Origin of the sequence: Jiella sp. M17.18 (assembly GCF_041027365.1) — a bacterium.
GTDB lineage: Bacteria > Pseudomonadota > Alphaproteobacteria > Rhizobiales > Rhizobiaceae > VKMB-3413.
In genome coordinates, this window is the sequence record NZ_JBFTEH010000004.1 from 1 (window position 1) to 56,307 (window position 56,307).

General features: G+C 68.0%; 51 protein-coding genes and 1 pseudogene (1 of these 52 only partly in view). 29 read left to right on the top strand and 23 right to left on the bottom strand.

The window, feature by feature from the left end:
- Positions 1-194, top strand: a 194-nt coding sequence (locus tag AB5S17_RS08880) for an ArsB/NhaD family transporter (RefSeq protein ID WP_369238365.1), incomplete at its 5' end; no start/stop codon positions are given.
- 445 nt (positions 195-639) lie between these two features.
- Here AB5S17_RS08880 and AB5S17_RS08885 read toward each other — a convergent pair.
- Positions 640-1,701: an MBL fold metallo-hydrolase gene (locus AB5S17_RS08885; protein WP_369238367.1), complete on the bottom strand. Its 1,062-nt coding sequence runs from the start codon at positions 1,699-1,701 to the stop codon at positions 640-642.
- A 304-nt stretch (positions 1,702-2,005) separates the two neighbouring features.
- On the opposite strand from AB5S17_RS08885, the gene AB5S17_RS08890 reads away from it, so the two are divergent.
- The 8 genes from AB5S17_RS08890 (at position 2,006) to gltX (ending at position 13,172) form a co-directional block, all read left to right on the top strand.
- Complete coding sequence (locus AB5S17_RS08890) at positions 2,006-3,826, top strand: SIR2 family protein (RefSeq protein WP_369238369.1); 1,821 nt, start codon at positions 2,006-2,008, stop codon at positions 3,824-3,826.
- Complete coding sequence (locus AB5S17_RS08895; RefSeq protein WP_369238371.1) at positions 3,826-5,274, top strand: nuclease PIN; 1,449 nt, start codon at positions 3,826-3,828, stop codon at positions 5,272-5,274. Before AB5S17_RS08890 ends, AB5S17_RS08895 begins: the two co-directional genes overlap by 1 nt.
- A 398-nt stretch (positions 5,275-5,672) precedes the next feature.
- On the top strand, positions 5,673-7,241 hold the full coding sequence (ffh, locus tag AB5S17_RS08900) for a signal recognition particle protein (RefSeq protein WP_369238373.1): 1,569 nt from the start codon (positions 5,673-5,675) through the stop codon (positions 7,239-7,241).
- 96 nt (positions 7,242-7,337) lie between these two features.
- Positions 7,338-7,742, top strand: coding sequence for a 30S ribosomal protein S16 (gene rpsP, locus AB5S17_RS08905; RefSeq protein ID WP_369238375.1), 405 nt, complete (start codon positions 7,338-7,340; stop codon positions 7,740-7,742).
- Positions 7,743-7,934: 192 nt separating this feature from the next.
- Positions 7,935-9,242, top strand: a complete 1,308-nt coding sequence (locus AB5S17_RS08910) for an esterase-like activity of phytase family protein (RefSeq protein ID WP_369238377.1) — start codon at positions 7,935-7,937, stop codon at positions 9,240-9,242.
- A gap of 233 nt (positions 9,243-9,475) precedes the next feature.
- Complete coding sequence (locus AB5S17_RS08915) at positions 9,476-10,993, top strand: diguanylate cyclase (protein ID WP_369238379.1); 1,518 nt, start codon at positions 9,476-9,478, stop codon at positions 10,991-10,993.
- Between the two features lie 135 nt (positions 10,994-11,128).
- A complete protein-coding gene (rimM, locus tag AB5S17_RS08920; protein ID WP_369238381.1) occupies positions 11,129-11,713 on the top strand; it encodes a ribosome maturation factor RimM in 585 nt (194 codons plus the stop codon).
- An 82-nt stretch (positions 11,714-11,795) separates the two neighbouring features.
- Positions 11,796-13,172, top strand: a complete 1,377-nt coding sequence (gene gltX / locus AB5S17_RS08925; RefSeq protein WP_369239072.1) for a glutamate--tRNA ligase — start codon at positions 11,796-11,798, stop codon at positions 13,170-13,172.
- Between the two features lie 82 nt (positions 13,173-13,254).
- Here gltX and AB5S17_RS08930 read toward each other — a convergent pair whose 3' ends face one another.
- Positions 13,255-13,707: a MarR family winged helix-turn-helix transcriptional regulator gene (locus AB5S17_RS08930; protein WP_369238383.1), complete on the bottom strand. Its 453-nt coding sequence runs from the start codon at positions 13,705-13,707 to the stop codon at positions 13,255-13,257.
- Between the two features lie 217 nt (positions 13,708-13,924).
- Here AB5S17_RS08930 and AB5S17_RS08935 point away from each other — a divergent pair, with 217 nt between their 5' ends.
- The gene (locus AB5S17_RS08935) at positions 13,925-15,889 is read left to right on the top strand and encodes an FAD-binding monooxygenase (RefSeq protein WP_369238385.1); all 1,965 of its coding nucleotides are present in this window, start codon (positions 13,925-13,927) and stop codon (positions 15,887-15,889) included.
- Between the two features lie 30 nt (positions 15,890-15,919).
- On the opposite strand, the gene AB5S17_RS08940 is transcribed toward AB5S17_RS08935, so the two are convergent.
- Positions 15,920-17,248: an APC family permease gene (locus AB5S17_RS08940; RefSeq protein WP_369238387.1), complete on the bottom strand. Its 1,329-nt coding sequence runs from the start codon at positions 17,246-17,248 to the stop codon at positions 15,920-15,922.
- Positions 17,249-17,317: 69 nt separating this feature from the next.
- Positions 17,318-19,624 carry an NADP-dependent malic enzyme gene (locus AB5S17_RS08945; protein WP_369238389.1) on the bottom strand — a complete coding sequence of 769 codons (2,307 nt, stop codon included), beginning with the start codon at positions 19,622-19,624 and terminating at the stop codon, positions 17,318-17,320.
- Positions 19,625-19,824: 200 nt separating this feature from the next.
- Between AB5S17_RS08945 and AB5S17_RS08950 the strand changes: the two genes are divergently transcribed.
- Both AB5S17_RS08950 and AB5S17_RS08955 read left to right on the top strand, forming a co-directional pair.
- Positions 19,825-20,652 (top strand): UDP-2,3-diacylglucosamine diphosphatase, encoded by an 828-nt coding sequence (locus AB5S17_RS08950; protein WP_369238391.1) that lies wholly within the window; start codon positions 19,825-19,827, stop codon positions 20,650-20,652.
- The gene (locus tag AB5S17_RS08955; RefSeq protein ID WP_369238393.1) at positions 20,652-21,692 is read left to right on the top strand and encodes a glycosyltransferase family 4 protein; all 1,041 of its coding nucleotides are present in this window, start codon (positions 20,652-20,654) and stop codon (positions 21,690-21,692) included. Before AB5S17_RS08950 ends, AB5S17_RS08955 begins: the two co-directional genes overlap by 1 nt.
- 37 nt (positions 21,693-21,729) lie before the next feature.
- Here the strand turns inward: AB5S17_RS08955 and AB5S17_RS08960 are convergent, their stop codons facing one another.
- The 7 genes from AB5S17_RS08960 to AB5S17_RS08990 all read right to left on the bottom strand — a co-directional run bounded on the left by AB5S17_RS08960 (position 21,730) and on the right by AB5S17_RS08990 (position 28,565).
- Positions 21,730-22,026, bottom strand: coding sequence for an HlyU family transcriptional regulator (locus AB5S17_RS08960; RefSeq protein ID WP_369238395.1), 297 nt, complete (start codon positions 22,024-22,026; stop codon positions 21,730-21,732).
- A gap of 44 nt (positions 22,027-22,070) precedes the next feature.
- Positions 22,071-22,607, bottom strand: coding sequence for a Uma2 family endonuclease (locus tag AB5S17_RS08965; protein WP_369238397.1), 537 nt, complete (start codon positions 22,605-22,607; stop codon positions 22,071-22,073).
- Positions 22,608-22,754: 147 nt separating this feature from the next.
- On the bottom strand, positions 22,755-23,306 hold the full coding sequence (locus AB5S17_RS08970) for a DUF4160 domain-containing protein (RefSeq protein ID WP_369238399.1): 552 nt from the start codon (positions 23,304-23,306) through the stop codon (positions 22,755-22,757).
- A gap of 14 nt (positions 23,307-23,320) precedes the next feature.
- Complete coding sequence (gene rpoD / locus AB5S17_RS08975; RefSeq protein ID WP_369238401.1) at positions 23,321-25,339, bottom strand: RNA polymerase sigma factor RpoD; 2,019 nt, start codon at positions 25,337-25,339, stop codon at positions 23,321-23,323.
- A gap of 333 nt (positions 25,340-25,672) precedes the next feature.
- Positions 25,673-27,607 (bottom strand): DNA primase, encoded by a 1,935-nt coding sequence (dnaG, locus tag AB5S17_RS08980; protein WP_369238403.1) that lies wholly within the window; start codon positions 27,605-27,607, stop codon positions 25,673-25,675.
- 135 nt (positions 27,608-27,742) lie between these two features.
- Entirely contained in the window at positions 27,743-28,159 is a 417-nt protein-coding gene (locus AB5S17_RS08985) for a type II toxin-antitoxin system VapC family toxin (RefSeq protein WP_369238405.1), read from the bottom strand.
- Positions 28,152-28,565: a hypothetical protein gene (locus AB5S17_RS08990; protein ID WP_369238407.1), complete on the bottom strand. Its 414-nt coding sequence runs from the start codon at positions 28,563-28,565 to the stop codon at positions 28,152-28,154. The genes AB5S17_RS08985 and AB5S17_RS08990 overlap by 8 nt, the downstream gene beginning before the upstream one ends.
- Positions 28,566-28,748: 183 nt before the next feature.
- Between AB5S17_RS08990 and AB5S17_RS08995 the strand changes: the two genes are divergently transcribed.
- The 4 genes from AB5S17_RS08995 (at position 28,749) to AB5S17_RS09010 (ending at position 33,354) form a co-directional block, all read left to right on the top strand.
- A complete protein-coding gene (locus AB5S17_RS08995) occupies positions 28,749-29,126 on the top strand; it encodes a CidA/LrgA family protein (RefSeq protein ID WP_369238409.1) in 378 nt (125 codons plus the stop codon).
- Positions 29,123-29,845 (top strand): LrgB family protein, encoded by a 723-nt coding sequence (locus AB5S17_RS09000; protein ID WP_369238411.1) that lies wholly within the window; start codon positions 29,123-29,125, stop codon positions 29,843-29,845. The genes AB5S17_RS08995 and AB5S17_RS09000 overlap by 4 nt, the downstream gene beginning before the upstream one ends.
- 238 nt (positions 29,846-30,083) lie before the next feature.
- Positions 30,084-32,090 carry a 3-hydroxyacyl-CoA dehydrogenase NAD-binding domain-containing protein gene (locus AB5S17_RS09005; protein ID WP_369238413.1) on the top strand — a complete coding sequence of 669 codons (2,007 nt, stop codon included), beginning with the start codon at positions 30,084-30,086 and terminating at the stop codon, positions 32,088-32,090.
- 109 nt (positions 32,091-32,199) lie between these two features.
- The gene (locus AB5S17_RS09010) at positions 32,200-33,354 is read left to right on the top strand and encodes a winged helix-turn-helix domain-containing protein (RefSeq protein WP_369238415.1); all 1,155 of its coding nucleotides are present in this window, start codon (positions 32,200-32,202) and stop codon (positions 33,352-33,354) included.
- 66 nt (positions 33,355-33,420) lie between these two features.
- Here AB5S17_RS09010 and AB5S17_RS09015 read toward each other — a convergent pair whose 3' ends face one another.
- Entirely contained in the window at positions 33,421-33,864 is a 444-nt protein-coding gene (locus AB5S17_RS09015) for a YqaA family protein (RefSeq protein ID WP_369238417.1), read from the bottom strand.
- A 159-nt stretch (positions 33,865-34,023) separates the two neighbouring features.
- Entirely contained in the window at positions 34,024-34,425 is a 402-nt protein-coding gene (locus AB5S17_RS09020) for a response regulator (protein ID WP_369238419.1), read from the bottom strand.
- 406 nt (positions 34,426-34,831) lie between these two features.
- Here AB5S17_RS09020 and AB5S17_RS09025 point away from each other — a divergent pair, with 406 nt between their 5' ends.
- Entirely contained in the window at positions 34,832-35,695 is an 864-nt protein-coding gene (locus AB5S17_RS09025) for a GGDEF domain-containing protein (RefSeq protein ID WP_369239074.1), read from the top strand.
- 28 nt (positions 35,696-35,723) lie between these two features.
- Here the strand turns inward: AB5S17_RS09025 and yidD are convergent.
- A pseudogene (yidD, locus tag AB5S17_RS09030) lies at positions 35,724-35,975 on the bottom strand (membrane protein insertion efficiency factor YidD); the annotation flags it as partial.
- Between the two features lie 201 nt (positions 35,976-36,176).
- Between yidD and AB5S17_RS09035 the strand changes: the two are divergent.
- Positions 36,177-37,079 carry an MBL fold metallo-hydrolase gene (locus AB5S17_RS09035; protein WP_369238421.1) on the top strand — a complete coding sequence of 301 codons (903 nt, stop codon included), beginning with the start codon at positions 36,177-36,179 and terminating at the stop codon, positions 37,077-37,079.
- Positions 37,080-37,140: 61 nt separating this feature from the next.
- Here AB5S17_RS09035 and AB5S17_RS09040 read toward each other — a convergent pair whose 3' ends face one another.
- Complete coding sequence (locus AB5S17_RS09040; protein WP_369238423.1) at positions 37,141-38,052, bottom strand: DUF1499 domain-containing protein; 912 nt, start codon at positions 38,050-38,052, stop codon at positions 37,141-37,143.
- Between the two features lie 76 nt (positions 38,053-38,128).
- Complete coding sequence (locus AB5S17_RS09045; protein WP_369238425.1) at positions 38,129-39,772, bottom strand: long-chain-fatty-acid--CoA ligase; 1,644 nt, start codon at positions 39,770-39,772, stop codon at positions 38,129-38,131.
- 174 nt (positions 39,773-39,946) lie between these two features.
- On the opposite strand from AB5S17_RS09045, the gene AB5S17_RS09050 reads away from it, so the two are divergent.
- The 7 genes from AB5S17_RS09050 to AB5S17_RS09080 all read left to right on the top strand — a co-directional run bounded on the left by AB5S17_RS09050 (position 39,947) and on the right by AB5S17_RS09080 (position 47,258).
- Positions 39,947-40,354, top strand: coding sequence for a hypothetical protein (locus AB5S17_RS09050; RefSeq protein ID WP_369238427.1), 408 nt, complete (start codon positions 39,947-39,949; stop codon positions 40,352-40,354).
- Positions 40,355-40,553: 199 nt separating this feature from the next.
- A complete protein-coding gene (locus tag AB5S17_RS09055; protein ID WP_369238429.1) occupies positions 40,554-41,843 on the top strand; it encodes an Hsp70 family protein in 1,290 nt (429 codons plus the stop codon).
- Between the two features lie 112 nt (positions 41,844-41,955).
- Positions 41,956-42,156, top strand: coding sequence for a hypothetical protein (locus AB5S17_RS09060; protein ID WP_369238431.1), 201 nt, complete (start codon positions 41,956-41,958; stop codon positions 42,154-42,156).
- A 92-nt stretch (positions 42,157-42,248) separates the two neighbouring features.
- Complete coding sequence (gene pncB, locus AB5S17_RS09065) at positions 42,249-43,553, top strand: nicotinate phosphoribosyltransferase (RefSeq protein WP_369239076.1); 1,305 nt, start codon at positions 42,249-42,251, stop codon at positions 43,551-43,553.
- A gap of 320 nt (positions 43,554-43,873) precedes the next feature.
- Complete coding sequence (locus AB5S17_RS09070) at positions 43,874-44,386, top strand: MarR family winged helix-turn-helix transcriptional regulator (protein ID WP_369238433.1); 513 nt, start codon at positions 43,874-43,876, stop codon at positions 44,384-44,386.
- Entirely contained in the window at positions 44,383-45,711 is a 1,329-nt protein-coding gene (locus tag AB5S17_RS09075; RefSeq protein ID WP_369238435.1) for an HlyD family secretion protein, read from the top strand. Before AB5S17_RS09070 ends, AB5S17_RS09075 begins: the two co-directional genes overlap by 4 nt.
- Entirely contained in the window at positions 45,708-47,258 is a 1,551-nt protein-coding gene (locus tag AB5S17_RS09080) for a DHA2 family efflux MFS transporter permease subunit (protein ID WP_369238437.1), read from the top strand. Before AB5S17_RS09075 ends, AB5S17_RS09080 begins: the two co-directional genes overlap by 4 nt.
- Before the next feature lie 85 nt (positions 47,259-47,343).
- Here the strand turns inward: AB5S17_RS09080 and AB5S17_RS09085 are convergent, their stop codons facing one another.
- The 5 genes from AB5S17_RS09085 to AB5S17_RS09105 form a co-directional block, all read right to left on the bottom strand.
- Positions 47,344-47,991: a cation transporter gene (locus tag AB5S17_RS09085; protein ID WP_369238439.1), complete on the bottom strand. Its 648-nt coding sequence runs from the start codon at positions 47,989-47,991 to the stop codon at positions 47,344-47,346.
- A gap of 36 nt (positions 47,992-48,027) precedes the next feature.
- Positions 48,028-48,321 (bottom strand): type II toxin-antitoxin system RelE/ParE family toxin, encoded by a 294-nt coding sequence (locus AB5S17_RS09090; protein ID WP_369238441.1) that lies wholly within the window; start codon positions 48,319-48,321, stop codon positions 48,028-48,030.
- On the bottom strand, positions 48,311-48,544 hold the full coding sequence (locus AB5S17_RS09095) for a hypothetical protein (protein ID WP_369238443.1): 234 nt from the start codon (positions 48,542-48,544) through the stop codon (positions 48,311-48,313). Before AB5S17_RS09095 ends, AB5S17_RS09090 begins: the two co-directional genes overlap by 11 nt.
- Before the next feature lie 82 nt (positions 48,545-48,626).
- The gene (ggt, locus tag AB5S17_RS09100; RefSeq protein ID WP_369238445.1) at positions 48,627-50,393 is read right to left on the bottom strand and encodes a gamma-glutamyltransferase; all 1,767 of its coding nucleotides are present in this window, start codon (positions 50,391-50,393) and stop codon (positions 48,627-48,629) included.
- 167 nt (positions 50,394-50,560) lie between these two features.
- Positions 50,561-50,773, bottom strand: coding sequence for a hypothetical protein (locus tag AB5S17_RS09105; RefSeq protein WP_369238447.1), 213 nt, complete (start codon positions 50,771-50,773; stop codon positions 50,561-50,563).
- 156 nt (positions 50,774-50,929) lie between these two features.
- On the opposite strand from AB5S17_RS09105, the gene msrB reads away from it, so the two are divergent.
- Both msrB and AB5S17_RS09115 read left to right on the top strand, forming a co-directional pair.
- Positions 50,930-51,337, top strand: a complete 408-nt coding sequence (gene msrB, locus AB5S17_RS09110) for a peptide-methionine (R)-S-oxide reductase MsrB (protein ID WP_369238449.1) — start codon at positions 50,930-50,932, stop codon at positions 51,335-51,337.
- Between the two features lie 306 nt (positions 51,338-51,643).
- Positions 51,644-52,888, top strand: coding sequence for a YeeE/YedE family protein (locus AB5S17_RS09115; protein ID WP_369238451.1), 1,245 nt, complete (start codon positions 51,644-51,646; stop codon positions 52,886-52,888).
- Positions 52,889-52,904: 16 nt separating this feature from the next.
- Here AB5S17_RS09115 and AB5S17_RS09120 read toward each other — a convergent pair whose 3' ends face one another.
- Positions 52,905-53,951, bottom strand: coding sequence for a histone deacetylase family protein (locus AB5S17_RS09120; protein ID WP_369238453.1), 1,047 nt, complete (start codon positions 53,949-53,951; stop codon positions 52,905-52,907).
- A 287-nt stretch (positions 53,952-54,238) separates the two neighbouring features.
- On the opposite strand from AB5S17_RS09120, the gene AB5S17_RS09125 reads away from it, so the two are divergent.
- Positions 54,239-54,709 (top strand): DUF3828 domain-containing protein, encoded by a 471-nt coding sequence (locus AB5S17_RS09125; RefSeq protein ID WP_369238455.1) that lies wholly within the window; start codon positions 54,239-54,241, stop codon positions 54,707-54,709.
- Between the two features lie 69 nt (positions 54,710-54,778).
- Here the strand turns inward: AB5S17_RS09125 and AB5S17_RS09130 are convergent, their stop codons facing one another.
- Positions 54,779-54,970, bottom strand: coding sequence for a DUF2735 domain-containing protein (locus AB5S17_RS09130; RefSeq protein ID WP_369238457.1), 192 nt, complete (start codon positions 54,968-54,970; stop codon positions 54,779-54,781).
- Positions 54,971-55,360: 390 nt separating this feature from the next.
- Here AB5S17_RS09130 and AB5S17_RS09135 point away from each other — a divergent pair, with 390 nt between their 5' ends.
- Positions 55,361-56,307, top strand: the 5' portion of a protein-coding gene (locus AB5S17_RS09135; protein ID WP_369238459.1) for a glutamine synthetase beta-grasp domain-containing protein. It continues 94 nt past the right edge of the window; 947 of the gene's 1,041 nt are visible here — the first part of the coding sequence; it begins with the start codon at positions 55,361-55,363; its stop codon lies off the right edge, out of view.

Consider the following 56,307-nt stretch of genomic DNA (forward strand, 5'->3'; position numbering starts at 1 on the left):
TCGACGCGGTGCTGGTCGCGATCGACCTCGGGCCCAACCTCTCCGTCACCGGCTCGCTCGCGACCATCCTCTGGCTGACCGCGCTGCGGCGGGAGGGAATCCAGTTCGGCGCGCTGCGCTTCCTGAAGCTCGGCGTTGTCGTCGCGGTGCCGGCGGTCGCGCTGACGCTGGCGGTCGTGATGCTGCAGAGATGAGGCGAACATCTTCCGCTTCAACCTGATTTGCGGATGGGCTGGCGCTTTCCCGCCGAAAGGTGCGTTCGTCGAAGCATTCTCCGCCATCGGGAGAATCAGAGGAAGAAGGCGAGAGTTCGGCTTTGCTCCTTCTCTCCGGCCCGCGAACCGCCGCGAGAATGGCCGCGAACCTCTCCACGTCGTCGGTCTCGGGCCCCGTCCCGAGAGGCCGGGGCCACGATCGCGGCGCTGGTGGCGGCGACTTTCTGTGGTGGAAGCGGAGAGTGCCCGACGATCCCTGGATGCTCGGGACGGGGCCCGAGAGTGACGAAGCGGAGGTGGCAAGCGCGCGTGATGGCAAGGCCGCTGCAGGCGTCGATGGCCCCTGTCGGAAGCCGAAAGCCGAAAGCCGAAAGCCGAAGGCCGAAAGCTGTAAGCCGCAGCCGGCCAGCATGACGGCTCTGCGTCACCCCGCCGCCTGTGCGTCCTCCCGCACCAGCCGCACCGTCGCCGCCGCATCGATCGCCGCCGGCAGTTCCACCACCATGCCCGGCCGCGCCGCCACGAACCGCTCCGGCGGATGCGACCAGCGCGACAGCGCCGCCTCCAGCCGCCGCAGCGGATCGTCGATCGCCTCGTCGGTCAGCTGCCAGTAGCCCCAGTGGACGCCGACGGCGAGCGCCGCCTCCAGGAGCCGCGCTGCGCGCACCGCCTCGTCCGGCTCCTGGTGCTGCGGCTTCATGATCGCGCGCGGCTCGTAGGCGCCGATCGGCAGGACGGCGAGCGCCGCCGGGCCAAACGCCTCGCGCGCCGCCGCAAAGTCCCGGCCGGCGTTGAAGCCGGTGTCGCCGGCATGGAAGACGAAGCCGGCCGGCGTCTGAAGCGCAAAGGACGCCCAGAGCGTCTTGCGCCGATCGAACACGCCGCGCGCGCTCCAGTGATGCGCCGGCCAGAGCGTCACCGACAGCTTCTCGCCGAGCTCTGCCCGCTCGTGCCAGTCATAGGCCTCGATGCGGGCCTTGCGCCGCCAGCCCCGCACGATCCGGTCGACGCCCAGCGGCACGACGAAGCGCGGCCGGTGGTCGTCGTGGAGCCGCGTCAGCGTCGCCCGGTCCATGTGGTCGTAATGCGAATGGCTGACGAGCACGACGTCGATCGGCGGCAGCGCCGCGAAGGCGATCCCGGGCTCGGCATGCCGCATCGGCCCGAACCGCTGCGACGGGCTGCAGCGCGCGGAGAAGTGCGGGTCGACGAGGACGTTCACCCCCGCCGTCTGCAGGAGATTGCCGGAATGCCCGATATGGCTGAGCCGCAACCGCTCGCCCGTCACGCGCTCCGGCGGCGCGTCCGGCGGGAAGGGGCTCTCGAACCGCTCCGGCCAGGCCGCGGGATCGGCACTCCGCCGCCAGTCCCAGATCGCCTTGAGGCCGGCGGGCGGCAGGCCGGCCGGGTTGAAGAAGCGCCGGCCGTCGCAGTGGTCGGAGACGGGGTGGCGGGAGGAGGTGAGGTTGGGGAGGGGCAAGGGCAAGGGGGCTAATGGGAAAGTATGCGGGTGAGCGGAAGCTAGGGGGGATTGGAGATAATTGCAGTTAGTGCACGGGGTCTACCCGCTCGGCGGCAGTCTGCTTCCGCTCGGTTGCGGATCGTTCGCGAACGGGCTTAGGTCATCGTTAGTCGCTCAACATCGCGGCCTGAGCGCGACGGCGGCTGCCAAACTGCAATCTGATGGAGTATCCATAGTTCGAATACCATCCAGGGAGTGGCAAATCAGTTCGGTCCCAACCTTGTCCGCAGCTCAATTTGCGACGGCCTTTGCCCTACGACCAAATCTGGTGGCATGGTTTCTCGGCGCCGGCGCGTCGGCGGCATCCGGCATTCCGACCGGTTATGCGATGATCCGCGATTTCAAGGCCCAAATCTTTTGCCGCGAGACAAATCTTTCTAAGCGGGAAATCGATACCGCTGATTCGATCTGGGTCGAGCGGATCGATGATTTCTTTCGTCGAACATCGCTGCTGCCACCGGATGGAGATCCCACGGAATATGCAGCCGCCTTCGAAGCAGTCTATCCTCAACCTCGCCACCGTCGACAATATATTGCGGATGCGATCGCCAAGGGTACGCCATGCTTCGGGCATAAGGTGCTCGCCAGCCTGATGGCAGCGGGCAAGGTCGACTGCATCTTCACGACCAATTTCGACCCGCTTGCGGAAGATGCGGCAATTACCGCGAACGCAATCCTGCCGACCGCCGACCAGAGACGGCCCACCGTGGCGGCGATCGACTCCGCCGACCGCGCCATGCGTTGCCTCGATGAATCCGACTGGCCCCTAATTGCGAAACTCCATGGAGATTATCAGTCGATCGCAATCAAGAATACCGGATCGGAGTTGGAGCAGCAGGACGCCCGCATGCGGCACGTGCTGGTCGAGGCCGGCAAGAGATTTGGCATGCTGTTCGTCGGCTACAGCGGACGCGATACTTCGATTTTGGAAGCCTTGAACGACGTCCTGGCTTCACCCTCCCCGTTCCCCAACGGGCTCTATTGGGTCGCCTCATCAGCGGGCCGTCTGCTCCCAGCGGTCACAGAATTCCTGGATCGCGCGCAGGCGGCCGGGGTCGACGTTTCGGTTGTCGAATGCACGACGTTCGACGAGCTGGTCGCCGAAATCATCAAGACAACCGATCTGCCGCAGGCGCTCTACGATCGCGTGATGGAAGGGCGACCTACGCCGCGCCTCGTACCTGTTCAAATTCCAAATGCCAAAGCCCGCGCATTCCCGGTGCTGCGCTATTCGGCAATTCTGCTTCAATCGATGCCGACCGCGACCAGGCGCATCAGGCTGAGCCAATCGACGACGTCGGCAGAGGTGCGCGAGATCTTCAAGGCGAAGGGATGTCGAGCGACAGCGGCCGCGTTGGGGCGGGAGCTGGCGGTGTTCGGGCGGGACCAGGAGATCCTGGACGCCTTGGCTCCGCTCGGCCCATCGCTCGCTGGAACGATCGACCTAGATCCGGTCGCCGATAGCTGGGCCATGGGCTTGCTCTACGACACGCTCGTGCGATCTCTCGCCCGACAGCGCCCGCTCATCCCGCGCTACAGGCGTTCGGGCCATTCGCTCGTCGTCGCCACACCGCGTGACGGCGATGATCCTGAGCGAACGCGGCGCCAGCAACAAACCCTATCCCGGCTGCGCGACGCGTACGGCACTAGTCTCTTTGGCGCAGTGCCCAGGCTTGGCTTCCCGTTTCAGGAGGGTGTCCACCTCAAGCTGGAACAGGTCGATGGCAAGTGGTGGTGCGGCTTCGAGCCCTACACGTTCGTCCAGCTGCCCCGACAAGACACTCGCCAAAGGGAGGGTGCGGAGGATCTGGTCGCCGAAGAAGCTCCGGCTGAAATGGGTATGCAAGCCGAGCGCCGAGGTGATCCCGCCGCTGACTGGCGCCGCGAACGCTGGGCTCGCCGCTATAATAGGAATTGGGCCAGCATTATTGGCGCGTGGGCCCAGCTTCTGACCGAAACGGGAGGCACGACTCGAAACGCCTTCGGGCTCGAAGAGGGCACTGGCATCGATGCCGTGTTCAAGGTGTCACCTGTCACAGGGTATTCCCGCCCGTCGCATCACCATGCCTACTTCGACAGGAGCAAATGATGGCGAACCCAGCCCTCACCGAGCTGCCGCCATTCACGCTCTTGGATGAGCCGGACCTGTCGTTTTCGCCATCCGACGCCAACCAGGTTGATGTCCATCCACTGCGCGGCCTCCTGAATTTCGGGCCGTATTCGAGGGGATCGTTTAGCGGATACACTTCCCGCGTGCGCATCGCCACGGTTGGCCCGGAGAGCGCTTTCCATCGTCGCGGCGACCTGATGAAGCTGTTGCGGAGCGTGCATCGGCCTTCCGACCGATCAGAATATGTGCCGGAATATCCCGGTTTCGAACGCCTGTTCCGCGTGCCGCTCGAGGCCGCGCCTGCGAGCGCGCACATCAAGTGGCCTGAACACCTCGACCAGCTGCCGGGAGATGGCAACGCGCAGCATCGCCTCTACCTTGCCATGGATGCAGCGCTCCGCCGACTTGACGCCGTTCGCAACGAATTCGACGTTGTGCTGGTCCACTTTCCCGACAACTGGGACACGGCGACACGCGGCAAATTCTTTGACGCACACGACGTGCTTAAGGCTCTAGGTGCCACGTATAATATTCCGACCCAAGTCCTGAACGATCGCGTCTTCACTTTCAGCTACAAGGCCTCGCTCGCGTGGCGTCTTTCGACCGCACTGTATGTGAAGGCTGCGGGCACGCCGTGGAAGCTCGCGCCGCTGAAGGGCGTGCCGGCGGATACCGCCTACATCGGGCTGGCTTATGCCCTGCGCGGTGACCAGCAAGACGCGCATTATGTGACGTGCTGCTCGCAGGTCTTCGACATGGACGGCGGCGGCATGCAGTTCGTTGCGTTCGAGGCACGAGACCCGGTGGCCGACGTGGCCGAAGCCCGCAGGAACCCCTTTCTCAGCCGCGACGACATGCGCGCGGTCCTCGCCCGTAGCCTGGAACTCTATCAGGGGCGCAATGGCGGCAACCTACCAAAGCGCATGGTCATTCACAAAACGACCGCCTTCAAGGAGGCTGAAATCGAGGGCGCGTTCGACGCGCTTGCCGGCGTAGCGGAAATAGAGTGCGTGGAGGTGAGTTCGGCTTCGTGCTGGCGCGGCGTCTGGCTCATCAAGTCGGGAGTAGAGAAGCCGCCGTCAAAGCCGTCGGGGTTTCCCGTGCCCCGCGGCACGATGGTGGTCCGCACGGGCAGTTCCGCCTTGGTATGGGTGGCGGGCAATGCTCCCGAGGTCTCGACCAAGGGCGATTACTATCAGGGCAAGAAGAGCATCCCCCGGCCGCTCCAACTGATCCGTCATGCTGGCAGCGGGCCGCTTGAACTCACAGCCCACGAGGCGTTGGCACTCACGAAAATGGATTGGAACAACGACGCGCTCTACGACCCTGTGCCGGTCAGCATTTGCTATTCGCAAAAACTGGCCCGCACGATAGCGAACGTCCCAGAGTTGCCGCGAAACGTCTATCCTTATCGCCTGTTCATGTGATCCCGTCGCGTCCCGCGCTTCTCCCAATGACCGGGATCGATAACCGTCGAGCCCCTAGCTAGACATCCAATCCACTTTCCCGCGCTGGGCCTTGACATCCGCCCCCCATCCTGTTTCAACCCACCGCAAATCCGCGACATGTCGTCCGCGAGCCGCCGACCTGGCCCCTTGACCGTCTTCTGACGGGAGCCGCCCGGAGGTCCACATCCCCCAGCGAGTGTTCGCCCGGGGATGCGATGATGCTTTGTGCCGTTGGTTTGACGCGCATCGGGGTTTGCGGGACGGGCGTGTTCGCCCCACCTTGCGGGTGACGCCGGGAGGGCGGCTGTTTCTCCGGTTCGACCGGACGGACGGCCACAGCCTTTCCGGGTCTTCCCGGAAGGACGGAAGGAAATGTGATGTTCGATTCGCTCCAGGACCGGCTCGGGTCCATCCTGAACGGCCTCACCGGCCGCGGCGCGCTCTCCGAGAAGGATGTCTCGGCGGCGCTGCGCGAGGTGCGCCGCGCGCTCCTGGAAGCCGACGTCTCGCTCGAAGTCGTGCGCGGCTTCACCGACCGGGTGCGCGAGAAGGCGGTCGGCGCCGAGATCCTGAAGTCGATCAAGCCCGGCCAGATGGTCGTCAAGATCGTCCATGACGAGCTGGTCGCGACGCTCGGCGAGACGCAGGTCCCGATCGACCTCAACGCGCCGGCTCCGGTCGTCGTGATGATGGTGGGTCTGCAAGGGTCGGGCAAGACCACCACGACGGGCAAGATCGCCAAGCGGCTGACCGAGAAGCAGCGCAAGAAGGTGCTGATGGCCTCGCTCGACACGCGGCGCCCGGCCGCGCAGGAGCAGCTGAAGGTCCTCGGCGAGCAGACCGGGGTCGCGACGCTCCCGATCATTCCGGGGCAGGGGCCGGTCGACATCGCGTCGCGCGCCAGCCAGGCCGGCAAGCTCGGCGGCTACGACGTCGTCATCCTCGACACCGCCGGCCGCACCCATATCGACGAGCCGCTGATGGTCGAGATGGCGGAGATCAAGGCGCGCGCCAAGCCGCACGAGATCCTGCTCGTCGCCGACTCCCTGACCGGCCAGGACGCGGTGAACCTCGCGCGCTCCTTCGACGAGCGAGTCGGCATCACCGGCATCGTGCTGACGCGCGTCGATGGCGACGGGCGCGGCGGCGCGGCGCTGTCGATGCGCGCGGTCACCGGCAAGCCGATCAAGCTGATCGGCGTCGGCGAGAAGATGGATGCGCTGGAGGACTTCCACCCCGCGCGCATCGCCGACCGCATCCTCGGCATGGGCGACATCGTCTCGCTGGTGGAGCGGGCGGCCGAGAACATCGACGCGGAAAAGGCCGCGGCGATGGCGAAGAAGATGCAGTCGGGGAAGTTCGACCTGAACGACCTCGCCGACCAGATCCGCCAGATGCAGAAGATGGGCGGCATGGGCGGCCTGATGGGCATGATGCCCGGCATGGGCAAGATGAAGGACCAGATGTCCGCCGCCGGCCTCGACGATAGGATGCTGAAGCGGCAGCTCGCGATCATCTCCTCGATGACGGCGCAGGAGCGCGCCAATCCGGACCTTCTGAAGCATTCCCGCAAGAAGCGCATCGCCGCCGGCTCCGGCACCAGCGCCGCCGACATCAACAAGCTTTTGAAGATGCACCGCCAGATGGCCGACATGATGAAGGCCATGGGCAAGGGCGGCAAGGGCGGCATGATGCAGAAGATGATGGGCGGCCTCGCCGGCAAGATGGGCCTCGGGGGTCTCGCGGGCGGCATGCCCGACCTCTCCAAGATGGACCCCAAGGAGCTGGAGCAGCTCGCCAAGGCCGCGCAGGCCGGCGGCATGCCCGGCATGCCGAAGGGCCTGCCCCCGGGCCTTGGCGGTCCGGGCGGCCTGCCGGGCCTGCCGGGCCTGCCCGGCTCCGGCGGCATTCCCGGATTTCCCGGCATGCCGGGGAAGAAGAAATAGCGGGGCCGCAAGGCGCCGTCCGAACGACCAAACATCCAGCGACAGGGATGCCGGCGACAGAAGGCCGGCACCGACAAGCCAAGAAGGAAGAGAACCATGCCCCTGAAGATGCGCCTGGCCCGTGCCGGCTCGAAGAAGCGCCCCTACTACCATATCGTCGTCGCCGACGCCCGTTCGCCCCGCGACGGCCGCTTCATCGAGCAGCTTGGCTCGTGGAACCCGATGCTGCCGAAGGACGCCGAGCGCGTCACGCTGAAGGAAGACCGCATCAAGCACTGGCTCGGCGAGGGCGCCCAGCCGACCGATCGCGTGCTGCGCTTCCTCGACAAGGCCGGCATCGCCAACCGTCCCGAGCGCAAGAACCCGACCAAGGGCCAGCCGGGCAAGAAGGCGCAGGAGCGCGAGGCCGAGCGCAAGCAGCGCGAGGAGGACGCCGCGGCGGCCGCCGCCGAGGCTGCTGCCAGCGCGTCGGAGGCTCCGGCCGAGGAAGCCGGCGCGTAAGGCGCGGCTGTCCCACATGTTTCGCATCGGCGGCGCCCTTCGGGGCGCCGTTTGCGTTTCAACGGGTTGCACCCGTTTCCTCGGTCCGACGGCGCGCCGCGGGCGCAAGCTGTCGAAGTCCTGTCGTCGAACTGTCATCGGAGACCGGTAGCGGAGCCTCGTTTCCAGTTTCCAACGGGAGAGTACGACGCGATGCGCAAGACCGCCCTTCTGACCGCCGCCAGCCTGGCCGCGATGACCGCCACGGCCTCGGCCGCCGAAGTCACGACGCTCAAGGCGCCGGACATGCCGATGACGGCCGTGACCTATCCGAACGGCAAGACGATGGACCTCACCGTCGGCTTCGGCTCGGGCGCGACGCATGGGGCCGAGGACCCGGCCGACGTCTTCTACACGATCACCGACCGCGGCCCGAACATCGACTGCGGCGGGGACGCCGAAGAGCTGATCGGCCTCGGCAAGGACAAGCTCTGCGGCGGCAATGGCGACGCCAAGATCTTTCCGGCGCCGGATTTCGACCCGACGATCTTCGAGATGAAGATCGGGGACGGCAACAAGCTCACCGTCGTCTCGCAGATCCCGCTGAAGGGCACCGACGGCCACAAGCTGAACGGCCTGTCGAACCCGCTCACGGCCACCAACACCGAAGGCGCCTATTCGCCGGACGGCAAGGAAATACAGCAGTCGCCGGACGGCTTCGACGCCGAGGGCCTCGCCCACATGGCCGACGGCACCTTCTGGATCGGCGAGGAATACGGCGCCTCGATCGCCCATATCGCGGCCGACGGCAGGGTGCTGGAGCGCCTGGTGCCGAAGGGCCTCGAAGGCGACTACAAGGGCGCCTCCTATCCGGTGAAGGGCGTGCTGCCGGCGCTGATCATGAAGCGGCACCTCAACCGCGGCATCGAATCGATGACCGCGGCTCCGGACGGCTCGGCGCTCTACTTCGCCATGCAGAGCCCGCTCGATAACCCGGACTCCAAGGCCTACAAGTCGTCGCGCTTCATCCGCATCTTCAAGTTCGACCCGAAGAGCGAGACGGTCGTCGGCGAATACGCCTATCGCCTCGACGACGCCGACACCTTCAAGGCCGACAACGCCAAGAAGAAGGCCAAGCCCACCGATGTGAAGGTCTCGGAGATGGCCGCCTTCGGCAAGGACAAGCTGATCGTCCTCGAGCGCGTCTCCAAGACCACCAAGCTCTACGCCGTCGACCTGGCGAACGCCGCGACCGTGCCGGCAAAGTTCGACGAAGCGGCGACCAAGCCGAGCCTGGAGCAGATGTCGGCGGACGAGCTGGAACAGGCCGGCGTCAAGCCGCTGCAGAAGACGCTCATCCTCGACAGCGACGACCTCAAGAACATGCCGGAGAAGATCGAGGGCGTGGCGGTCATGGGGCCGAAGACCATCGTCCTGACCACGGACAACGACTTCGGCATCGCCGGCGACGACACGGCGGTCGTGAAGGTGTCGCTCGACAAGGCGCTCGCCGCGGACTGATCCCCCGGCGCCTTCCGCAGTGTTCCATGAGGCCGGTCCGCAAGGGCCGGCCTCATGCGTTTCAGGCGTTCGCGCACATCACCCTTGGCAATCGGTCGAATTCGACCGGGATAGGAAAGCCCAAGGTAAGCTTAACTTTCGGACACTAAATCTGTATGCCGACGTCGTGGGCGCCGACAGGCCGAGCGCATCGGTGGTGCCTGGAAATCCGCATGTCCGGGGGGATGACATCCATGCCGAATTCCAAGGCCGCGCCGTCGGTCCCGCCGCGCGCAGACGCCAGCGAAGCACTTGCCGCCGACAGCTTCGCTCTCGCGCCGGTGCCGCTCTGGCTGGAAGATTTCAGCGGCGTGAAGCGGCTCATGGAGAGCTGGCGTGCCGCGGGCGTCACCGAAATCCGCGAACACCTGGCCGAGGACCCGGACCTGGTCGAGGCGGCCGCGCGTCAGATCCGCGTCCTCGACGTCAACCAGCGCACGCTCGACCTGTTCGAGGCGGCGAGCCTGGACGAGCTGAGGGCCAACATCGCCACGGTATTCTCCGGCGACATGCTGGAGACGCATGTCGACGAGCTGAGCCAGCTCTGGGAGGGCCGGACCGCCTTCACCAGCCTCGCCGTCAACTACACGCTCGGCGGCAAGCGGCTCGACGTGCAGCTGAAGGCGCGCATCCTGCCCGGCCACGAGGGCGACTGGAGCCGGGTCCTCGTCTGCACCGAGGACGTCACCGAGCGCGAGGAGAGCCGGCGGCTGCTCGCCGCCAGCGAGGCCTTCGCCAAGGGCCTGTTCCAGCACTCGCCGATCTCGCTCTGGGTCGAGGACTTCTCGGTCGTGAAGGAACTGATGGACGAGGTCCGCGAGCGCGGCGTCGTCGACTTCCGCACCTTCCTCGACGTGCATCCGGAATTCGTCGCGCGCTGCATGAGCGAGATCCGGGTGATCGACGTGAACCAGCACACGCTGGACCTGTTCAAGGCCGGCGACCGGGCGGCGCTGCTCAACCGCCTCGGCGAGGTATTCCGCGACGACATGGAGCCGCATTTCCGCGAGCAGCTGATCGACCTGTGGCACGGCAAGCTGTTCCAGCAGCGCGAGGTGGTGAACTACTCGCTCGACGGCGAACTGCTGCACGTCCATCTGCAGTTCTCGGTGTTCCCCGGGCGCGAAGGCGACTGGTCGCTGGTGCAGGTGGCGCTGACCGACATCACCGCGCGCAAGAAGGCCGAGGCCTATCTGGAATTCCTCGGCAAGCACGACATCCTCACCAAGCTCTACAACCGCTCCTTCTTCGTCGACGAGCTGAACCGGCTGGAGCGCAAGGGGCCGCTGCCGGTGACGGCGATCGTCGCCGACCTCAACGGGCTGAAGGCGGTCAACGACACGCTCGGCCATGCGGCCGGCGACGCGCTGCTGCGCCGGGCCGGAGAGGTCCTGCGCGAGGGCGTGCAGAAGCCGCACTGCGCCGCGCGCATCGGCGGCGACGAGTTCGTCATCCTGATGCCGGCGACGAACGAGGCGGAGGGCAAGCACATGGTCGCCGAACTGGAAGAACTGATCGAGGTCAACAACCAGTTCTATGCCGGGCCGACCCTGTCATTCTCGCTAGGGCTCGCGACGTCGCTGGAGACGGAACGGCTCGAGGACACGGTGAAGCGGGCCGACCGGCGCATGTACGAGGCCAAGCGCGACTTCTACGTCGAGGCCGACGAGGCGCGCCGCGCGGCGATCGTCGCGAAGGGTAGCGAGGGGTAGGGAACCGTGACGGCCGCTTGAGACATCGTCCGTTTCGGGAATCTTCGGCGTCTGCTAGTGCCTTGCGGCCGGGGACCCGGCGATACGGTCGCCGATCCGGCCGCCGGCCGAACTCGTTCCACTCTCTGCGAAGCCATGTCGTCACCACCGTTCAAGCCCGACCATCCCGTCCTCCTCGCCGTGATCGGCGGCGCCCACGGTATTCGCGGGGAATGCCGCGTGCGGTCCTTCACCGAGGATCCGCTGGCGATCGGCGCCTACGGCCCGCTCTTCGACGAAGGGGGCAACCGCTACACCGTCAAGGCCGTCCGGCCGCAGAAGGCGATGCTGCTCGTGCGCTTCGCCGAGGTCGCCGACCGGAACCATGCCGAACGGCTGAACGGCACCGAACTCTTCGTCGAGCGGGCGGCTCTGCCGGAGCCGGAGGAGGACGACGAATTCTACCTCGACGACCTGATCGGCCTCGCCGTCGAGACGGTCGCCGGTGAGACTGTCGGGACGGTCGTCGGCGTCCACAATTTCGGCGCCGGCGACATCCTGGAGGTCGGGCCGGAGGGCGGCCGCACCGTAATGATCCCGTTCTCGGAAGCCGCGGTGCCGACGATCGACGCCGAGCGCGGCGTGCTGGTCGTCGAGCCCGGCGCGGCAGGGCTCTCCGATGCGGAGCCGGAGGAGGGCGAGGACGAGGCGGAGGAGGCGACGGGCGGCGGCGACGCCTGATCGGGCGCGGCAGTCTCCGCCGAGGCCCCACGCGTCCCAACGGGCGATTGCCTTGCGGCGCCGCCTTGTCTACGTCGACCCCATGACCGTCACCGTCCGCTTCGCCCCGTCGCCCACCGGCCGGATCCATATCGGCAACCTGCGCACGGCGCTGCTCAACTGGCTCTTCGCCAAAAGACATCCGGGCGGGCGCTTCGTGCTGCGCTTCGACGACACGGACGCCGAGCGCTCCCGCCGGGAATATGCGGACGGCATCGAGACCGATCTCGCCTGGATCGGCCTCCGGCCGGACACCGTCGTGCGTCAGTCCGAGCGCATCGGGCTCTACGATGCGGCGGCGGAACGCCTGAGATCCGCCGGCCTGCTCTATCCCTGCTACGAGACGCCGGACGAACTCGACCGCCGGCGCAAGCGGCTCGCCGCGCGCGGGCGCCCGCCGGTCTATGGCCGCGAGGCGCTGAAGCTGACGGAGGAGGACAAGGCGCAGTTCGCCGCCGAGGGCCGCAAACCGCACTGGCGCTTCCTGCTGCCGAATTTTTCCACCGATCCCTTCGCGCCGGAGCGCACGGAGGTCACCTGGGACGACCTGATGCGTGGGGCCCAGACCGTCGACCTCGCCTCCTTGTCCGATCCCGTGCTGATCCGCGCGGACGGCAGCTATCTCTACACGCTGCCCTCGATCGTCGACGACGGCGACCTCGGCATCACCCACGTCATCCGCGGCGACGACCACGTCACCAATACTGGAGTCCAGATCGCGATCTTCCGGGCGCTGGGCCTCCCGGTTCCGGCTTTCGGCCACCACAACCTCCTGACGACCGTCTCGGGCGAGGGGCTGTCGAAGCGGTCGGGCGCGCTCTCGCTCGCGACGCTGCGCGAGGACGGCTACGAGCCGATGGCGCTCGCCTCGCTCGCCGTCCTCGTCGGCATGCCGGGCGCGATCGAGGCGATGCCCGACCTCGACGCGCTCGGCGCGCGGCTGTCCTTCGGAGAGGCGTCCGCCGGCGCGTCGAAGTTCGACCCTGCTGAGCTCGACCGGCTGAACGCCGACCTCGTCCACGCCATGCCGGCAGAGGCTGGGCGCGACCGGATTCTGGCGATGGACGTACCCGACGACGCCGCAGACGCGTTCTGGCTGGCGGTGCGCGGCAACTGCGCCAAGGTGGCGGAGGCGGCCGCGTGGGCGCGCATCGTCTTCGCGGACGATTTCGAGCGGCCGGATCTGCCGGAGGAGGACCGCGCCTTCCTCGCGGCTGCCCGCGCGCATCTGCCGGACGGGCCGATCGGCGAGAGCAGCTGGCGCGATTGGACGGGCGCGCTGAAGAGCGCGACGGGGCGCAAGGGCAAGGCGCTGTTCATGCCGCTGCGCCTGGCGCTGACCGGCCGCGACCACGGCCCGGAACTCGCCGCGCTGCTCCCACTGATCGGGCGGGAGCGCGTGCTGGCGCGGCTGGCCTAGCCGAGACGAGCGGTTCTTCCCGCCGGTCGCAGGACCGGCTGCGCCGAAGCGGCGACCGCGCGAGCGGCCGGCCGTGCCGCTCCTACCGTAGCGGCGCCCGGCTGAGGTCGTTCGCGCCGTCGACGGCCTTGCGGAGCAGGCGCATGAAGTCCGCCGACTCCTCCGGCGTCAGCCCCCGCAGCATGATCTCCTGCGCGGCTGCCACCGACGGCTCGATCCGGGCGAGCAATTCTTCTCCTGCAGGCGTGACCGCCAGAAGCTTGGCGCGGCGATCCCTGGCGCTGGTCTCGCGGGTGACGAGGCCGCGGTTCACCAGCCGGTCCACGACGCCGGTGATCGTCGCGCGATCATAGGCGATCAGGCCGGCGAGCGTCGCCTGGTCGAGGCCTGGCTGTGCGGCGACCGTCTCCAGCGCCGCGAACTGCACCGGCGTCAGGTCCGAGCCGGCGGCTGCGACCTCGCGGTGGAAGATCGCTACGGCGATCTGCTGGAAGCGCCGCGCCAGATGACCGGGCCGCGCGCTCATCTCGGTCATGGCGTCCTCCTGATTCCGCACCGTTGACATGTATACTAACGATATGCACACTAATCAAATCCCGTCGTGGCCGGCGTTCGGGAACGCGCGGTCTGCCGGCTTGGAGCTGCCGGTCACCCGGCGCTGCCGCCGCAGGAGCCAGACAGGCCCGATGACCCGACGGTGCTGCGATCGTGGAGACGGCCGCCGCGCCGGGGCGAGATTTGTGGAGGAATCGATGCAGTTTCATCTCAACGGCTATCGCCCGGGCGACCCTCACATTGCCGAACCGGCCGCCGCGCAGGGCGGCTCGGGGGTCGGTGCGCTGCCCGAAACGGTGGACGTGCTCGTCGTCGGCTGCGGACCGGCCGGACTGGCGCTCGCCGCCCAGCTCTCGGCCTTCCCCGAGATCCGCACGGCGATCGTCGAGCAGAAGTCCGGCCCGCTCCTGCGCGGCCAGGCCGACGGCATCGCCTGCCGGACGATGGAGATGTTCCAGGCCTATGGCTTTGCCGAAAAGGTGCTGAAGGAGGCCTGCTGGGTCAACGAGACGAGCTTTTGGAAGCCGGACGAGACGCGGCCCGGCGCGATTATCCGCAGCGGCCGGATCAAGGACACCGAGGACGGGCTTTCCGAGTTCCCGCATGTGATCCTCAACCAGGCTCGGGTCCACGACTTCTTCCTCGACGTGATGAAGTCCTCGCCCTCGCGCCTTGCGCCGCATTACGACCGGCGCCTCGTGGATCTGGCCGTCGACCTCGATGCCAGTCCCGACGCCCCCGGCGTCACCGTCCGGCTGGAGCGCCAGGATGCCGGGCACCAGGGCGAGATCGAGACGATCCGGGCGCGCTACGTCGTCGGCTGCGACGGCGCGCGCAGCGCGGTGCGACAGTCGCTCGGCCGCGAGCTGCGCGGCGATTCGGCCAACGCCGCCTGGGGCGTCATGGACGTCCTCGCCGTCACCGATTTTCCGGACATCCGGATGAAGGCGCTGATCCAGTCCGAGGAGGAGGGCAGCATCGTCCTCATCCCGCGGGAGGGCGGCTATCTCGTCCGCCTCTATGTCGAGCTCGACAAGCTGAAGGCGGGCGAGCGCGTGCGCAATCGCAACATCACCGAGCGCGATCTCGTCGCGGCGGCGCAGCGGATCTTCTCGCCCTACGCCTTCGACGTGAGGGAGGTCGCCTGGTGGTCGGTCTACGAGATCGGCCAGCGCCTCACCGACAAGTTCGACGATGTGCCGCAGGACCAGGTCCAGTCCCGCCTGCCGCGGGTCTTCATCGCCGGCGACGCCTGCCACACTCACAGCCCCAAGGCCGGCCAGGGCATGAACGTCTCGATGCAGGACGCCTTCAATCTCAGCTGGAAGCTCGCCGCGGTGCTGCGCGGTCTCGCGGGCCCGGCGCTGCTCCACACCTATTCGGCGGAGCGGCAGGCGATCGCCCGGGAGCTGATCGATTTCGACCGCGAATGGGCGGCGATCCTCAGCGGCACCGGCAAGGACGGCGTGACGCGCAAGCCGGATCCGAAGGTGACGCAGGACTATTTCGTCCGGCACGGGCGCTACACGGCCGGCACCGCGACCGGCTACACGCCGTCGCTGCTGACCGCGTCCGGCGAGCACCAGCATCTCGCGAGCGGCCTTCCGATCGGCATGCGGTTCCACTCCGCGCCGGTGATCCGGCTCGCCGACGCCAAGCCGATGCAGCTCGGTCATGTCGCCGAGGCCGACGGGCGCTGGCGGCTCTACGCCTTCGCCGGCCGGGACGGCGCGGCGCCCGGCTCCGCCCTCGCGGCGCTCTGCCGGTTCCTCGCGGAGGATCCGGCATCGCCGGTCCGGCGTTACACGCCGTCGAACGCCGACGTCGACTCCGTCATCGATGTCCGCGCGGTCTTTCAGCAGGCGCACCGCGATGTCGACGTCGAGGCGATGCCGGCCTTCCTGAAGCCGGCGAAGGGCCGCTACGGTCTGATCGACTACGAGAAGATGTTCACCGTCGACCACACGCCAGGTGCGGACATCTTCGACCTGCGCGGCATCGACCGGGACGGCTGCCTCGTCCTCGTGCGGCCGGACCAGTACATCGCCGCCGTCCTGCCGCTCGACGCGCATGCCGACCTCGCGGCGTTCTTCGAGCGGTTCATGCTGGCGCCGGGCGAGGCGTCGGCGAAGGAGCCGGATCGGGTCCATCCGGGCCGGTGAGGCGGAGGCGACGCGCGGAGCGGCGCCGGTTCAGGATCGGTCACGTTCCGCTGGAGCCTTTTCGGACCACGCGACGCGCCTGCCGTGGCGCCAGGTGAGGCCGATCTCGATGGCGGCCGCGACGGCGTAGACGCCGAGGATGGTGGCAGCGCTCATCGGGTCGGTCGCGCCCGTGTGCCAGAGCAGCATCAGAAAGCTGGCGGCGGCAAGGACGCCTCCTGCGAGCGGCACCAGCCTGTTGATGCCGATCCGGCCCGCGAGACGCAGCGCGGCAAAATTCACGGCGGCGAAGATCAGCAGGAAGGTCGCGCTAGCGAAGGCGGAGATCACCGACAGCGGCGCCGCGAGCGAAAAGGCGAGGGCGAGGCCGGTCAAGACGAGGAGCGCGACGTAAGGCACGGGCCGGCTGCGCTCGCGAAGGGAGAAGACACGCGGCAGCGCGCGCTCGCGCGCCATGACCATTGCCAGGCGCGCCGCGCCGAACAGGGTGGCGTTGATCGCCGATGCGGTCGACAGGAGCGCCGCGATGCCGATCAGCACGAAGCCGGCCTGGCCGAGCATCGGCCGCGCCGCGACGGCCAGAACATATTCCTGGTCGTTCCGGATCTCCGCCGGCGTCAGGTTGCCGAGGGCGGCGAGCGCCACCACCACGTAGATCGCGGTGGTGACGAGGATGGCGATGACGATGGCCCGCCGCAGGTTCCGCTGCGGATCCGCCATTTCGTCGACCGCGTTCGGGATCAATTCGAAGCCTTCATAGGCGACGAAGATCAGGGCGACGGCCGCCAGAGGCGAGGCGGCCCCCTTGTCGAACAGGGGCACGAAATGGGAAGCGTGGATGCCGAGGAAGCCGACGCCGGCGAACAGCGCCAGGATCGCGAGCTTGACCGCGACGACACCCAGCTCGACGCTGCCGGAGAGCTTGGCGCCGAAGAGGTTGATCACGAGAAACCCCGCGAGGACGGCTGCGACGAGCAGACCCGTGGCGAGCGGCGCGCCGCCGGCGCCGACGACGAGCGTCGCGCCGTAGTCGCCGAAGGCGCTGGCGTAGAGCGCCAGCGTGCCGACATAGCCCCCGACGAGAAGCCAGCCGGCGAAGCCGGCGATGGCGGGTGTCGCGAACGCCTTCTCGATATAGGTGAAGCTGCCGCCGTCGTCGCGGAAGGCGAGGCCGAGCTGGGCGTAGGAGACACCCGTCAGCAGCGCGATCACGCCGCCCCCGGCGAGCGTCAGAGCCACCGCGTGGCCGGCAATGGCGATCGCGAGACCGAGGACGGCGAAGATGCCGCCGCCGATCATTCCGCCGATGCCGATGGCCGTCACCTCGGCAAGGCTGAGCTTACGCGCCTGGGCAGGCATCGAACGGGCGGCCTGCGGCCGGTGGCGCCGGCGTACGCAGAGATCCGATCCTGAGCGGTCGCGAACGCCTCATCGCTCCTGGCCGACCGCCTGGGCGACGGCGATCGCCGCCATGTTCACGACGCCGCGCGAGGTCACCGAGGGCGTCAGGACGTGCGCCGGCGAGGCGGGGCCGAGCAGGATCGGGCCGACATGCAGGGCCTCGGTCAGCGACTTCACGACGTTCAGCGTGATGTTCGCCGCGTCGAGGCTGGGGAAGATCAGGAGGTTCGCCTCGCCCTTCAGGGTCGACTGCGGCATGTTGCGCCGGCGCATGACTTCGCTGAGCGCGGCGTCGCCGTGCATCTCGCCGTCGATCTCGAGATCCGGCGCGGCCGCGTTGATCAGCTTCAGCGCCCGCCGGAGCTTGATCGTGTCCTCCGTGTCGTCGGAGCCGAAGTTCGAATGCGAGACCAGCGCCCCCTTCGGCGTCATGCCGAAGCGGCGGATCTCGGCCGCCGCCATCAGCGTCATCTCGGCGATCTCCTCGGCGTTCGGGTCGCGCTGGACATAGGGATCGACGAAGAACTTGGTGCCCTTCTGGGTGATCAGGACGCTCATGGCGGCGAGCTTCTTGACGCTGTCGCCGACGCCGATCACCTGCTTGATGTCGCGCACATGGTGCGGGAAGCGCCCTTCGAGGCCGCAGATCAGGACGTCCGCCTCGCCGCGCGACACCGAGACCGCGCCGATCACCGTAGTGTTGGTGCGCACGATCGTGCGGGCGGTTTCCGGATTGACGCCCTTGCGGCCCACCTTGCCGAAATAGTGGTCGACATAGTCGCGGTAGCGCGGGTCGTCTTCCGGGTTGACCACTTCGAAATCGGTGCCCGGATTGAGCGTCAGGCCGAAGCGTTCGAGGCGCGACTGGATGACCGCCGGGCGGCCGATCAGGATCGGCCGGCAGAGCTTCTCCTCCAGGAGGATCTGCGTCGCGCGCAGGACGCGCTCGTCCTCGCCGTCGGAGAAGATCACCCGCTTCTCGGAGTTCCGCGCGATCTCGAAGATCGGCTTCATGATCAGCCCGGAGCGGAAGACGAAGCGGTTCAGCCGGTCGAGATAGGCCGGCATGTCCTTGATCGGCCGCGTCGCGACGCCGTCGGCCTCGGCGGTCCGGGCGACGGCCGGCGCGATCTTCAGGATCAGCCGCGGGTCGAACGGGGCGGGGATGAGGTATTCCGGCCCGAACAGCGCCGGCTCCCCGCCATAGGCCTGCGAGGCGACGTCGGACACGGCTTCCCGGGCCAGCGCCGCGATGGCGTCCACCGCCGCCTTCTTCATGTTTTCAGTAATGCCGGTCGCGCCGCAGTCGAGCGCGCCGCGGAAGATGTAGGGGAAGCACAGGACGTTGTTGACCTGGTTCGGAAAGTCCGAGCGCCCGGTGCAGATCATCGCATCCGGCCGCACCTCGCGGGCAAGGTCCGGCATGATCTCCGGCGTCGGGTTGGCGAGCGCCATGATCATCGGCTTCTCGGCCATCGAGGCCAGGAATTCCGGCTTCAGCACGCCGCCCGCGGAAAGGCCGAGGAAGACGTCGGCGCCCTCGATCACCTCGGCGAGCGTGCGCTTGTCGGTCTCGCGGGCATAGACCGCCATCCAGCGGTCCATCCGCTTCTCCCGGCCCTTGTAGACCACGCCCTCGATGTCGGTGCAGGTGATGTTTTCCACCTTGGCGCCGAGCAAGACGAGGAGGTTGAGGCAGGCGATCGCCGCAGCGCCGGCGCCGGAGGTGACGATCCGGGCGTCCTCGAGCTTCTTGCCGGCGAGCATCAGGCCGTTGCGGATGGCGGCCGCGACGATGATCGCCGTGCCGTGCTGGTCGTCGTGGAAGACCGGGATCTGCATGCGCTCGCGCAGCCGGGCTTCGACCTCGAAGCATTCCGGTGCCTTGATGTCCTCGAGATTGATGCCCCCGAAGGTCGGCTCCAGCGCAGCGACCACCTCGCAGATGTGGTCGATCTCGTGCGCGTCGATCTCGATGTCGAAGACGTCGATATCGGCGAACTTCTTGAACAGGACCGCCTTGCCCTCCATCACCGGCTTCGAGGCCAGCGGCCCGATGTCGCCGAGGCCGAGCACCGCCGTGCCGTTGGACAGGACAGCGACGAGGTTGCTGCGGCTGGTATAGAGGGCGGCCGCGGCGGGGTCCTTGGCGATCTCGCGGCAGGGCGCGGCGACGCCGGGAGAATAGGCGAGCGCCAGGTCCCGCTGGTTGCCGAGCGGCTTGGTCGCCTGGATCTCGAGCTTGCCGTGCTTGGGATAGCGGTGGAAGAACAGCGCCTGCTCGTCAAGGTCGCCCGTCTGCGGCCGTTCGCCGCCGGTCTCAGTTTCCGACATGTCCGCCGTCTCCCACCTTCGTCGCTCTGCTGCCCGCGATCGTTGCTGTCCTTCTAATCGATCGGGCGGGTGAGGCAATCTTTCCCGGCCAAACCCTTGTGCGAACATCGAACCTCCCGGGCACGCGTCACACCAATGCAATGAGACTCAGGCATTTGCGGTGGGCAGCAAAGGTTTGCAGGATGCTTGGGACAGCGACGATGCACCAGCTGACGACAACCCGTCACTTCCGGACGCTGTTCCTTTCGGACGTCCATCTCGGTTCCCGGGCGGCGCAGGCCGAGATGCTCGTCGACTTCCTGCGCTACCACGACGCCGAGAAGATCTACCTCGTCGGCGACATCGTCGACGGCTGGCGGCTGAAGCGCTCCTGGCACTGGCCGCAGGCGCATAACGACGTCATCCAGAAGCTGCTGCGCAAGGCGCGCAAGGGCGCGAAGATCATCTATGTCCCCGGCAATCACGACGAGTTCCTGCGCGACTTCCCGGGCGAGCATTTCGGCGGCGTCGAGGTGAAGCTGTCCGACACGCACATGACGGCGGACGGCCGGCGCTTCCTCGTCATCCATGGCGACGAGTTCGACGTCGTGGTGCGCAACGCCCGCATCATCGCCTATCTCGGCGACTGGGCCTATGACGCGGCGATCGCCATCAACATCGTCTTCAACACCATCCGCCGCCGCCTCGGATTTCCCTACTGGTCCTTCTCGGCCTGGGCGAAGCTGAAGGTGAAGAATGCGGTGAACTTCATCGGGGCGTTCGAGACGGCGCTTGCCGACGAGGCGGAAAAGCAGAGCTGCGACGGCGTCATCTGCGGCCACATCCACCATGCCCAGCTGACGCGGCACGCCGGCGTCGAATACGTCAACACCGGCGACTGGGTGGAAAGCTGCACCGCGATCGCCGAGCGGCACGACGGCTCGTTCGAACTCATTCGCTGGAGCGAGGTCGTGAGCGCGCGCTCGGCCGCCGATGCCGCGGCCATCGCCGATCAGGCGCGGCTCGAGAAAGCTGCCGAGGCCGCCTGATGCAGCACCGCTTCCTGATCGCGACCGACGCTTGGCATCCGCAGGTGAACGGCGTCGTGCGCACCCTCTCGAGCCTGGCCGACCAGCTGCGCGAGCGTGGCTGCGAGGTCAAGATCGTCAGCCCGCAGGATTTCCGGACGGTCCCGTGTCCGACCTATCCGGAGATCCGGCTGGCGCTGGTGTCCTCCGACCACCTCGCCGACGCCATCCGCGACTACAGGCCGACGGCGATTCACATCGCGACGGAGGGGCCGATCGGCTTTGCCGCGCGGCGGGCCGCTCTGCGCGCCGGGCTGCCGTTCACCACCAGCCTGCACACCCGCTTTCCCGAATATCTGCGCAAGCGGGCGCCGGTGCCGGAAGCGCTCACCTATTCGATCCTGCGCTGGTTCCATGCGCCTGCCGCCGCCTGCCTGGTGCCGACCGAGTCGATGCGCCGGCAGCTTGCCGTGCGGGGCTTCACCAACCTCGTCAACTGGACCCGCGGCGTCGACCGCAGCGTCTTCCGGCCCTGCGAGCCGATCGCGCTGAACCTGCCGCGGCCGATCTTCCTGACGGTGTCGCGCCTCGCGCCGGAGAAGAACATCGAGGCCTTCCTCGATCTCGACCTGCCGGGCTCGAAGCTCGTCGTCGGCGACGGTCCGATGATGCGCGATCTCGTGAAGCGCTACCCGGACGCGCATTTCGCCGGCGCGCAGTTCGGCGGGACGCTCGCGCGCTACTACGCATCGGCGGATGTCTTCGTCTTTCCCTCCAAGACCGACACCTTCGGCATCGTGCTGATCGAGGCGCTGGCCTGCGGGCTGCCGATCGCGGCCTTTCCGGAGCCCGGGCCGCTGGACGTCGTCGGCGCCTCACGGGCAGGTGCCATATCTTCGGACCTACGGGAAGCCTGTCTTGCTGCGCTGACACTCAGCCGCGCCGACGCGCTGGAGCGCTCGATGGCCTATAGCTGGGAAGCCTGCGCGGACATCTTCCTCGAAGCCTCGGCGGCGTTCGGTTCGCGGCAAGCCGAGGCGTCCTACGGGTTCGCCGCCTGACCGGTGGCAAGCGGCCTTCTTACCGACTGCGATACCGCTACGTCGAGAACAAGGCGTCGCCCTGCTCGTCGATGAGCGAGCGCGCCTTCTGCATCGCGAAGTTCGCGGCCTCGTCCTTCGACTGGAAGACGTCGGCGCGGATCATCGTGTGCGTCTTCGTCTCGCCGTCGATCTCCTTGCTGATCCGCGCTGCCAGGCGGAACTGCGCGCCCTCCTTCATCGGCGTCGCGGCGACGGCGTAGCCCTTATAGAACTCCTCTGCCGCGACCTGCGGCTCGGAGCCCTTGCCGCCCGAATCCGTGCCGCCGCCGAAAAGCTTCTTCAGAAAGGACATGAACGCTCCGTCGCAGATTGTCGTCGGTGCCGAAGATGGGGCGGTCAGTCGGCCTCGGCGAGGGTCAGCGCGGCCTCCGGCAGCGACTTCGGCCGGAGGAGGGCGGACGTCTCGATATCGGAGACGCTCCGGTAGCCCATCGGCGTCGGGTCCCGATGGATGCGCGTCCTCAGGCGCACGGCGTCGATCACCCACAGCTCGGCGATGCCGAAGACGGCGTGGATCTCCGCCTTGCGCCCGCGGTCGTAGGACAGGCTCGAGTCGCCAATCTCGATGGCGAGGAGGCAGGTCTTGCCGTTCAGCCCCTCCAGCCCGACGGTCTTGTCGTAGACGACGAAGTCCGGCTCGAGGAACGTGTCCGCGGACAGGGTGAAGGTCGTCCCGGGGGTGAAGGCGACGGACTTCGGCGGCTTCTCGGCGAGCTGCATCATGACCCACGTCTTCAGCCGCTCGTGGCGGATCCCTTTGGGCGACATCGGCACCAGCTCGCCGCCGATCAGTTCGACGCGATCGTGCTCGTCGAGGATGCCGGCCTCGACCATCGCGAAGATCTGGGCGACCGTGAACGGACGCAGGCGCAAACCCTCCGCCGCCTGTGTGGTGCGAGGCTCAGGCAGGGCGTTGTCAGGGCGTCGCTCGGGGAGCGCGCTCATGGACGGACAGTACCACGGATCCTCTGAAGCGACGTGACACTCCCAGGAGCATAGCCGCTGCTGCGAAGCATCGGATCAGGCCGCCGGTTGCCTCAAAAGTCCCCGTTCCTTCATATCCATGTAGAGCGCTATCGCGTCGAGATCGAAGCCGGATGGCCACGCAGGATTTCCGAGTTCGAGAAAGACCCGCGCGAACTCCCTTTCGTCCTTCAGCGGACGCAGCATCGGCGCATCGGTGTCGATCAGGGGGCGGACCGACAGCTCGCCTTCTTCGCCAGTCGAAAAACGAAGATGCAGACGATGGCCGCGCATGGCATCGACTGCGACAACGTCGACCATTGGGAACTGCAAGTCAGTCATACCCGTCACCGTCCGGTCCCGGTATGCGTTCGAGAGGCTCGTCCCGCGACGCCCGCAGCCAATTTTGCAGGAGCGCATCCTGACGGTCGATTGTCCACTGCCGGAGGAGTTGCGCAGCCGTGTCGGCAGCCGACCCGCAATGATCTGCCCATCGGAAATGCGGATCAAGGCTCTCGCACTTCCAAATTGCGCGTGGAAATGCGGCGGGTTGTGGTCGAAGAAATACATGCGGACGACGATGCCGTAGAATATCGCGATCGACGGCATCGTCGTCCTTCAGTTCAGCTGTCGAGGAAGCTCCGCAGCTTCCGGGACCGGCTCGGGTGCTTCAGCTTGCGGAGCGCCTTCGCCTCGATCTGGCGGATGCGCTCGCGGGTGACCGAGAACTGCTGGCCGACCTCTTCCAGCGTATGGTCGGTGTTCATGCCGATGCCGAAGCGCATGCGCAGCACGCGCTCCTCGCGCGGGGTGAGCGAGGCGAGCACCCGCGTCGTCGTCTCGCGCAGGTTCCCCTGGATCGCGGCGTCGATCGGCAGGATGGCGTTCTTGTCCTCGATGAAGTCGCCGAGATGCGAATCCTCCTCGTCGCCGACCGGCGTTTCGAGCGAGATCGGCTCCTTGGCGATCTTCAGGACCTTGCGGACCTTTTCGAGCGGCATCGCCAGCTTCTCGGCGAGTTCCTCCGGCGTCGGCTCGCGGCCGATCTCGTGCAGCATCTGACGCGACGTGCGGACGATCTTGTTGATCGTCTCGATCATGTGCACCGGGATGCGGATCGTACGGGCCTGGTCGGCGATCGAGCGGGTGATCGCCTGCCGGATCCACCAGGTCGCGTAGGTCGAGAACTTGTAGCCGCGGCGGTACTCGAACTTGTCCACCGCCTTCATCAGGCCGATGTTGCCCTCCTGGATGAGGTCCAGGAACTGCAGGCCGCGGTTCGTGTACTTCTTGGCGATCGAGATCACCAGGCGCAGGTTCGCCTCGACCATCTCCTTCTTCGCCTGCCGGGCCTCGCGCTCGCCCTTCTGCACCATGTGGACGATGCGGCGGAACTCGGTGATCTCGAGGCCGGTCTCGGTCGCCAGGTTCTGGATCTCCTGGCGCAGGTTCTTGATGCCGTCCTTGTCGTTCTGGACGAACTTCAGCCAGCCCTTGCCCGACAGGTTCGCGATGTGCCGCGTCCAGTTCGGGTCGAGTTCGGAGCCCTGATATTCGCGCAGGAACTCCTCGCGCTTGACGCCGTGCGATTCGGCGAGGCGCAACAGCTTGCCCTCGTTCCCGACGAGGCGCTTGTTGATGTCGTAGAGCTGGGCGACCAGGGCGTCGATGCGGTTCTGGTTGAGCGACAGGCTCTTCACCGCGGCGATCAGGTCTTCCTTCAGCTTGCGGTAGGCGCGCTCCTGGCTCGGCGACAGGGTCCCCTGCGCCGCAAGCCGGTTCTCCACCTGCTGGTCCTGCAGCTTGCGCAGGCGCCGGTAGCCGTCGGCGATCTGGTCGAAGATCTCCATGACCTGCGGCTTGATCTCCGCCTCCATGGCGGCGAGCGACAGGTTGTTCTCGAGGTCGTCCTCGTCGTCCTCGTCCTCGCCCGGCCGCGGCAGGCCTTCGCCGTTCGTCTCGCCGGCGCCCCGCGCCTCGCCTTGTGCCGGCTGGGCGCCGTTGCCGTTGAGCCCGGCGCCGTCGGCTGGCTGCATCGCCGGCGTCTTCGCCTCGGGGCCGGCATAGGTCGCCTCAAGGTCGACGATCTCGCGCAGCATGATGTTGCCGTCGTTGAGCTCGTCGCGCCAGATGATGATCGCCTGGAAGGTGAGGGGGCTCTCGCACAGGCCCGCGATCATCGTCTCGCGGCCGGCCTCGATGCGCTTGGCGATGGCGATCTCGCCCTCGCGCGACAGGAGTTCGACCGAGCCCATCTCGCGCAGATACATCCGGACGGGATCGTCGGTGCGATCGCCGGCTTCCTTCTTCTGCGTCGTGGCGACCTGGGTCGACTGCGTCTCGGCGACCTCGGTCGAGTCCGAACTCTCGTTCGAATCCTCCTGCTCGCCTTCCTCGTCGTCCTCGACGACGTTGATGCCCATGTCGTTGAGCATGGCCATCATGTCCTCGATCTGCTCGGACGTCACATCGTCCGAGGACAGCATCGAGTTCAGCTTGTCCATGGTCACAAAGCCGCGCTTCTTGGCGGCCTTGATCATCTTCTTGACGGCATCGTCCGAAAGGTCGAGCAGAGGACCGTCGGGTGCGGCGTCCGTCCGCTCCTCGACCGGCGCCTCGCTTTCTTTGGCCTTCGTCGCCATGCGTTCCATTCTCCAGTTCGTGCGCCGCCGCCCGTCTCGTGACCACTCGGAGCGCTCCAGCAACGCGCCTCCGGCTACAGATAGGGATGCAACACGCGCCGTAAACGTCGGCTTAACCATTGCCCGCCGGTTCTCGGGGGGATACGATCGGGCCGGACGGCGCCTTCTAGAAGGCGCGGCTCTTCAATTATTCAATCTCAGGAATCGGACGGCGTCACCTGTCCGCCGACAACATATGTTGTGTCAAGCGCTTCCGTGCAACGGGCACAGCCTCAAGACATCGGATTATGATGTTTTTTCGCGCCGGAAGGGCTTGTTAACAATAACTTCCGATCAGATCGCCTTGGCCGGCCGCCCGGACAGCACGCCGAAGCCTTCGATCAGCGCTTCCATCCCTTCGATTCGCTCGATCTCCCGCTTCACCTCAATCATATGGGCGTAGGCCGCCTCGCTCCCCTCCCGGCCCAGCGCCTCCTCGGCCTGGACGAGTTCCCGATGTAGGGAGCGGTAGCGGTAGTGCAAGCGCAGCGCCTGGCGGACGGCTTCGCGCGCATCCTCGGGGGCCGCCTCGGCCAGCACCGGCCACAGCCGGACCGCGCGTGCCTTCGCCTCGAAATGCTCGAACAGATCGCGCGTGCCGCGGCGCGAAAGGTCGGCGAGCAGCGTCTCCCGGTCGCCCGGCAAATGATCGGCATAGGCGTCGAGCACCGAAGACCGCAGCCGCGACAGATCGCCCGGCGGCAGGTCGAGCGTGGCGAAGGCCTCGAACTCCTCTTCCAGCAGCGCCGGATGATTGACGAAGCCGAGGACGATGGTGATCTCGCGCAGCGAGGGCTCCGGCACGCGGCGCTGCATCGCCAGGCTCGAACGGGCGAGCTGCTGCGAGATCGCGGAGCGCCGTCCGCCGGCGGCGCCCGGCCGCCGACCCTGCGGCCGCCGGTCCTCGCCGCGCCGCCCGCGTTGATCGCGGCCGCCGGCCGGAGCCGCGCCGAAGAAGCTGCGCAGCCGCTCGGCCGCATCGTCCTGATAATGCCGGCGCACCGTCTCGTCGCCGATCTGGCGGAACAGCGCCTTCAGACGCTGTTCGAGGTCGGCGCGCCGCTCCGGCGTGTCGAAGACGCCCCCTTGCGTCTCCCGCATCCAGACGAGGTCGGCCAGCGGCCGGGCCGCCGAGAGGACGTCGCGGAAGGCGTCCGGCCCGCCCTCGCGCACGAGGTCATCGGGGTCCTTCCCCTCGGGCAGCAGCGCGAAGCGAAGCGAGCGGCCGGGCTTCAGCAGCGGCAGCGCCAGCTCGGCGGCGCGATGGGCGGCCTTCAGCCCCGCCGCGTCGCCGTCGAAGCAGAGGATCGGCTCGCCGGCGGTGCGCCAGGCGAGGTCGAGCTGGCGCTCGGTCAGCGCCGTGCCGAGCGGCGCGACGGCATGCTCGAAGCCGGCCTGGGCGAGGGCGATGACGTCCATATAGCCCTCTGCGAGGATCAGCGTGCCAGCGGTCTTCGCCGCGCGCCGAGCGCGGGCGAGGTTGAACAGCACCTGGCCCTTATGGAAGACCTCGGTCTCCGGCGAGTTCAGGTACTTCGCCTGCGCGTCCTTCGCCATCGCCCGGCCGCCGAAGGCGATGACCTTGTCGTGGAGGTCGTGGATCGGAAACATGATCCGGTCGCGGAAGCGGTCGTAGGAGACCGCGATCCCGTCGCCGTGGACGACGAGCCCGGCGCCCTCGATCTCGGCCTTGCCGATGCCCCTGGATGCCAGGTGCTCCTTCAGCCGGTTGCGCGAGTCCGGCGCGTAGCCGAGGCCGAAGGTCGCCTGCGTGCGCGGGTCGAGGCCGCGGTCACGCAGATAGGCTCTGGCCTTCGCCCCCTCCGGCTGGTGCAGCATGGTCTGGAAGAAGGCTGCGGCTTCCCGCATGGCGTCGAGGATCGTCGCGCGCTGCGCTTCGCGCCGCTCGGCCTCCGGATCGCGGTCCGGCATCGCGAGCCCGGCCTCGCCCGCCAGCCGCTCCACCGCTTCGGGAAAGGCGAGGCCTTCGAGCTCGGTCAGGAAGCGGAAATGGTCGCCGGAGACGCCGCAGCCGAAGCAGTGATAGCGGCCCTTCGGGTCCTCGCAGTGGAAGGACGGGGTCTTTTCGCCATGGAACGGGCAGCAGGCCCACCAGTCGCCGCGGCCCGGCTGCGACTTGCGCCGATCCCAGCTGACCCGCCGCCCGATGACGTCGGAGATCGGGATCCGGTCGCGGATCTCGTCGAGGAAGGAGGGCGGAAAGCGCATGCGACTCTCGAACTGCGGAACGGGAACCCCTAGCACGCAAACGGTCGCGCGGGGCGCCGAGTTCTGCTTCGTGCCCGACATCCACAGCGCGCGGAGCATCAGTCGCGATGCCGCGGCGGGCGAGGCAGTGGCGGATCAGCAGGCGAGGACGCGCACGTGACCGGCCGCACCATAGTCGAGGATCGCCCTGTCGCGGGTGACGATTGTCAGACCGTGTTCGCGCGCCGTAGCGATGATGATTCGATCGACGGGATCACCGTGAACGGCGCCCGGCAGATAGGACGATGCGACGAGCAGGACCGGCGTGACGGGTGCCACTGCGACTCGGCCTCTGTCGACGAACTCGTCGAACCAGCGGTCGGGATGCATCGTCGAGGCGACCCGCCCCTTCGACACCAGCATGCCGAGTTCCCAGGCGGTCATGACGGAAACCGAGACGCTTCCACCGGGGGCGCGGGCGCGTCCGATCGCGTCCATCGCCTGCTGCGAGACCTTGGCAGCCTGGGAGAGCCAGATGACCGCGCAGGTGTCGAGCAGCAGGCGCTCAGCCACGATCGGAGGCCATCGCCCAGTCAGGATCGGCAGGCGCGGTCAGATCGGTATCGCCCCGGTAGGACAACGTCTCCTTCATGCAGCCGAAGAGGTGATCGACCGGGGATTCGGTGCCTTGCGCATGGTCGGCTGGACCGCCCTCATCCTTTCCTGGGCCGCGTTCCGCATCCTCGCGCCGAAAAACGAGGCGCTCAGCCGCGATGTCGACCGCTTCCGTCCGGTAGCCCGCCTTCAGCCACTGAGAGGTCATGACGTTGTTGGTAGGATTGTTGCTCCACCATGCGCGGTTCTTCTTGGAAGCGGGAAGCGGCATGTTCAGGAGCTGCTCGATCTCGCGAAACGTCATCGGGATGCGCGAGCGAGACTGACCTTCGAGAAAGGCACCCAAGGCATCGTACTTGCTCATTGCCACTCCCTTCGTGCTTTAGCCGATGACATGTGCGTATGTTTGTGTGTGTTTGTCAATCGAGAGGGTAACCATCACTTCGGCCGCCCGGTGTCGTCGCTGTCTACGCGGCGATGCGGCGGCTTGCCCCTTGTTCGGGCCAACATAGCTGAACCGGAATCCGATGATGAACATCAGGCTCCCATGCTCCAGGCCATCACCGTCATCTTTCTCTGCCAGCTCGCCGGCGAAACGATCACCGTCGCCTCCAGCCTGCCGCTGCCCGGCCCGGTGGTGGGCATGGTTCTCCTGTTCCTGATCCTCGTCCTGCGCGGCGGCGTGCCGGAGGATGTCGGCAAGGTCGGGGACACGCTGCTCGGCAATCTGTCCCTGCTCTTCGTCCCCGCCGGAGCCGGTATCCTGCAGCACCTGGCGCGGCTGGAGAACGAGGCGATGGCGATCTCCGTCACCCTGGTCGTCTCGACCCTCGTCACCATTGCCGTCACCGCCTTGATCATGAACCGCTTCGGCCCCGGGCGGGCCCGCAGGGATGCCTCGGCTGGCGAGGAGGGCGGGCAGTGACCGCGTCGCTCGCCGACATCTGGGTCTATCTGGCCGCCAGCCCGCTCCTCTCGCTGACGATGACGCTGGTCGCCTTTCAGGGCGCGCAGTGGCTCTACCGCCGCACCGGCTCGCCGGCGCTGCTCAACCCCGTGCTGACGACGGTGATCGCCATCGTCGCCGTTCTGCTCGCCACCGGCACCAGCTACCAGACCTATTTCCAGGGCGCGCAGTTCATCCACTTCCTGCTGGGGCCGGCGACCGTCTCCCTGGCGATCCCGCTCTACCGCCAGTTCGAACGGGTGCGCCGCAGCGCGCTGGCGCTGGCGGCGAGCCTGCTGATCGGCTCGCTGACGGCCATGGGGACGGCCGTGGCACTCGGCTTCGTCATGCGCGTCGATGCGGTGAGCCTCGTCTCGCTGGCGCCGAAGTCGGTGACGGCGCCGGTCGCCATGGGCATTTCGGAGAAGCTCGGCGGCCTGCCGTCGCTGACGGCGGTGTTCGTGATCGTCACCGGCATTCTCGGCGGTGCGCTCGGGCCCTTGCTGCTCGACCGCCTGGGCATCCGCGATCCCGCCGCGCGCGGCTTTGCCATTGGCACCGCCTCGCACGGCATCGGCACGGCACGCGCCCTGCAGGAGAGCGAGGTCGCCGGCGCCTTCTCCGGCCTCGCCATGGGGCTGAACGCGCTGGCGACGGCGGTCATCCTGCCGCTGATCTGGTCGCTGCTCTTCCGGTAGTGCCGCAGCGCGGGCGGCAACGAGATGCGTTCGAAGATGCAGTCCCATGGTCGCTGTACCGGGGTCCGCGGCCGCTGGGCTGATGCGCCAAGCCGCGTTCCCGGTCCCGTCCGCGGCGCGGGATCCGTGGACGGAGCGCGGCGCCGGGCTTATCCCGGTGGAGACGCCTTGACCGGCGACGACACCGAAGTCTTACAGGGCGGGCCGACGATCCGTCCCACCAGAACCGGAGCCCGCTATGAGCCTCGTCTCGACCGACATCATCGACGGCGTCGCCGTCGTCACCGCCGACAACCCGCCGGTCAACGCACTCGGCCACGCGCTCAAGGTCGAGCTGATGAACGTCTTCTCCCGGCTGCGGGACGATGCTCCCACGGCCGCGGTGCTGATCGCCGCCGGCCGCACCTTCATGGCCGGCGCCGACGTGCGAGAGTTCGGCCAGCCGATCCAGCCGCCAGCGATCTTCGATGTCGCGGCGCTGATCGAAAGCCTGCCGTTCCCCGTTGTGGCGGCGATCCACGGCAATGCGCTCGGCGGCGGTCTGGAACTGGCGCTCGGCTGCCACGCGCGGATCGCCGAGCGCGGGACGCGGCTCGGCTTTCCCGAGGTGACGCTGGGCGTCATTCCGGGATCGGGCGGCGTCGTGCGGACCGTGCGGCTCCTCGCACCGGCGGATGCCGTGGCGCTGGTGACGTCGGGCGAGCGGATCTCGGCCGAAAGGGCCGCACGCCTCGGCCTGATCGACCGCGTCGTTGATGGAGACCTGCGTGAGGCGGCGATGGACTATGCGCGCGAACTTGCATTCGGTCGGCGTCCGGCGCCGTTGTCGGAGCGGCCGACGCCTGACGATCCCGGGCCCGATTTCTGGGCCGAACAGGAGACCGCGGTCCGCCGCAAGGCGCGCGGCAGCCAGGCGCCGCTGGTCGCGCTGGACGTTCTGCGAACCGCCTATGCCGAGCCTTTCGAGGCCGCGCGGGTCGTCGAAGGGAAGGCCTTCGAGCGCCTGCGCGACAGCGGGGAGGCGCGGGCGCTGCGCCACGTCTTCTTCGCGGAGCGGCGCGCCGCCAAGGCCGCGAAGGCCGACGGGGCGCGGAAGGTCGAAACCGTCGGCATCGTCGGCGGCGGCACGATGGGCGCCGGCATCGCCACGGCGCTCCTGCAGCGCGGGCTGACCGTCACGCTCGCCGAGACCACTGCCGAGGCGGCTAAGGCGGGGCGGGCGCGCGTCGAGGCGGCGGTCACCGCCGCGGCCAGGCGGGGCTTGGTGAAGGACGCGAGCGCGGTGCTCGCGGGTCTTGCCACGACGACCGATTTCGCCGCTTTCGGCCCCTGCGATCTCGTCGTGGAGGCGGTCTTCGAGGACCTCGCGGTCAAGCGTGACGTCTTCCGGCGGCTCGAGGGTGTCGTCAGCCCGAACGCGATCCTCGTCACCAACACCTCGTTCCTCGATCCGCGCGAGATCGCCTCAGCGGTATCCGACAGGACACGCTTCCTCGGCCTGCACTTCTTCAGCCCTGCGCAGGTGATGAAGCTCGTCGAGATCGTGCCCCTGCCGGAAACCGCCGAGGCGACGCTGGCGACGGCCTTCGCCCTCACCGAGCGGCTCGGCAAGGTCGGCGTCCGGAGCGGCATCTGCGAGGGCTTCATCGGCAACCGCATCTACAAGCGCTATCGCACCGGCGCCGAGGACATCGCGCGCGAGGGTGTGCCGATCGCGCGGATCGATGCGGCGATGCGCGGCTTCGGCCTGGCGCTCGGCCCGTTCGAGACGCAGGACCTCACCGGTCTCGACATCGCCTTTCGCCAGCGGGAGGCGGCGCGGGCGGCGGGCGAGGATATTCCGGAGACGATCGGCGACAGGCTGGTGAAGGCCGGCCGCCTCGGCCAGAAGAGCGGCGGCGGCTGGTACGACTATGCCGAAGGCGATCGCACGCCGCGCCCCTCGGCGGCGACCGCGGCGATCCTTGCCGCGGCCGGCGTGCCGCGCGAGGCACCCGGCCTCGCCGAGGCGGAGATCGCCGCGCGCCTTGTGGCCGGAATGGCGGAGGAGGGGGCTGCGATCCTCGCGGAGGGCGTTGCCGGCGATGCTTCCGACATCGACCTCGTCGAGATCCACGGCTACGGCTTTCCGCGCTGGCGGGGTGGCCCGATGCATCTCGCGCGCGAGATGGGGCTGGCAAAGCTCGAAGCGGCGCTCGGCCGGCCGGCATCGGACGCGCTGCGGCAACTCGTCGAACCCGCCTGACGACCGTCGCCCCACCGCCGGGTCGAAGCCCGCCCGCGGAAAGCTGCTCCGGTTTCCGGGCTGACATCGGCGCGCCGGCCCATTATCTCAGCGCCCGATGCCCGCCAAGATGCCGAAGCCCCGCCGCTCCTTGAACCTGTCGCTCGCCGATGCGCGGCGCGTCTGGATGCGCGCGCAGCGGCTCGATGCCCGCGAGCCGTTCGGCGCCGGGCCGGAGGCGACCCGCGCGGCGGTCGAGCATCTCGGCTATGTGCAGATCGACACGATCAACGTCATCGAGCGCTGCCACCACCACATCCTCTGGAACCGGATCCCGGCCTATCGGCGAGCCGACCTCCACCATGCTCAGAGCACCGAGAAGTCGGTGTTCGAATATTGGACGCACGCCCTGTCCTTCGTGCCGACGCGCGACATCCGCTTCTTCCTGCCGGACATGAAGCGGCACAAGGAGGCGCCTTCGAACTGGTTCCGGTCGGTGACGCCGCAGGATCTGAAGAAGGTGCTGACGCTCATCCGCCGCGACGGCCCGCTCACCATCCGCGACATCGACGACGATGTGCTGGTCGAGAAGGACCATGCCTGGGCGAGCCGCAAGCCGTCGAAGCGGGCGCTGCAGCTCGGCTTCTACGCCGGCACCCTGACCGTCAGCGCGCGCGACGGCATGCTGAAGACCTACGATCTGATGGATCGGCATTTCGGCTGGGAGAAGCGGCCGCGGCCGGCGAGCGAGCGACAGGTGCTCGATTATCTGCTCGACCGGGCGCTGCGGGCGCAGGGGATCGTCAGCCTCGACTCGGTCTGCCACCTCGACGCCAAGCGCAAGGGCGCCATCCGCGAGGTCGTCGAGGCGCGTGTCAGGCGCCGGCGGCTCGTGCCGGTTGCGATCGAGGGAGCCGAGACGGTCGAGCACTGGGCCGAGCCGGAAGCGGTGGCCGACGTGCCGCATCCCGCCGAGGATCTGGTGCATATCCTCTCGCCCTTCGATCCCTTGATCATCCAGAGGAAGCGGCTGGCGCTGTTCTTCGGCTACGAGCACCGCTTCGAGGCCTATGTGCCGAAGGACAAGCGGATCACCGGCTATTTCGCGCTGCCCGTGCTCGTCGGCGACCGCGTCGTCGCGGCGATCGATCTGAAGGCCGATCGCGCGAGCGAAAAGCTGATGATCCAGCAGTGGACGGCGGTCGGCGCGGGGCCGAGCGCCGCGGAGCGGGCGCTGATCGACGCCGAACTCGACCGCTTTGCTGCCTTCCAGTTCGCCGGCTGAGCGGCGCGGCACCATCCACGGGAGCGCGACCCACAGCCGCCGCCGGCCTCTCTTCGGGCGGCGCGGCTATCCGGTCCACCAGAGCGCGACGCCGGCGATGGCGGCATAGCGCGCCAATTTCTCGACGGTGACCAGCAGCGTGAACGCCGGGAGCGGGGTGCGCAGCGTCCCGGCGACGACGGTCAGCGGATCACCGACGATGGGCGCCCAGGCAAAGAGCAGCGACCAGAGGCCGAAGCGCCGGTACCAGCGCACCGCCTTGTCGTAGCTCGCCCGCGACACCGGAAACCAGCGGCGATCGAGAAAGCGGATCAGCGAGCGCCCGCAGAGCCAGTTGAACAGCGACCCGGCGACGTTTCCCGCCGTCGCTGCCAGCACCAGCAGGAGGGGATCGCCGCGGCCGGAGACGAGGAGGGCGGAGAGCAGCGCTTCCGACGTACCCGGCAGCAGCGTGGCGGCGAGAAAGGACGAGAGGGCGAGCCCGCCATAGGTTGCGAGGGCGTCAGCCAAGGAGCGCCGGATCCACTGGCACCGTCCGCTTGTCGTCGTTCATTCGGGAGAAGTCTCGCGCTGCCCGCTCGGATGGTCTGTGGCACGAGGCGGCGATTCAGGAAAGCGCCGCATTCGGTCCCCGGGATGGGCAAGGCGTTCGCCGCCCGAGGGAGCAGCCTAGATGTCGACGCCCTCGCGCCGCATCGCGTTCGCCGCGCCGAGGGCGCCGAGGAGCCAGGTGTCGGCATAGGGCTTGTCGATGAAGCCGAGCGGGCGTGCCGCCAGTGCCCGGGCCTCGTCCGCCGCGCCGATCGCGGCGCTGACGAACAGCGAGGGAATGTCGTGATCGCGGCGCAGGAACTCCGCCACCTCCACCCCGTCCGAGCCATGGGCCAGATGGATGTCGACGATCGCGATGTCGACGCTCTCGCGCGACAGGATCGCGAGGACCTCGGCCAGGTCGGCGGCAATGCCCGCGACCCGGTAGCCGTGCTCCTTCAAAAGCGCTTCGAGGCCGAGCGCGACCATCGGTTCGTCCTCGACGATCATCAGGTTCGGATTGGACGGCGGCGGCTGCATCCGGGTCCTCCCTTTAGGACATGGAAGACACGATAGCGCATTTCGTTCCCGGCCATCAGACTTTCTCTGGCGGGGACGAGTACAAAATGCCGCATCGAAGAGCGGCCTGGTCGATTTCCTGTCCGTCGCCAGGGTCTCCCAGCGCGGGATTGCTGGACGCCCACTTCGGCGCAAGGCAGGACATCGGCATCCGGGCCCTCGAGAAGTCTGCGGCCGCAAGGGCAGGCGCGCTTCCCCTGCATTCGCGGCTGCGTTCTGCCGGAGCCGCACCTCAAAGGACGCCCCGCCTCGCGCTAATGATCCGGAAACCATGGCCGGCGGGGCGACTTTTCCAGACCGCAATTTCCGATCATAGGGCTACCGTACCTTCCGGTAGAGGCTTCCTGACAGGAGAATCAGCTTGCGGGTGTATATCTTCATGCAGCGCATCGGCTGGCCGCGGTCCTATGTCGGCAAGATCATCGCGATCTGCTTCGTCGGGACGCATGTGCCGCTGATCGCGCTGGTCGGCTGGACGCTTTCGCGCGGCGACTTCGTCTCCGCCCTGCCGATCCTCGGCGTGGCGCTCGCGGCGACCCTGGTCGGGACGGGGCTGACGATCGCAGGCGTCGCCGGCATGCTGCAGCCGATCGCCGCGACGACGGAGGCGCTCGATCGCTACGCGGCCGAGCGGCAGCGTCCGGACCTGCCATCGGCCTATGACGATGTTGCCGGGCGGCTGATGGCCAGCGTGCAGTCGACGGTCCTCGATCTCGACCGGACCCTCGGCGATCTCGAGGCGCAGACGGTCACGGACCCGCTCACCGGGCTGAACAACCGGCGCTGGCTCCACGCCATCGGTGCCGACATGGTGGAGGATGCCCGCACCGGAGGGGGGGACCTGTCGCTGCTCGTCATCGATGTCGACGGGTTCAAGCAGCTGAACGACACGTACGGCCATATCAGCGGCGACCGCGCCTTGATCGTGGTCGCCGATGCGATCCGTTCGTCGGTCCGCGACGGGGACGAGGCGGTGCGGATCGGCGGCGACGAGTTCTGTGTCCTCCTGCCCGACGCCGACCGCGAGGCGGCAGCCGAGATCGGTCGGCGGATCCGGGAGACCGCCCGCCGCTCGGTCGACGATTTCCTGGGCGCCGGCGCGCTGACCCTCAGCGTCGGCGCCGCGACGCTCGCCCGCTCCGACCGCGTCTTCGAAGATCTCTATCGCCGCGCGGACGAAAGGCTCTATCAGGCCAAGAGCGACGGCCGCGACCGGCTCGTGCTCGGATAGGGGGCGGCGCCCGCCGACCCTATCGCTCCGGCACCTCGTCGATGCCGTGGGTGCCGAACGGGCCGCAGCGGGCGACGCGCCTTGTCGACAGCCAGCCGCCGCGCCAGAGCCCGTGGCGCGCGATCGCCTCATAGGCATATTCCGAGCAGGTCGGGATGTGCCGACAATGGCTGCCGACGAGCGGCGACAGCGTTAGCTGGTAGAGCCGCACGAAGGCGGTCCCGGCCAGGCGTCCGGGCGTTTTTCGCCAGGGGCCGGTATAGTTTCGGCTCACGGTCATGGTAGGCGCGGACGATTCGGCTGGGATGGCGGGTTCATGGGCCTAAGGTAAGCGGTTCACCGGCCGGCGCAATCGCTCGCCGCGCTCGCGGCCGCCTTGTCTTGCATTGGCGCGCCGTCGCGCGATGTTGAGACTCGGATAGGCGAAGGTCCTGATGCCGGGCCTCTGTGCTCCGGCTGCAGGGGGGAGCGGAAAGTCAGTATGGACCTCTCGACCGATTTCGACCCGGCCTATGGCAGTGCCATCGCGCTGGAGCCGGGAATCATCAGGGTAACGGCGAACAACCCGTCGGCCTTCACCTTCATGGGCACCAACTCCTATGTCGTCGGGGACGGCGCCAGCTGCTTCGTGGTGGATCCGGGTCCCGACGATCCGGCACATCTCGATGCGATCACCGCCGCCGTGGGCGGACGGACCGTCGATGCCGTGCTTCTCACGCACACCCATCGCGACCACAGCGCTCTCGCGCGCCGCGCCGCGCAGGCGTTTGGCGCGCCGCTCGTCGGAGGCGCCGGCATCCGCTCGCAGGCTGGGCAAGAGACGGGAGACGTCGTGCTCGACGCCGCCGCCGACCGTGAACTCGTCTTCGACCGCACGCTCGACGACGGCGCGATCCTCAACCTCGGCGGTCTGGCGGTCGAGGCCATCGCCACGCCGGGGCACGCCTCCGACCACCTGGCCTTCGCGCTCGGCGGCACGGGCGTGCTTCTGTCCGGGGATCACGTCATGGCCTGGTCGACCAGCGTCGTCGCGCCGCCGGACGGCTCGATGCGACAATACATGGCGTCGCTGGAGCGGCTGCTCGCGCGTTCCGAACGGCGCTATTTGCCGGGCCATGGCGGCCCGGTCGAGCGGCCGGCCGCCTTCGTGCGCGGGCTCCTCCAGCATCGGCGCATGCGCGAGGCGGCGATCCTGTCGCGGCTTCAGGCCGGCGACCGGACGATCCCGGAGATCGTGACGGCGATCTACCGGGGGCTCGACCCCCGGCTGACCGGCGCTGCGGCGCTGTCGGTGCTGGCGCATCTTCAGGCGCTGGTGGCGGACGGCGCCGTGCGGAGCAGTGACGCCGAGCCTTCGCCCGGATCGATGTTCGAGTTGCGGTGAAGCGGTCGGACGACCGGCTCGATCGTGCAACGCCGGCTCGGCCCCTCCCGGTGCGTCCTGCTCAGTCGGTCGTGCCCTTGCCGGTCATCGCCGCGTCGAGGTCGTCGAGGAAGCTGCGGATGAACCGGCGGTTCTGGCCGAGGTCGATGCCGATCGAGCGGGAGACCGAGCGCATGTCGACGAAGGTCTCGTTGCCGTCCTGAACGATCTGGATCTCGACGTCGCTCGGCAGGGCGAAGAGGGGATCGCGTGCGACGGCGGAAATCCGGTATTGATCGCTGTCCGGCTGTTGCGGCGTCGGAGCGGAGGCCTCCAGTTCGGCGCTGGAGCGCGGGGTCGGAACCGGGATGTCCACCGTGCCGCTGACGCCGAGGTCGCCGTTGGCGCGGCGCTCCGCCGCCACGGCCGGATCGCCGGCGATGACGCCGTCGATCTTCCAACCCTTGGCGTCGAGAACATCCCGCGCCGCCTTGTAGACCGTGGGGGCGTCGGCGAGATAGCGGCGGCCGCTGACGATGCTCGGCGTCGCCGGGGTCTTCGCCTGGAGCGGCAGCCCGGTCGGCTGGGCCGCATCGATGACCGCGGCGATGCTGTCCGGCGCCAGCGCCTCGGTATAGGCGGCGTTGGTCTGCGGGTTGGCGAAGGCGAGATAGGCGGCGAGGCCGAAGGGCGCCAGCGCCAGCAAGGATACGCCGAAGCCGGCGACGACCGCCCCGCCGCCGGTGACGCCGTGGATCCAGACGCGTGCCAGACCGTAAAGCGCGACGACGAAGGCGAGGGCGGCGAGCGCCACCCCGAGCAGAAGCAGCCCGATCAGCGCCTGCGGCACGATGCCGCCGAGCCGGAAGACGACGACGCCGATGACGATCAGGAGCAGCGAGAAGGTCGCAAGGCTGCGGGAAAAACCCGCGAGCCGCAGCCGCTTCCTGAGATAGTGCCCCGAGACGGGGAGGCGCCCGTAGACTGAGTTCATGCCGCACACATAGCCCTATGCCGGCGGCAGCATAGAGCAGGCCGTGCCGGCATTGAAGGCAGGCGCGACCGTGATCTCATCCGTTCGTGTCCGACGCGGTCGGCAGGACGTAGTCGCGGAACTGCTCGCGCAGCGCGGTCTTGCGGATCTTGCCCGTCGCCGTATGCGGGATCTCCTCGACGAAGGCGACGTCGTCCGGCATCCACCATTTGACGATCTTGCCTTCGAGGAAGCCGAGCACGTCCTCCTTGCACAAGGTCTGCCCGGGCTTCGGCACGACGACCAGCAGCGGTCGCTCGTCCCACTTCGGATGCTTCAGCCCGATCACCGCGGCCTCGGCGACGCCGGGATGGCCGACCGCGAGGTTTTCCAGTTCGATCGAGGAGATCCATTCGCCGCCGGACTTGATCACGTCCTTCGCCCGGTCGGTGATCTGCATGTAGCCCTGCGGGTCGATATGGGCGATGTCGCCGGTGTCGAACCAGCCGTCCGCATCGAAGAACTCGGCGCCCTGGCCCTTGTAATAGGCCTTGGCGATCGCCGGCCCGCGCACCTTCAGGCGGCCAAAGGTCTTGCCGTCCCACGGCAGGGCGCGATCCGCGTCGTCGGTGATCTTCATCTCGACGCCGAAGGGCGGAAAGCCCTGCTTTTCCTGCAGGTCGAGAAGCGCCTCGCCCTCGAGGTCCTGACAATCCGCCTTGATCGAGCAGAGCGAGCCGAGCGGGCTGGTCTCGGTCATGCCCCAGGCGTGGATCACCTGCACGCCGTAGTCGTCCTGGAACTTCTGGATGACGACGCGCGGACAGGCCGAGCCGCCGATGATCACCTTGCGAAGGTCCGGCAGCGCGTCCCCCGTCGTCTCCAGATGCTGCAGCAGCATGAGCCAGACGGTGGGAACGGCTGCGCTGACCGTCACCCTCTCGCGCGTCAGCATCTCGTAGACCGACGCGCCGTCCATCTTGGCGCCGGGCATGACGATGCCGGAGCCGGCCATCGGGCAGGTGAACGCCATGCCCCAGCCATTGGCGTGGAACAGCGGCACGATCGGCAGAACCCGGTCGCGCGACGACAGCCCCATCGCGTCCGGCTGCTGCGCGATCATCGAATGCAGGACGTTCGAGCGGTGGGAATAGACGACGCCCTTCGGCATGCCGGTGGTGCCGGACGTGTAGCACATGCCGGCGGCGGTGTTCTCGTCGACGACCTTCCAGGCGAAATCGCCGTCGGCTTCGGCCAGCCAGTCCTCATAGGCGACGACATCCGGAAGCGTCGTCGCCGGCATGTGCGCGGCGTCGGTGAGCACGATCACCTTCCCAAGGCTCGGCACCTTCGGCGCGATCGCCTCCACCAGCGGCAGGAAGGTGAGGTCGGTGAAGAGGATGCGGTCCTCTGCGTCGTTCATGATCCAGGCGATCTGCTCGGGGAACAGCCGCGGATTGAGCGTGTGGTAGATCGCCGCGGCCCCGACGATGCCGTACCAGCATTCGAAGTGGCGCCAGGTATTCCAGGCCATCGTCGCGACACGGTCGCCGGACCGGATGCCCTCCCGCTCCAGCCGCTGCGCCAGCTTCAGCGCGCGCAGCCGCGCCTCGCGATAGGTCGTCCGGTGGATCGGCCCCTCGACTGAGCGGCTGACGATCTCGCGGTCCGGATGGATGATCGCCGCGTGGTCGATCAGCTTGGTGCACAAGAGCGGCCAGTCCTGCATCAGTCCCAGCATGGTCGATCCTCCCGGACGTGAGGACATCTTCTCGTTGGGTTCTTGTCCTCTCCGGGTAATGTCCGACGAAAACGCTGGGCCTGTCCAGCCGAGACCGGTCACGTCTGCCTCAGTTCGGTCATTTCCGTCGGCGTAACTGCGTGAAACAAAGAACGCTTTCGCGAGGAGGCAGCCATGCGGCTCCAGGCCGAACACGATGCGACTGGCAGGGACATGGGCGGGGAGACCGCGGAAGCAGTGGAGTTCGAGCTCGCGCTGGACTTGACCGATCTCTCGGTCGAGACGTTCGAGGATTGCGTGCGCTCGGCGGCCGAGGTCATCGGCGGCGAACTCCTGTTCGACATGCCGTCCGACGGCTCGTTCGAGGATGCCTCGCGGATCGCGGCTGTCCGGGTCGCCGAAGAAGACCGCGAACGGATCCTGTTCGCCATCCTCAACGCCGAGGGAGACGCGATCCGCGTCGCGGACCGCAGCGAGATCGGCGAGCGCTTCTACGGCTTCGCCCGGGCCTTCGTCGGCGTCCTGTCGCGCATTCGCGACGATCTGCCCTTCGGTGCCATGGAGACGGAAGGCGCCGCCTGACCCCGGCAGGCGATCCCGCATCGGAGCAGCTGCCGCCGGAAGGCCGGGAGGCAGCGGCGTCCGGATCGCTCGCCTTCAAATGAGAGCCGGCATCGGCTAAAGGGTCCGCGAACCACGACACGCTACCGCATCTTGCGCCGGCCCCGCCTTCTTCGGGCGGTCGGGCCGCAGGTGCCGCTTTCCCTTCGCGAGCCTCGCCATGCCCAAGACCTTCGCCGGCCTCGACTTCGGCACGACCAATTCCACCCTCGGCCTGGCGAGCCCCGGCGGCGAGCCGCGGCTTCTGCCCGTCGAAGGCGACGCCCTGACCATTCCCTCGGCGCTGTTCTTCAGCCTGGAGGACGGCGAGACCTATTTCGGGCGCGCCGCCGTCTTCGAATATGTCGACGGGGCGGAAGGGCGCTTCATGCGGGCGCTGAAGTCGATCCTCGGCACGTCGCTGATGGAGGAGACGACGCAGGTCGGCCGCGAGCGCATGACCTTCGTCGATCTGATCGGGCGCTTTCTCCGGCATCTGAAGCAGCAGCTCGATCAGGAAGCCGACCGCCTCGCCGGGGCGCCCGGCGGGGCAGCCGTCGCAGCCGACACGGTGGTGCTCGGCCGGCCGGTCCACTTCGTCGACGAGGACGAGGCCGCCGACAGGGCGGCGCAGGACCAGCTGGAGGCCGCCGCGCGGGCGCAGGGCTTCCGGCACATCGAGTTCCAGTTCGAGCCGGTGGCGGCGGCGCTCTATTACGAGCGCCAGGTGACGGCGGAGGAGCTGGCGCTGGTGGTCGACATCGGCGGCGGTACCTCCGACTTCTCCGTGGTTCGGCTGTCGCCCGAGCGTTCGCGCGCCACCGACCGGCTCTCCGACATCCTCGCCTCGACCGGCGTCCATGTCGGCGGGACGGACTTCGACCGGCTGCTGTCGATCGCCGCGGTGATGCCGCTGCTCGGCCTCGGATCCGAGACCGCCGACGGCAAGCGGCGCATGCCGGTCTGGTATTTCAACGACATGGCCACCTGGCATCGGATCAACACGCTCTATACGCCGAAGATCGCGCGCGACATTGCGGGCCTGAAGAAGGAGGCGGCCGAGCCGGACAAGCTCGCGCGCTTCGAGCACATGCTGCGGCACCGCTCCGGCCATCGCCTCGCCGGTGCCGTCGAGACGGCGAAGATCGCGCTGTCCGACGCGGGCGAGACGCTGATCCGGCTGAAGGAGGCGGGACTGCTGCTGGAGGCGCCGGCGACCCGCGCCGAGTTCGAGCAGGCGACGGCGGAACTCGTCGGTCGGATCGGGTCCGCGGTCGATCATTCGCTCGCCGTGGCCGGCGTTGCCCCGGAGGCGGTCGAGACGGTGATCCTGACCGGCGGCGGTGCGCAGGTGCCGGCGGTCCGTGCGGCGGCCACGTCGCGCTTTCCGGCCGCGCGCATCGCCCAGTCGGACGCCTTCGGCTCGGTCGGACTCGGCCTCGCGATCGACGCGGCCCGCCGTTTCGCCTGACGCGAAAGCCCGGCACGGCGGCGTCCGGCGGTCCCGCGGCGGCGGGCCTATCTTCGCCGTGGTTCTTCCTGTAACGGATTTTTCAGGGGGACTTTCGACGGGGAATGGGGCGATGAGCAAAGATCTCGATGCCGCGATCGATTCGATCCAGGGACGGGTCACGGAAATCTGCGAGTTCCTGCACGAGATCGAGCCGGGCAAGCCGGTCGACGAGACGGCCCTTGCGGAGGCGGTCCACGACTGCTCGAACGTGACGCAGTCAATGACGAGCCTGAAGCGCGTCGTGAACCGTTTGGGCGACCAGAAGAGCTGAGGACCGGCCCGCGGGAGCCACGGCCGGGCGGACTGCCGTGCCGGGCGCGACGCGGCCGATGCGCGGCCGCGTAGAAGGAGTATGTTCCGATGATGGTTGCGACCGACATCGCCACGCGGGTGTGGAACCACACCTTCAAGCTCGATCCGATCGTCCGCAGCCTGCTCGACACGGACTTCTACAAGCTGCTGATGCTGCAGATGGTCCGCGGCCTGCATCCGGACGTGGACGTCACCTTCTCGCTGATCAACCGCTCGAAGGGCGTGCGCCTGGCTGAGATCATCGACGAAGGCGAGCTCCGCGACCAGCTCGACCACGCGCGCTCTCTCTCATTCTCGAAGCGCGAGATGATCTGGCTGGCGGGCAATACCTTCTACGGCACCAAGCAAATCTTCCGGCCCGACTTCCTCGAATGGCTGGAGGATTTCCGCCTGCCGGAATACGAGCTGCGCCGCGTCGACGGACAGTTCGAGCTGCACTTCTACGGGCCATGGACCCACACCATGATGTGGGAGATCCCGGCGCTCGCCATCGTCAACGAGCTGCGCTCGCGGGCCGCGATGAAGAATTTCAAGCGCTTCGAGCTCGATGTCCTCTATGCCCGCGCCAAGGCCAAGATGTGGGAGAAGGTCGAGCGGCTGCAGAGCCTGCCGAACCTGCGCATCACCGACTTCGGAACCCGCCGGCGGCATTCCTTCCTCTGGCAGCGCTGGTGCGTCGAGGCGCTGAAGGAGGGGCTCGGCGACCGCTTCATCGGCTCGTCCAATGTGCTCCTGGCGATGGAGGCGGACCTCGAGGCGATCGGCACCAATGCGCATGAACTGCCGATGGTGCTCGCCGCGCTCGCGCCGAACGACGAGGCGCTGAAGAAGGCGCCCTATGCGGTGCTTCAGGAATGGCAGAGCTACTATGGCGGCAACCTCCTGATCGTCCTGCCCGACACCTTCGGCACGGCCGCCTTCCTGCGCAACGCGCCGGCCTGGCTCGCCGGCTGGACCGGGTTCCGTCCCGATTCCGCGCCGCCGATCGAGGGCGGCGAGGAGATCATCGCCTGGTGGAAGGCGATGGGCGAGGACCCGCGCGAGAAGCTCCTGGTGTTCTCCGACGGCATGGACTCCGACTCGATCGAGCGGACCTACCGGCATTTCGACGGCCGGGTGCGCATGAGCTTCGGCTGGGGCACCAATCTCACCAACGACTTCCGCGGCGTCGCGCCGGAACCGATGGGCGGGCTCGACCCGATCTCGGTGGTCTGCAAGGTGGTCTCGGCCAACGGCCGACCGGCCGTGAAGCTCTCCGACAACCCGGCCAAGGCGACCGGCGAGCCGTCCGAAGTCTCCCGCTACCGCCGCGTCTTCGGCGAGGCCGCCTATGCGGAGCGCGAACTGGCGGTCTGAGGGCAGGCGCAGCCGGCGCTGTTCCGGCGCCGGGAACGGAGCCGCGCCGCTGCGCCGACTTCCGCTTGCGCTCGAGATGCCCGAATCGAAGACTGAGACAGCGGCATAGACTTCGCTGCTCCAGCGACGTCGCGGGCGAGGATCGACCTCGTCCGAGGACGCTCCGACGCCTGCGCGCCTGCTGATCCGAACCGACTTTTCTCCGGAAGACCGCGGGATCGAGACGTCACCATTCAAGCAAAGAAATTTTTGCATTGCGACGAACTGCAGGCTGCCGTTTTACGCTTGCTTATGATAATCGTGCTTATTATATCCCCGCCATGCCACATGAGTCCGTTCCCAGTCTCGGCTTCCTGCTCGTCGACACCGCGCGCCTTTTGCGCCGCCGGTTCGATCAGGAATGCCGTGACCTGCCGATGACCTCCGCGCAGATGCAGATCATCGCCCGGATCTCGAAGAACGAGGGGATCGGCCAGTCGGCGCTCGCCGCGCTGCTCGAGCTCGAGCCGATGACGGTCTGCCGTCACGTCGACCGCATGGTCGCCGCCGATCTCGTCGAGCGCCGTCAGGATCCTGCCGACCGGCGCGCCCGCCAGCTGTTCACGACCGAAAAGGGCCGCACGCTGCTCGAGCCGATGCGCGCGCTCGCCGCGTCGGTTCTGGAAGAGGCGCAGGCCGGCCTGTCCGCCGAGACACGGGCGACGCTGTTCGAAGCCCTTCAGACCATCAGCCGCAATCTGTCCGCCGGCGAAGCCGCGAAGATGACGAAGCGCGAGGACCAGCGCACCGTCGCCGCAGCCGACGAGCGGGAGCCGACCGGAGAAATCGCATGAACGCCCAGCCAGACAAGAAGTCCTTCGAAGACGCCGAGCGGCCGGACAGCGCGGTGACCAAGGCGCCGGCGCAGGCGGCGGGCACGCCGGCTCCGGCCGCCGCCAATCCCGCCCCGGAGATTTCGGCCGCACCGGGGCCGCGCAAGAAGCGCCGCCCGATCCGCAAGCTGCTGATCGTCGCCCTGCCGCTCGCCCTCGTGGTGGCCGGCAGCTACTACTGGGTGACCGGCGGCCGCTACATCAACACCGAGGACGCCTATGTCCAGCAGGACCGCGTCACGGTGATGCCGCAGGTCAGCGGCCAGATCGCCGATGTCTTCGTGCATGAGAACGATCACGTCGCGGCCGGGCAGAAGCTGTTCACCATCGATCCCAGCGTCTACCGCAACGCGGTCGAGCAGGCGCAGGCCAATCTCGAAAGCGCCCGGCTCGACGTCGAGAAGTTGAAGGCGTCGTACCGGCAGGCGGTGGCGGATCGCCAGACCGCTTCCGATGCGCTTCAGACCGCGCAGACGACCTACGACCGGCAGAATGCGCTGGTGAAGCGTGGTGTCGCCTCGCAGTCGGCGCTCGACGATGCCCGCCTGGCCCTCCAGCAGGCGAAGGGCAAGCTGTCGAGCGCCGACCAGCAGGTCATGTCCGCCAAGGCGGCGCTGGCCGGCAATCCCGACATTCCGACCGACCAGCACCCCGAGGTCATGCAGGCGATCGCCAAGCTCGACGCGGCCAAGCTCGACCTGTCGCATACGACCGTCACCGCGTCCGAGCCCGGCATCGTCAGCCAGACCGACCGGCTGCAGGTCGGCCAGTACGTGACGCCCTCCACGTCGGTGATGAGCGTGATCGAGACCGGCAACAGCTGGGTCGAGGCGAACTACAAGGAAACCGACCTGACCAACATGCGGGACGGGCAGCCGGTGGAAGTCGAATTCGACACCTATCCGGGCCGCACCTTCGAGGGCAGCGTCGGCTCGATCGGGGCGGGCACCGGGTCGGAGTTTTCGCTCCTGCCGGCACAGAACGCCACCGGCAACTGGGTGAAGGTCGTCCAGCGCGTCCCCGTCCGCATCCATCTGCCCGAGAACGGCCAGCTGCCGCCACTGCGGGCCGGCATGAGCGCCAGCATCACGGTCGACACCGGCAAGTCGCGCGGCGTTCCGGACTTCCTGAAGCCGGTCGTCGCCGATCTCGGCCTCGATCAGTGGCTGGGCGGCGGTCACGCCTATGCCGCGACCGACACTGCCGGCGCGCCGGGCGTCGCGACCGCGGATGCGTCGGCCGCCAACGGAGGGGCCACCGCCACCGCGGCGGCCGCCGCCAAGTGAGCGGCGCTGCGGCCGCGGCGCCGCAGAGCGGGACCGGCGTCAAGCACAAGGGCCTGATCACCGTCTCGATCATGCTCGCGACGATCATGCAGGTGCTCGACACCACGATCGCCAACGTCGCGCTGCCGGACATGCAGGGTTCGCTCGGCGCCGCCCAGGACCAGATCACCTGGGTGCTGACCTCCTACATCGTCGCCGCGGCGATCATGACGCCGGTGACCGGCTGGCTGTCCGACCGGATCGGCCTGCGCGAGCTGTTCATCGCGTCGGCGGCGGGCTTCGTCCTCGCCTCGATGGCCTGCGGCATCTCGACCAGCCTGAACGAGATGATCATGTTCCGGCTGTTCCAGGGGATCTGCGGCGCGGCCCTGGTGCCGCTGTCGCAGACCGTGCTTCTCAACATCAACACCAAGGAGCAGCACGGCTCGGCGATGGCGATCTGGGGCGCCGGCATCATGGTCGGCCCGATCGTCGGCCCGACGCTCGGCGGCTGGCTCACCGAGACTTTCAACTGGCGCTACGTCTTCTTCGTCAACCTGCCGATCGGCATCCTGGCGCTCGCCGGCATGATCCTGTTCCTGCCGAAGACCCCGACGCGCAGGCGCGGCTTCGACTTCTTCGGCTTTGCGATGCTGTCGCTGTTCATCGGCGCGCTGCAGCTGTTCCTCGACCGCGGCGAGCAGGTCGACTGGTTCTCCTCGGCGGAGTGCTGGATCGAGCTCGGCCTCACCGTCTCGGGTCTGTGGGCGTTCGTGCTGCACATCACGGGGCGGGAAGGGGCGTTCATCGACCCGCAGATCTTCAAGGACAAGAACCTCGTGATGGCGCTGGTCATGATCTTCGTGGTCGGCATGATCCTGCTCGCCGGCCTCGCGCTGCTGCCGCCGATGCTGCAGAACATCCTCGGCTATCCCGTGGTGACGACCGGCATCGTGCTGGCGCCGCGCGGCGTCGGGACGATGATCTCGATGATCGTCGTCGGGCGGATCATCGGCAAGATCGATACGCGGCTCCTGATCCTGACCGGGCTCATCCTGACGGCGGTCTCGCTGTGGCAGATGAGCGGCTTCTCGCCGCTGATGAACGAGACGCCGATCGTCACCTCGGGCATCATTCAGGGGCTCGGCCTCGGCCTCGTCTTCGTGCCGCTGTCGACGCTCGCCTTCTCCTCGCTGGAGCCGCGGTTCCGCGCCGATGCGGCGGCGCTGTTCAGCCTGTTGCGCAACATCGGCTCGTCGGTCGGCATCTCGATCGTGTCGGTGGAGCTCTCCCACAACATCGTCATCGCCAAGTCGGACCTCGTGTCCAAGCTGACGCCGTTCAACGAGAACTTCACCAATGCGGTGTCGAACCTGCCGCTGGACCAGACGACCCTGATGACCGTCCTCAACCAGCAGGTCTCGGCGCAGGCCGCGATGGTCGCCTATGTCGACGACTTCAAGCTGATGATGATGATCTCGCTCTGCGCCATCCCGCTGCTCGCCTTCATGAAGGTCTCGAAGCGGCCGGCGGCCGGCGGCGACGCGCATGCGGCGGTGATGGAATAGGGCAGGGATCCCAAGATAATCGGGGCCGGGGCGGCGACGCTCCGGCCCTTCCTTTTGCCCGCTTCGGCGCTGCGCCGGACGCGCCTCAGCCGCAGCAGCAGTCGTCTTCGCTGATGGCTTCCCGCCCCTCCCTGACCAGGAACCAGACGATCCCGAGGGAGGCGACGGGGTCGATCCACCAGGCGCCGAACAGGCCTTCGGCGGCGAGGCTGGCGACGACGACCAGCGACAGCCAGCCGCAGGTGATCGCCTCCATCGCATCGGCCCGCAGCGCCCGGCTCCCGAGATCCCGCGCCACCGCCAGCTTGCGCCTGGCGAGGAAGAGCATGACCGGCATGGACAGGACCGCGACGATCAGGCCCGGCCATGAGAAGGCTTCGCCGGCGCCGGTCCAGAGCTTCCAGCCCGCCGCGACGACGACGTAGAGCGCCAGCGCCAGGAGCAGCACGCCGGCGGTGCGGCTTGCCGTGCGTTCGGCGCTTTCGGCGAAGGCTTGTCCCTGCTTCAGTTCCACCGTGAGGCGCCAGACCAGCACGCCGGCCGAAGCGAGTTCGATGACGCTGTCGATGCCGAAGGCGAGGAGCGACAGGCTGCCCGTGGCGATCCCGGTCCAGACGGCCACGACCGCCTCGATCGTCATCCATGCGATAGAGAGATATTCGAGCCGGAATGCCTGGGCGACGAACCGCGTGCGCTCCCCGGCAAGCGGCTTGTCGGATGTGTCGGTGATCATGTCCATGTCCGCAAAGCTGGAGCAGCTCGCAATGGGTCAAGGTCCCTCTTCGCCCCATGGATCCCGAAGGGTCGAGCCATGTTCGATGGATTCGATGACGACGCCATCCGTCCCGATCCGATAGAAGATGATGTGCGAGCCATGGACGAAGCGACGCTCGTCCTCGCTTTGGCTGCGTCTTCCTACTCTTGGCAAATCGGCGATTAGCTCGAACGTTCGTCGGAACGAGTCCTGGTATCTGAGCGCCTGGATCGGCCCGAACTGCAGGATTCCCTCGACCAGAATCTCCTCCAGGTCGCGGGCGGCTCGTTCGGTGAGCCTATAGGGCACGGCGTTGCTTGTCGTGGACGGACTGAACGGCCTTGACCGCGCGATCCCAGACTTCGTCGACGGTCGCATCGGATATCGGACTGGATTTGCGCCGGGCGCGCACCTGCGAACGGAATGCCCGGTAGTCCTCGTCGGGCAACGCTGCAATCTTCGCGACGTCCTCGTCGCTCGGCACCGCCAGCGAGCCGAGGGTGAGTCGTCCGTCGAGGAAGGTCTCGGTCATTGGAAGCACCACCATTCGCGTTGCAGGCAGCATCTTGCGAAAAGACAGGGCGGCCGCAAGGGCCGAGGCTGAGAGCGGCGCTTCAGTCCCCGACCGCCAGCCCCTCGCGCCGCGGGTCGGCGCCGCCTTCCAGCCCGTCCGGCCCGATCCGGATGGTCTGGATGCCGGAATTCATGTCGCTGACCTTCACCTGGTAGCCCATCGCCTTCAGCGGTTCGGCGAGGTCGGCGGCCCTGGTGCCGGCTTCCAGTTCGAAGGTGCCGAAGCGGTTCAGGAGGTGCGGCAGCGCCGCCGCCTCGGCGACGTTCATCTTCCAGTCGATCAGCGCGATCACGGCTTCCGCGACATAGCCGATGATCGACGAGCCGCCGGGCGAGCCGAGCGCATAGACGGGGCGGCCTTCCTGCATGACGATCGTCGGCGACATCGACGAGCGCGGGCGCTTGCCCGGCGCCACCGCATTGGCGATCGGCCGACCCTCGTCATCATGGGTCTCGAAGGAGAAGTCGGTCAGCTCGTTGTTCAGCAGGAAGCCTTCTACCATCAGCCGCGAGCCGAACTCGTTCTCGATCGTCGTGGTGATCGAGACGACGTCGCCGGCCGCGTCGACGATGTCGAAGTGGCTGGTCGAGGGCAGTTCGATGGCGACGTCGTCGCCCTGTTCGAGCGAGGCGTGGTCCCAGGCCGGCATGCCCGGCTTGACGGCGTCCTTGGCCAGCGCCGTGTCGCCGGAGAGGAGCCGCGAGCGGTCCTTCAGGTAGTCGGGGTCCAGCAGGCCCTGGAGCGGCATCGGGACATAGTCGATGTCCGCCTCGTAGCGGCCGCGGTCGGCGAAGGCGAGGCGGGAGGCGTCGCCGATGATCCGCCAGGCCTTCGCGCTCCATGGGCCCATCTGGCCGATGTCATAGGGCTCGATCATGCCGAGGATCTGGCCGATGGTCAGCGCGCCGGAGGAGGGCGGTCCCATGCCGCAGACGTCATAGCCGCGATAGGGCGCGCAGACCGGCGGGCGTTCGACGATGCGATAGTTGGCGAGGTCGGAAAGGGCGAGGCGGCCGGGATTGTCGTCCACCCCCTGCACGGTCTGAACCATCGCCTCTGCGATTGGGCCCTTGTAGAAGCCGTCGGCTCCCTTGTCGGCGAGCGTCTCCAGCGTCTTTGCGTAGGGCTCGTTCTTCAGGATCGTGCCGACGGCGAGCGGCGCCCCGTCCTTGTCGTAGAAATAGGCGCGGGCTGCCGGATAGCGCTTCAGTCGTTCGCCGTCTCCGGCGATCAGCTCGTGCAGCCGCGGCGAGACGGCAAAGCCGTTGCGGGCGAGGTCGATCGCCGGCTGGACCACCTGCGCCCAGGGCAGCGCGCCGAAGCGCTCGTGCGTCTCGTACATCAGCCGCACCGTGCCGGGGGTACCGACCGAGCGGCCGCCGACGACCGCGTCGTAGAACGCCAAGGGATCGCCGGCCTTGTCGAGGAACAGCGTCGGGTCGTCGGCCGCCGGCGCCGTCTCGCGGCCGTCGAACGTGGTGAGCTGGCCGGACTTGGCGTCGAAGTAGACGAGGAATGCGCCGCCGCCGAGGCCCGAGGACTGCGGCTCGACGAGGCCGAGGACGAGCTGCGTCGTCACCATCGCGTCGATGGCGTTGCCGCCCTTTTCCAGAATCGCCAGCCCCGCCTTGGCCGCCAGCGGATTGGCCGCCGCCACCATCTGCTTCTGCGCATGGGCAAGCGGCTTTGGCTGCGAGCCTGCGGCCTGTTCCGGGCGCACGGCGTCCGTCGCCTGCTGGGCGTGCACTTCTGCCGGCCAGCCGAGCCCGGAGGAGAACAGGAGGGCGGCCAGAATCCTCGCAAGCATCGTCGCATCCTCCCGCAAGTGCCGGTGGCGGAAACTTACGGCAGATCACCCGTGGGCGGAAGCGGCGGGGCAGATCGATGGGCGGCCACCGGCCCTTTTCCCCCAGAAGAAAGCCGCCGCCGATCGATCGGCAGCGGCTTTTCCGGGCAGGCGACGGTTCGAAAGGATCAGAGATCCCGCTCGTCCTCGACCTCGACGCTTTCGGCGGGGTGGCGCTCGATCTCGCCGCCTTCCGGATCGACGCTGCCGGGGCGGTCGAAGGGATTGTCCTCGCTCGGCCGGGCCTTCGGCGCGTTCTGGCGATAGGACATGTCCTGGTCGCGGTCCTGCTCGTCGGCGCGGTTCTGCTGGTTGTCGAACTTGTCGGGCGCGTTGCTCATCGCGGCCTCCTTCCAGATTGGCTTGGCGCATCCCATCTGACCGGATACGTCACGTGTCAGGCTGAACCCGCGCGCATGCCGCTTCGTTCCGCCGGAGACGGCGCGGGCGCAGCCGGCGGCGACCGAAGGCCCGCAGACAAGACAAGGAGAGTTCCCATGGATGCCAAGACCTATCCGGTCACCCACACCGAGGCGGAGTGGCGGGAGATCCTCACGCCCGAGCAGTACGAGGTCATGCGCGGTCACGGCACCGAGCGGCCCGGCAGCTGCGCGCTGCTGCACGAGAAGCGGCCCGGCACCTTCTCCTGCGTCGGCTGCGGCCAGCCGCTCTTCGTGGCGAAGACCAAGTTCGAGAGCGGCACCGGCTGGCCGAGCTTCGACACGCCGGTCAAGGGCGCCGTGGAGATGAGCGAGGACCGCAGCTACGGCATGGTTCGCACGGAGGTGCACTGCAGCCGCTGCGGCAGCCATCTCGGCCACGTCTTCCCGGACGGGCCGCCGCCGACGGGCCTGCGCTACTGCATCAACGGCGTGGCGCTGACCTTCGAGCCGGAAGCCGCCTGACGTGTCCGGCGGGCGGCGGCGCATCATTGGCGCCGCCGTCACCACCTCCGGCGGACCGTCGTATGCCGGAGCCGCGCGACCGCGACGCCGGGCTGCGCTTCGAGCCCGCCGACAGCCTTCCGGAAGGCGGCGGCCCCGATGCGGCGGCCGGAGCACGATCGTTCGCGCATTGGCGATCGCGCAAAAAGCGCTGCCCCGTTCAAGCGCCTGCGGAGAAGCCCATTCGTCGCCTGAGCTGCCGCCAGACCTTATCTCTCTTGCCGAACCATCAGCCGAGCTGATCAAGCATCGAGAGTCAGGTCCTTCATGTCCCAATCCACTCTGGTCGCCGACCGCGCCAGCGGCAAACGCCTGTCGCCGCGGCTCGCGCCCGACGTCAATCCGATCGCCTGGGGCGGGCTCGCCGCCGCGATCGTCGCCACCGCGCTGCTCGGCTTCGGCGAGGGCGGCCGCATCGCGGCGCTCTTCGTCGTCGGCCTGGCGCTCGGCCTCGTCCTCTATCACGCCGCCTTCGGCTTCACCTCGGCCTGGCGCAGTTTCGCGCGCGATGGCCGCGGCCGAGGCCTGCGGGCGCAGATGGTGATGATGGCGATCGCCGTCGTCCTGTTCTTCCCGGCGCTCGCGGCGGGGACCTTGTTCGGCATCCCCGTCCACGGCTTCGTCTCGCCGGTGAGCCTCTCCGTCCTCGTCGGCGCCTTCATGTTCGGCCTCGGCATGCAGCTCGGCGGCGGCTGCGCCTCCGGAACGCTCTATACCGCCGGCGGCGGCAATGCCCGCATGCTGATCACGCTGGTCTTCTTCATCGTCGGGTCGGTGCTGGCGACGGTCAACTTCGACTTCTGGACCGCGCTGCCGGGCTTCCAGCCGATCTCGATCGTATCGAGCTTCGGCGCGCCGGTGGCGATCGTCGTCTCGCTGGCGGTCTTCGCGTTGATCGCCGGCGCGACCTATCTCGTCGAGACGCGGCGTCACGGCGCGCTGGAGCGCGCCGAGGCGAGCCCGCGCCACGGCCTCGCGCGCTTCACCCGCGGCCCTTGGCCGTTGCTCGCCGGTGCCGTCCTGCTGGCACTGCTGAACTTCGCGACCCTGTCGCTCGCCGGCCGCCCCTGGGGCATCACCTCCGGCTTCGCGCTCTGGGGCGCCAAGCTCGCCGGCCTCGTCGGCATCGACGCCTCCGCCTGGACGTACTGGCAGAGCCCGTCCAATGCGGCGGCGCTGCATCAGAGCGTCTTTGCCGACGTCACCTCGGTGATGAACTTCGGCATCATGCTCGGCGCCTTCGTGGCGGCGGCGCTCGCCGGCCGGCTCGCGCCGAACTTCCGCATCCCGTGGCGCTCGGCGCTCGCTGCCGTGATCGGCGGCCTGCTCCTCGGCTATGGCGCCCGCATCGCCTATGGCTGCAACATCGGCGCCTATTTCGGCGGCATCGTCTCCGGCAGCCTGCATGGCTGGCTCTGGGCCGTCGCAGCCTATGTCGGCTCGATGCTCGGCGTGCGCCTGCGCCCGGTGTTCTTCGTCGACGAACGGGCGCGGGTGGCGAAGACGGCGTGACCGCGTCGTCGCGGACTCAAGCGGCGCCGAAGGCCTCTAAGAAGGCCGGCGCCGCCTCGGCCACCGCCGCCAGCGAGTAGCCGCCTTCCTGCACGATGACGCTGGGAAGGCCGAGCCCCTTCAGGATCGTCGCAACGCGCGGATAGGCGGCGGTGGTGACGGTGAGCTCGGACAGCGGGTCGTCCTGATGCGCGTCCCAGCCGGCGGAGATCACCAGCGCCTCGGCGCCGAAGCGGGTCGCTTCTTCGGCGAGGCGTTCGACCGCCGCGACGAACGCCTCGTCGCCGGAGCCCGGCGGAAGCGGGATGTTGCGGTTGAAGCCTTCGCCGGCGCCGGTGCCGCGCTCCTCGGCATAGCCGAAGAAGTGCGGGTAATAGGCGGTCGGATCGGTGTGCACGGACCCGAAGAAGACGTCGTCGCGGGCATAGAAGATCGCCTGGGTGCCGTCGCCATGATGGGTGTCGAAGTCGAGGATGGCGACGCGGGAAAAGCGCGCGCGCAGCACTTCGGCCGCGATGGCCGCGTTGTTGAGGAAGCAGAAGCCGTTGGCCCGGTCCGGATAGGCGTGGTGGCCGGGCGGCCGGCACAGCGCGAGAGCCGCGCGATCACCGCCGCGAACGGCCTCGGCCGCCGCGATGGCGCTTCCGGCCGAAGCCAGTGCTGCGTCGAAGCTGCGCTCGGTCATCGCGCAGGAGAGATCGCCGATATACCAGCCGCACTGGCCGAGAATGCCTTGCGTCTTCGGCGCCGGGCGTGGGCCGAGGACGCTGGCGCCGGAGAAATAGGGATGCGCGTTCGGCAGCACTTCCGGCCCGGCATTCGGCAGTTCCCGAAAGCGCGCAAAGGCCGTTTCGAGGAAGCGCAGGTAATGCTCCGGATGCACGGCGAGGATCGGCTCCCGGCCCGGGGCGGGCGGCGTCTCGGCCGTCAGACCCACCCGCCGCAGCGAGGCCATGAGCGTCTCCGCCCGGTCGGGGTTTTCCAGCGGGCGCACGAGCCGGCCGTGGACGCCGTATTGCGTTGGCCGGTGAAGCAGTTGGTCGGACGAAAAGAACAGGCGCATTCACGCACTCCGGACAGGGACTGTGGCTTCCCACGGCGCCAGCGGGGCGGCCGCAGGTCGGCTCTTTCCATCCTAGGGCGCGACCGCCCCGTCTGTCGAACGGCGTCAGCGGCGGCGAAAGCACGGGCAGGAGCAGCGGCCCCGATCCAGCTTCAGCCGAGCTGTGGGCGATATCGTCGGCGCGCTCGGCCGCGCGAGGAAGAAGAGCCGTCATCCTCCCGTCTTTCTTGCGGTGGATGACGTCCCCGGGCAGCTTCGCGCCACCATCATCGAGGATCCGCTCCCCCATGTCTTTCCGCACCCGACGCGGCTGCGTCAATCTGGTCCTGGTCGGATGGCTCGCTCTGGGAAGCTCGGCTCTGCCGGCCTGTGCGGCCGACACGAGCCTCAAGGGCGCCGTCGAGACCGTGCGATCCTTCTACATCCATCCCGATGCCGACGAGCGGGATGCGAGCCGCTTCGTCGACCCGGCGCTCGAGACGATCAAGCGGGCGAATTCCGGTCCGGCCGGCGAAGAGAGCTGCCTCGACTTCTCCTTCGTGTTCGACGGCCAGGACTTCGACGCCGAGGAGGTCGCCAAGACGCTGACGCTCGACGCCAAGGCCGATGGCGGCAAGGCGATCGTGACCGCCGACTTCAAGAACTTCGGCCAGGACGAGAACCTCGTCTGGACGCTGGTGCAGAAGGACGGCGCCTGGAAGGTCGCCGACGTCGAGAGCGTCATCGGCGAGTGGACGCTGGGCGGCCTCTGTCGCTGAGCCAGCCGCAGCCAGCGGCGGCCGCGCCGCCGATTGCCGCGCGAGCATCGACAGCCGGCTCTGCCCCGGTCAGGACTTCCGCGTCCTGTCGGCCTCGCGCAACGCTTCCTCGTGATACCAGCAGCCGTCGAGAATCACCGGCTTGCGCACGGCTGGCTGGATCTCGGCATAGCGGGGGCTGCGGCTTTCCTGCCGTGGCTCGCGCCGCCGGACGGGGAAGGGGATGATCGTCGCCGAGGGATGGCTGGTGGTCTCGCGCATGGCTCTCTCACATGTCGATCGAAATCCGGATCGCTCTTCCGTTGAGGATGTATCTGCTTATCAGATAGGCAATGTGATTAAAAGAAAATCACCTTGTCGCCGGATTTCGCGGAGAGCCCGATGGGGCTGGTCGTCCTGTGCGTCTATCTGGAGTCAGGGATGATCGCTCGGGACGCGGCTCCGGCGCCGGATCGTCCGGCTCTTCAGGGACAACGGACGGGACGTGTCGGTGTTCCGCGGCGCTTTTGCCGGCGGGCGCCGAAATTGGCACGGCTCATGCATGTGGTTCTCACGGACGCTGATTGGTCCGGCCGCTCTCGGTGGTCGGGCGCGCCGGACCCGATCTGCAGACCACTGGACCACCCGCATCAACGCACGAGACCTGCTGACATGACGAAGTACAAACTCGAATATATCTGGCTGGACGGCTACACGCCTGTCCCGAACCTGCGCGGCAAGACCAAGATCGCGGAGTTCGACGCCATGCCGACGCTGGAGGAGCTGCCGCTCTGGGGCTTCGACGGCTCGTCCACCATGCAGGCCGAGGGCCACAGCTCCGACTGCGTGCTGAAGCCGGTCGCCCGCTTCCCCGATCCCGCCCGCACCAACGGCGTCCTGGTGATGTGCGAAGTCATGATGCCGGACGGCGTCACCCCGCATCCGACCAACAGTCGCGCCACCGTTCTCGACGATGACGGCGCCTGGTTCGGCTTCGAGCAGGAGTACTTCTTCTACAAGGACGGCCGCCCGCTCGGCTTCCCGCTGCAGGGCTATCCCGAGCCGCAGGGCAAGTACTACACCGGCGTCGGCTACAGCGCGGTAGGCGACGTCGCCCGCGAGATCGTTGAGAAGCATCTCGACCAGTGCCTCGCGGCCGGCATCAACCACGAGGGCATCAACGCGGAAGTCGCCAAGGGCCAGTGGGAATTCCAGATTTTCGGCAAGGGCTCCAAGAAGGCCGCCGACCAGATGTGGGTCGCCCGCTACCTGCTGATGCGCATCTGCGAGAGCTACGGCATCGACATCGAGTGGCACTGCAAGCCGCTCGGCGACACCGACTGGAACGGCTCGGGCATGCACTGCAACTTCTCGACCGCCCATATGCGTGAAGTCGGCGGCAAGGAGTATTTCGAGGCGCTGATGGCGCAGTTCGACAAGAACCTGCACGACCACATCGCCGTCTACGGCCCGGACAACCACATGCGCCTGACTGGCAAGCACGAGACGGCGCCGTGGAACAAGTTCTCCTACGGCATCGCCGATCGCGGCGCCTCGGTCCGCGTGCCGCACTCCTTCGTCAACAACGGCTATCGCGGTTATCTCGAGGATCGCCGGCC

Excerpts from the sequence above, each read along its gene's own strand:
- AB5S17_RS08895 (WP_369238371.1), top strand. The coding sequence starts at position 3,826 with ATGGCGAACCCAGCCCTCACCGAGCTGCCGCCATTCACGCTCTTGGAT.
- ffh (WP_369238373.1), top strand. The coding sequence starts at position 5,673 with ATGTTCGATTCGCTCCAGGACCGGCTCGGGTCCATCCTGAACGGCCTC.
- rpsP (WP_369238375.1), top strand. The coding sequence starts at position 7,338 with ATGCCCCTGAAGATGCGCCTGGCCCGTGCCGGCTCGAAGAAGCGCCCC.
- AB5S17_RS08910 (WP_369238377.1), top strand. The coding sequence starts at position 7,935 with ATGCGCAAGACCGCCCTTCTGACCGCCGCCAGCCTGGCCGCGATGACC.
- AB5S17_RS08915 (WP_369238379.1), top strand. The coding sequence starts at position 9,476 with ATGCCGAATTCCAAGGCCGCGCCGTCGGTCCCGCCGCGCGCAGACGCC.
- rimM (WP_369238381.1), top strand. The coding sequence starts at position 11,129 with ATGTCGTCACCACCGTTCAAGCCCGACCATCCCGTCCTCCTCGCCGTG.
- gltX (WP_369239072.1), top strand. The coding sequence starts at position 11,796 with ATGACCGTCACCGTCCGCTTCGCCCCGTCGCCCACCGGCCGGATCCAT.
- AB5S17_RS08930 (WP_369238383.1), bottom strand. The coding sequence starts at position 13,707 with ATGACCGAGATGAGCGCGCGGCCCGGTCATCTGGCGCGGCGCTTCCAG.
- AB5S17_RS08935 (WP_369238385.1), top strand. The coding sequence starts at position 13,925 with ATGCAGTTTCATCTCAACGGCTATCGCCCGGGCGACCCTCACATTGCC.
- AB5S17_RS08940 (WP_369238387.1), bottom strand. The coding sequence starts at position 17,248 with ATGCCTGCCCAGGCGCGTAAGCTCAGCCTTGCCGAGGTGACGGCCATC.
- AB5S17_RS08945 (WP_369238389.1), bottom strand. The coding sequence starts at position 19,624 with ATGTCGGAAACTGAGACCGGCGGCGAACGGCCGCAGACGGGCGACCTT.
- AB5S17_RS08950 (WP_369238391.1), top strand. The coding sequence starts at position 19,825 with ATGCACCAGCTGACGACAACCCGTCACTTCCGGACGCTGTTCCTTTCG.
- AB5S17_RS08955 (WP_369238393.1), top strand. The coding sequence starts at position 20,652 with ATGCAGCACCGCTTCCTGATCGCGACCGACGCTTGGCATCCGCAGGTG.
- AB5S17_RS08960 (WP_369238395.1), bottom strand. The coding sequence starts at position 22,026 with ATGTCCTTTCTGAAGAAGCTTTTCGGCGGCGGCACGGATTCGGGCGGC.
- AB5S17_RS08970 (WP_369238399.1), bottom strand. The coding sequence starts at position 23,306 with ATGCCGTCGATCGCGATATTCTACGGCATCGTCGTCCGCATGTATTTC.
- rpoD (WP_369238401.1), bottom strand. The coding sequence starts at position 25,339 with ATGGCGACGAAGGCCAAAGAAAGCGAGGCGCCGGTCGAGGAGCGGACG.
- dnaG (WP_369238403.1), bottom strand. The coding sequence starts at position 27,607 with ATGCGCTTTCCGCCCTCCTTCCTCGACGAGATCCGCGACCGGATCCCG.
- AB5S17_RS08990 (WP_369238407.1), bottom strand. The coding sequence starts at position 28,565 with ATGAGCAAGTACGATGCCTTGGGTGCCTTTCTCGAAGGTCAGTCTCGC.
- AB5S17_RS08995 (WP_369238409.1), top strand. The coding sequence starts at position 28,749 with ATGCTCCAGGCCATCACCGTCATCTTTCTCTGCCAGCTCGCCGGCGAA.
- AB5S17_RS09005 (WP_369238413.1), top strand. The coding sequence starts at position 30,084 with ATGAGCCTCGTCTCGACCGACATCATCGACGGCGTCGCCGTCGTCACC.
- AB5S17_RS09010 (WP_369238415.1), top strand. The coding sequence starts at position 32,200 with ATGCCGAAGCCCCGCCGCTCCTTGAACCTGTCGCTCGCCGATGCGCGG.
- AB5S17_RS09020 (WP_369238419.1), bottom strand. The coding sequence starts at position 34,425 with ATGCAGCCGCCGCCGTCCAATCCGAACCTGATGATCGTCGAGGACGAA.
- AB5S17_RS09035 (WP_369238421.1), top strand. The coding sequence starts at position 36,177 with ATGGACCTCTCGACCGATTTCGACCCGGCCTATGGCAGTGCCATCGCG.
- AB5S17_RS09040 (WP_369238423.1), bottom strand. The coding sequence starts at position 38,052 with ATGAACTCAGTCTACGGGCGCCTCCCCGTCTCGGGGCACTATCTCAGG.
- AB5S17_RS09045 (WP_369238425.1), bottom strand. The coding sequence starts at position 39,772 with ATGCTGGGACTGATGCAGGACTGGCCGCTCTTGTGCACCAAGCTGATC.
- AB5S17_RS09050 (WP_369238427.1), top strand. The coding sequence starts at position 39,947 with ATGCGGCTCCAGGCCGAACACGATGCGACTGGCAGGGACATGGGCGGG.
- AB5S17_RS09055 (WP_369238429.1), top strand. The coding sequence starts at position 40,554 with ATGCCCAAGACCTTCGCCGGCCTCGACTTCGGCACGACCAATTCCACC.
- AB5S17_RS09060 (WP_369238431.1), top strand. The coding sequence starts at position 41,956 with ATGAGCAAAGATCTCGATGCCGCGATCGATTCGATCCAGGGACGGGTC.
- pncB (WP_369239076.1), top strand. The coding sequence starts at position 42,249 with ATGGTTGCGACCGACATCGCCACGCGGGTGTGGAACCACACCTTCAAG.
- AB5S17_RS09070 (WP_369238433.1), top strand. The coding sequence starts at position 43,874 with ATGCCACATGAGTCCGTTCCCAGTCTCGGCTTCCTGCTCGTCGACACC.
- AB5S17_RS09075 (WP_369238435.1), top strand. The coding sequence starts at position 44,383 with ATGAACGCCCAGCCAGACAAGAAGTCCTTCGAAGACGCCGAGCGGCCG.
- AB5S17_RS09085 (WP_369238439.1), bottom strand. The coding sequence starts at position 47,991 with ATGATCACCGACACATCCGACAAGCCGCTTGCCGGGGAGCGCACGCGG.
- AB5S17_RS09095 (WP_369238443.1), bottom strand. The coding sequence starts at position 48,544 with ATGACCGAGACCTTCCTCGACGGACGACTCACCCTCGGCTCGCTGGCG.
- ggt (WP_369238445.1), bottom strand. The coding sequence starts at position 50,393 with ATGCTTGCGAGGATTCTGGCCGCCCTCCTGTTCTCCTCCGGGCTCGGC.
- AB5S17_RS09105 (WP_369238447.1), bottom strand. The coding sequence starts at position 50,773 with ATGAGCAACGCGCCCGACAAGTTCGACAACCAGCAGAACCGCGCCGAC.
- msrB (WP_369238449.1), top strand. The coding sequence starts at position 50,930 with ATGGATGCCAAGACCTATCCGGTCACCCACACCGAGGCGGAGTGGCGG.
- AB5S17_RS09115 (WP_369238451.1), top strand. The coding sequence starts at position 51,644 with ATGTCCCAATCCACTCTGGTCGCCGACCGCGCCAGCGGCAAACGCCTG.
- AB5S17_RS09120 (WP_369238453.1), bottom strand. The coding sequence starts at position 53,951 with ATGCGCCTGTTCTTTTCGTCCGACCAACTGCTTCACCGGCCAACGCAA.
- AB5S17_RS09125 (WP_369238455.1), top strand. The coding sequence starts at position 54,239 with ATGTCTTTCCGCACCCGACGCGGCTGCGTCAATCTGGTCCTGGTCGGA.
- AB5S17_RS09130 (WP_369238457.1), bottom strand. The coding sequence starts at position 54,970 with ATGCGCGAGACCACCAGCCATCCCTCGGCGACGATCATCCCCTTCCCC.